The sequence below is a fragment of the Luteolibacter sp. Y139 genome (genome assembly GCF_038066715.1).
In the GTDB taxonomy this organism is placed as follows: Bacteria; Verrucomicrobiota; Verrucomicrobiia; order Verrucomicrobiales; family Akkermansiaceae; genus Haloferula; species Haloferula soli.
In genome coordinates this window covers 57,672-115,342 of record NZ_JBBUKT010000003.1, presented here as the reverse complement: position 1 = coordinate 115,342, position 57,671 = coordinate 57,672, and the positions used below count along the sequence as shown (strand labels likewise).

Genomic DNA, 57,671 nt, shown 5'->3' with positions numbered 1-57,671 from the left:
GATCTCGCTGCGTTCCGTGGGTTTCGATGCGGCGCTCAAGGTGGAAGCGCTGGGGAACGGCGGCGGCATCGTCCCAGTCGAGACCAACGCGGGAATCGGGCTCGATGGGACCGACGAGTGGTATGAGTTCACTCCGGAGGAAGGACGCAGCTACCGGATCTGGGCGACCACCACGGCCAGTGGCGAGGCGGGTGCTTTCCAGCTGAATGTCTTCGATCCGGTGGCCTTGGAAGCCTTGCCGCTGCTGGCGGTGCCGCGGGCGAAGGCCTTGAGCGGATCCCTTTCATCCAGCGATGTCGTGGACCCGGTGTTCCTGCCCGGAGCCACCTACTACAAGGACGACTACCTGCTCGATACCTCGTCATTGACGACGGGCAAGCTGGTGGAATTCCACATGACGTCCAAGGGGAGCGCGGCCAAGGGAATCGATGATTTCCTGTCGCTGATCGATGGCGAGAGCGGTCGGCTGGTCGCCGGCAACGACAACTTCGCGGGCAAGAGCAACGATGCCGGGCTGCGATTCGTCCCGATCCCTGGAAAGAGCTACTTGCTGCGCGCCTCGTCCAGCGAGGAGCGGGATATCGGCCTCTATCAGCTCGCCGCCACGGCTCCGGTCGCCGGGGCGAAGAAGAGCAGCGTCGGCGCGATCAGCATCGGCGGCTCGGCGAGCGGCAAGCTGTCGGCCGCCAGCGAGCTCGACGAGCAGTACCTGACTTTCAAATACGACTATCTCTTCAACGCAGGGGCCGCTGATCAAGAGGTGGTGGCCACCTTGGAATCGGCGAAATTCGATGCCTACCTGATCGTGATCGATGCGACCGACCTGACGGTGGTGACGGAGGGCGACATCGGCGGTCCTGCGGGCGGCATCGACAACGCCCGGGCGACGTTCACGGCACGGGCTGGCCGGCACTATATGATCCGGGCGACGACCTACGACAAACTCGAGAAAGGGGCCTACGTCCTCAAAGCTACCGCAGCCCCATGATCGACGAACCGTGGTTCCTGCCGACCGCCTTCGGCACGGTGGTTTTCCTGCAACTGGTGCTGCTGATTGCCGTGCTGCGGCTGTCGGGGCGGGTTTCCCAGCTGTTCCGGATGGTCGCGCCGCCAACGCAGGCATCGGCGGCAGTCCAGGAACTGGCGGACCGCAAGGAGGCGACGGGAGAGCAGAAGAAGTGGTTCGCCGAATTCCTGGCCGAAGATCCCTCGCGACGTGAGCTTCCGAAGAAGGAGCAGTTCGCCCAATTCCGCCAGTGGCGGGATCAGAAGGGGCTGAATTGGAAGGGGCCGGCGGAGGCGTGACGGGCTAAACGCGGCCTCGTGGTATACCAAAGTCGGACCCTCGAGCGCCGGTTTGCCATTGACTGGGATTTTCGCGGCGGGGAATTCTCACGATATGAGATGGCGAGTTCTCCTGTGTGTCTGGCTGGTTGGTCCGCTGATGGCGCAGACGCCCTTGGCCAAGCAATTCGAGGAACTCCGCACCGCGCGCGAGGCGGCGATGCAGGAGCAAGACAAGCAATACCTGGCCAAGCTAAAGGTGCTCCATGCCCGCGCCGAAAAGGCGAGCGACATGGAGGCGAAGGCGCTGCTGAATACCGAAATCGCCAAGCTGGAGGCTTCCACGGTGGCTCCTGCAACGGCGGGAGGGGTAGTTCCTGACAAGATCGCGACCGCGGACGATCTGGGGGCCGTGTTGGTGGCGGCCAAAAACTGTGAATGGCTGAAGCATGACGGCAGCGTTTTCGACCGCTTCCAATTCCTTCCCGGAGGAAAGCTGAAGGTGCCCGGCTCAATGAATTGGCTAACGAAATGGGAGCCGGTCTCGAAGGACGAGTTCCGCATCTACCATCAGGATGGTTTCTATTGGCTTTTCGAGTTTTCGCGGGATGCGGGGTTCGCCAAGTCGGTGAAAAAGCGCGGTGCCGCGCAGGACGAAACGAAGGCGATCCGGCTGCTGTACAAGATGTCTCCCTGAAGCGGCTGGCGCCGGATTGAAAGGGTGTGTGACAATGATGTGTCATGTGGTTGATAACCACTCATAGGAAAGTCGATTGACTTGCCAACACCATGCCGGTGTAGCGTTCGTTCCGATGATGGTTGCAGGCTGCGGGAAGTCCGGATGGGGTTGGCTGGCGTTTGTTGCGGGAGTGATTCCGGCGGTGGCAGCGGAGCCATTGCCAGCGCCGCAGCCGAGGATCGAGAAGGTCTATGAATTCTCCGCAAGGTGGCTATCGAGGTGGGAGGTCTCGGACGCAGGTCCGGTAGTCGATGCAAGTTTTGAGCGGGAAGGGAAGTTGGTCGAAGGGATCACCTATTGGGTGCAGTCGGGTGAGCCGGTTTTTTCCAAAGGATGGGAATTGGATTGGAGCGACGACATCGTGATGCGGGGCGACACGATGATTGTGGGACGGAGCAACGATTTTGTAGTCCAGCAGCCCCTGACCTTGGGAGGCACGCCGAAATCTTTCGTGTATCCCCCCAATTGGGAGTTCATGGGAGCTTCGGACCACGACGTCGTCTTGAGGGGAGGCAACTATCCAAACGAAGGCGGCCATCTCGGCTTCATCACCCGCGACAGGTCCCACATCCTGCGCGGGGTGGATCCTGGCATGTATGTGGTCGCTCTAGTGGCGCGCGAGAATGACTTCGTGCTCCATGGCAGCACGAGGCAAGGTCATGTCTTTGCCCGGATGGAGCAGCCGCCTTACCGGCCTGGGGAGGTGGTGAAGGCGAAGGTATCACGGGTGAAGGCAAAGCCGGAGACGGTCCGCCATTTCGGCCGGCACTTCGCGCTTTTCGAGCAAGGCGGCGCTTTTCATCTGCTTGCCTGGGGTGCCGAGGAAGCGGAATCGATCCAGCGCGTTCCCGGGCTGGCGAGGGATATTGGAATAAGCGGCATAACGGAGACGGAGGAGGCTGTTTATATCAAAAGCGGGCTGCGGGATCTCCTGAGGATCGCTCCTGGCGAAAAAGAGGCCAAGTTCACGAAGGTGACCCTTCCAGCCGGATTGAGTATGGGCTCGATCCGCGGGGGCAAGGAAAACGAGTTGTTCATTCTGTCGCCGCTTGAGACGTCGATCGTGCGCTTGAACACCACGCCGGTCAGCCAGCTTGAGATCTATCCGGCGGTGGGGCGGGAGATTGACGGGGTGATGCGCTTCAAGGTGAGGCTGGAGCCCGCTTCGCAAGTGCCGGTGAGCTTTTCCTACGAAACCCGTCCGCGCGGTGCGGAGGCGGGTGTCGATTACGCGCCGGTGGGGGGCACTGCCACGCTCGCACCGGGAGCGACCGAGGCGGTGGTGGAAGTGCCGCTGATCGAGGACTTCACGATCGAATCATCCGAGTCCTTTGAACTGCATCTGACCGGTATCTCCGGTGCGCGTTGTGAGCGACCGGTGACCACGGGCCGGATCCTCGGGTCGAGTAGTCCGAGGAAACTGGGAATCACCTTCGACATCGGCGCCCAGTCGGAATTCGAGAGATCCAATGCTTCCAGTGTGGTCTTTCCGGAGGGAGTCGCCGAAGCGAGCCGTCTGGGGTGTGTCGGGTTGTCTCCCATGACCCCGAACAGCGGGCCTTATTTTTATGCGAGCGCGACCACGTTCGAGTGGGCCGAGCAGGGAGGAATGGGAGGAAAGATCTACCAATTCGATGCTGTCACCGGTGAGCTGCTGGAGGAGATGCCAGATCGCTTCCGGAGGGTGGAAGGGAACGAGGTTCTGACAGTGACCGGGATCGGAAGTTCGGTTGATAGCCTGATGCGGTGGGGGTTCTTCGACGGATTCCCGGTGCTGGATTTTTCCGCGCAGGCCTTGGTGGAAGGCGGTGGTTTCCAAGAGTTGGTGGCGCGGGCCGAGCGCTCGCACAAGGCCATCGATTGCAAGGTTTTGACGGCTGATCCCGCTCTCGGGGTGACGGGGATATCGGTGGATGGCGACGGACGCTTCCAGTTGCAGGCGTCGCCGCCCGATGATGGGGCGGTGCGGTTTACCCGGACCTTCGACGTGGAGGTGCGCCTGACCGACCGCGAATCGGGGGCGACGAGCATTCAACTGGTTCCGGTGAGGCTGGCCGATGATGACTTTCTCCTCACGAAGCAGGTCAAACTCGGTGGCAAGGAGATCGCCCAAACCTTGCTGGCGGATGGGGACCGCCTGCTCGCTGGATATACCGGATTCGTCGACACTTTCCGTGTCTCCGGAGAAATTTTGACCGGGGAGTCACGGACGATGATGCCGAAGGGCGCGGTGGCGCTGAGAGCGCTCGAACCCGCCGGGCCACGGGTGGTGTTTTCGACGATTACCAACAAAGCGCAGAATGGCCTCCAACTGTCGGGCCTGGAGCGCGGGGTGAAGGGTTGGAAGTCGAAGTCGGCAGAGCGGCCGAAGGCGATGGTGCTTGCCGGCCAGTATCTGGCAGCAGGAGAGGGACAGGCGGCTGGCGGAGCTTCGGGCCGGGTGAGGATTCTGGATGCGGCGAGCGGCAAGGAATTGCGGGTGATCGAGGCACCGGACGGGTCGCCGGGATTCGGCTACGATTTGGCGTTCTCCGCGGGCACCTTGTGGGTCGCCTCGCCGCCGTCCGGAATGCCTTTCGGGAAGGTGTATGGCTATTCGGTGGCGGATTTCTCCCTGATCCACGAGATCTCCAATCCGGAGCCGGCGGCGGGAGGGATTTTCGGGATTTCGATCGCTGTGGATGGCGACCAACTGGTGGTGGGCGAGCCGCGAAATGGAGGAGGTGCGGTGTGGTTGTTCGATGCGTCCAGCGGGACTCTTTTGGGAAAACTGGCGTCGCTGGCAAACAAGCCGGTGCCGGGGCTTGGGGTTCAGGTGGCCACGCGAGGCGGTCGTATTCTGGCAGCGGGGGGGAATTTCCTGGCAGGTCTGGCTCCTTCGTCGGCACCGGCTTCCGTCGCGTCGAAGGTTTCGACCAGCAGCGTGATCATCATCATCAATCCCACTCCTCCGAACGCGGAATCGTGGCTACCGGTGGTGCTGTGGGAGGATCGCAGTTCCTCACCGCGCTATCTTCATCCCAATGGGGCCGGTACCCACTATTTCACAAGCGGCGGCCACATCGCGTTGCTGGACGGTGCTGCGGTTCACTCCTACGCATCGTTCACCGGGGACGGGTGGGATCAGGGTTTGGAGGTCTATTATTTCCCGGAGCCCGCTGTGGCGGGTAGCACGATGGCAGCATCGGCGCCGAGGGCGACCGCGCTGCCGCTCTGGCCGCAAGGCGGAGCGCCGGAACCGCGCTGGACGTTTCACCGCACCGAGGCTGGCGGGCTGGAGGCGGAGGTCAATATGGGGGCTAGCGTGACTGTCGGCACGGTGCCGCAGGTGGAATGGTCCGGGGACCTGAAGGTCTGGTATCTGATGACAGAGCTGCCGGAGCCGGCGGGAGGTTTGCTGCGGATCCCTTTGCCCGCCGGCGACACCTCCCGTCGATTCTTGAGATTGAGGACGTCAGGGGATGAGTGACCCGCATGTGAGGCCGCGATTGTTCCGGGCTTTCCGCATGAGCAAGTGGGATGGCGCAGGTTTTTTGGAAATCTAGCGGTTTTTCCGGTTGCCAGTGCGGGAGGGGGTTTGCAGACTCCGCGCCCGCGCCGCTCTACCTTCCCGGGATGCGTCGCGAAAGAGCTTGTGAAAAATTTCACAAGCGCCCTAAATTTCCTCGCCGAGCATCACCGAAGCACCTTCGTCATGGCCAATTTCTTCCCGCGCTGGACCAATTTGCTGCCGCTGAAAATCGCCGTATGCGCCGCTTCGGTCGCTGGTGGAGCGGTGCTTGCGTTCACCTACTACGCGACACCGAAGACCTTGGTGGAAGGCTACCAGCCGTCGCAGCCGATCCCGTTCTCGCACAAGATCCACGTAGATCAGCTCGGCCTCGACTGTCGCTACTGCCACTCTTTCGTCGACGTTTCCGGCACCTCGAACGTCCCGGGCAACAACACCTGCTGGAACTGCCACCAGCACGTGGCCAAGGACAGCGCGAAGCTCCAGCCGCTGCGGGACCGCATGGATCCCACGCTGAAGAGCCCGGACTTCGGCAAGCCGATCCAGTGGGTCCGCATCCACAAGACGCCGGACTACGTGTATTTCAACCACTCCGCGCACGTGAACCGCGGCATTTCCTGCCAGAGCTGCCACGGCCGGATCGACCAGATGGAAGTGGTCTATCAGGAAAACAGCCTGTCGATGGGCTGGTGCCTCGATTGCCACCGCGCGCCGGAGAAGCACCTGCGCCCGCTGGAGGAAGTTTACAACCTGAAGTACAGCGACGCGGACGTGTCGAAGTATACCAAGGACGCCGGGGTGAAGACCACCGAGGACCTCGGCCTCAAGCTCAAGGAGCACTGGCAAATCGCGCCGAAGACGACCTGCGCCACCTGCCACCACTGATTTCCGCCCGTTTTTCCCTGATCTTTTGATTCTCCGCCGCCCATGAGCAAACGCATCTGGCAACATCCCGAAGTCCCAGCCGGTGAAACCACCGTTTCCTGGCGCAGCCTCGGACAGCTTGAGGACACTCCGGAATTCCGCTCGTGGATGGAGCGGGAGTTCCCGCAGGGAGTGGCGGAAATGGACAATGAGGAGGACGCAGAGACCTCGCGCCGTTCCTTCCTGAAGCTGATGGGAGCCTCGACCGCGCTGGCCGGCTTCGGCATGGCCGCCTGCCGCCGCCCGGAAAGCTACATCGTCCCCTACAACAAGGCGCCCGAGTGGATCATCCCCGGCAAGGCGACCTATTATGCTTCCAGCCGTCCTTCCGCCTCCGGTGCGGTGCCGCTGGTAGTCACCACTTTCGAAGGCCGCCCGACCAAGGTCGCGCCGAACTCGCTGCACCCGGACGTCACGGGCACCGACGCCTTCACGCAGGCTTCCGTGCTGGACCTGTATTCGCCCTCGCGCTCGCGCAAGGTGCTGAAGCAGGGCAAGCCGTCCTCCCGCGCCGAGTTCGAGGCCGCGCTCGCTGCACTGGCCGCTGACAAGTCCGCCAAGGTGGGCTTTGTCTTCGGTGCCGATGTTTCCCCGACGCGCTCGCGCCTGGCCAAGGAGCTCGCCGCGAAGTTCTCCGGCGCGAAGTTCTACAGCTACGAAGCACTGAGCGGTGGCAAGGTCTTCGGCGATGGCGTCCGCGCCGTGGCTGATTTCGCCAAGGCCGACCGCGTGGTCGCGCTCGATTGCGACTTCGCCTGCCTCGATTTCCAAGGCTCCACGATCCCGTTCTTCGAGCGCCGCAAGCCGGAAGGAAAGGACTACTCGAAGAAGGCCGATGCCTCCTCGATGAACCGCCTTTACGCGGTGGAGAGCGCCTTCTCGCTGACCGGCGGCATGGCGGATCACCGCCTGCGCGTGGCTCCGAGCCAGCTGGCCGGTATCGCCGCTTATATCGGCAGGGAGCTCGGTGTCTCCGGAGGCACCCCAACGACGGACGACAAGACGATTTCCTGGCTGGCACCGCTGGTCGCTGACCTGAAGGAAGCCAAGGGGAAGGCAATCGTGCTCGCCGGTTCCCGTTTGCCGGACGCGATCCAGACGCTGGTCGCTTCCATCAACGAGAAGCTCGGCAACGTCGGCGAAGGCAAGGCCCTGCGCTACGTCCGCACCGAGAACGAAGGCTTCGGCGACATCGCCAAGCTGAAGGCCGACCTTGATGGCGCCGCAGTTGAGACGGTGATCCTGCTCACCCCGGCCAACCCGATTCTCGACGCCCCGGCCGATCTCAAGATCGCCGACGCTTTCGCCAAGGCGAAGACCGTCATCCATTTCGGCGAACGCACCGACGCCACCGCGCTGGCCGCGACCTGGCACGTGCCTACCAGCCACTACCTCGAAAGCTGGTCGGATGCCCGCACGGTCAATGGTGTCTACACGGTGGTGCAGCCGATGATCCTGCCGCTCTACAGCGACTGCGCGAGCGAGCTGGAAGTCCTTTCCGCACTGCTGGCCGATGACGGCAAGCTCGTCACCGGCGAAGCTGCCGATGGCAAGCCTTCCCCGGCCTACGATGCGGTCCGCAAGACCTTCGAAACGGTCGGCGGCAAGGGTAGCGAGCCTTGGAAGAAGCTTCTCCGCGACGGTTTCCATGCCGGCACCAAGTTCGAGACCGTGGCTGCCACCTTGGCCGCTGGTGCCGCTGCTGCTCCGGCCGCTGGTGCCGAGGGGACCTACGAGATCGTTTTCGCGACCGACTCCTCGATTTACGACGGCCGCTGGATCGACAACGGCTGGCTGCAGGAAGCTCCCGATCCGATTTCCAAGCTTTGCTGGGACAATGCCGCGCTCATTGCGCCGCAGACCGCGAAGGACATGGATCTCTACCATGAGATCGTGGAGCTCGAGAAGGTCAGCGCGCTCGGCAAGCGGACCAACGTCGGCGAAGACGGCGAAGGCGAGCACCGCACCGGCCCGATGATCAAGATCACCGTCAATGGTGCCACGATCGAGATCCCGGTGATGATTTCCTTCGGCCAGGCCGAAAAGACCATCGTGCTGCCTCTCGGCTACGGCCAAGGCTTCAACGACGAGGACAAGTTCAATCGCGGTCCGAAGAACACCGGCACGGTGGGCTTGGTCGGCGTGAACTCCGGCTTCAATGTCTACCCGCTGCGGACCTCCGCCGCGCCTTACTTCGTCACCGGTGCCACGGTTGAAAAGGCCAACAAGCGTTACCCGCTGGCCGTCATCCAGGAGCACCACGCGATGTATGGCCGCGCGCTCGCCCGTGAGGTCTCGACCATGACGGACGAGGAGAAGGGCAGCTTCGCCACCCAGCTCGAAGGCGTGAAGAAGCAGGGCAACGACGCCCACGCCCCGGAAAACACCTCCCTCTACAAGCAGCAGAACAACAAGGGCGTGCCGCACTTGAGCGACACCCTCCACCAGTGGGCGATGTCGATCGACTTGTCCTCCTGCATGGGCTGCAACGCGTGTCTCATCGCCTGCCAGGCGGAGAACAATATCCCGATCGTCGGCAAGGATCAGGTCGCCCGCGGCCGTGAAATGCACTGGATCCGGATGGATCGCTACTACGCGATCGACGAGCACAACAAGTTCGACCCCGGCAGCCCGTCCTTCGTGCCGCAGCCGGTGGCTTGCGTGCAGTGCGAAAGCGCGCCGTGCGAAACCGTCTGCCCGGTCAATGCCACGGTTCACACCGAGGACGGCCTCAACGCGATGGCCTACAACCGCTGCATCGGCACCCGCTACTGCGCGAACAACTGCCCGTACAAGGCCCGTCGCTTCAACTTCTTCGACTACAACAAGCGCAACCCGCTGATCGCCCACAACCTCTACAAGGGTCCCTTCGGCGAGAAGCAGGTCGGCACCGCGCCGCACCTCCAGCGCAACCCGAACGTCTCCGTCCGCATGCGCGGTGTCATGGAGAAGTGCACCTACTGCGTGCAGCGTCTCAAGGACGCCAAGATCCGCCAGAAGCGCGGCCAGAAGCAGGAAGCCCTGCTCGCCGGCAAGGCCTCGCCGGATTCGAACGTCACCACGCACACGCTGCGCATCCCGGTGGACTCCGTGAAGGTCGCCTGCCAAGAGGCCTGCCCGGCCGGTGGCATCGAGTTCGGCAACATGCTGGACGGTGCCGAAGCGGTGGTGAACCGCGCCAAGGGTGTGGATCGCAACTACGACCTTCTCAACTACATCGGCACCAAGCCGCGCACCAGCTACCTGGCACGCGTCAAGAACCCGAATGAGCACATGCCGGATGCCCCGTTCATCGGCAAAGCCACCATTCACATGCACTGATCCCGGTCAGTCCACGAGCTCAGTCATCCTTCTTCCATCCGATCATGGCCTCCGCCACCGAACACGCGCCGAGCACAACCCGCCAGGGACCGAAACTTCCGGTTCTGAAGCGCGAAAAGCTCATTCTGAGCGGCCGCTCCTATCATTGGATCTCCGACCGCATCGTCAGTGTGGTGGAGAATCGCCAGCCCCTGCTGTGGTGGCTGCTGTTCCTCCCGTCCGCGCTGATTGCGATGGTCGGCGTGGGCCTTAGCCTGACCTACCTCGTTTCGACGGGTGTCGGCGTGTGGGGCATGTCCAACCGCACCTTCTGGGGCTGGGACATCACGAACTTCGTGTTCTGGATCGGTATCGGTCACGCGGGAACCCTGATCTCCGCGGTGCTTTTCCTAACGCGGCAAAACTGGCGAACGTCGATCAACCGCGCCGCTGAGGCGATGACGATCTTCGCGGTGATGTGCGCCGGCATTTTCCCGGCATTCCACGTCGGCCGCGTGTGGATGGCGTGGTTCCTCGCGCCGATCCCGAACGCCAACTCGATCTGGCAGAACTTCAAGTCGCCGCTGCTGTGGGACGTGTTCGCGGTCTCGACCTATTTCACGATCTCGCTGATCTTCTGGTATCTCGGCATGGTGCCGGACCTCGCGACCATCCGCGACCGCTGCAAGCCGGGCCTGCGCAAGATGCTCTACGGCATCTTCTCCCTCGGCTGGCGCGGTGGTAACCGCCAGTGGAGCCACTACGAAATGGCCTACCTGCTCCTGGCGGCCCTTTCGACCCCGCTGGTGCTCTCCGTGCACTCGGTCGTGTCCTTCGACTTCGCCACCTCGGTCGTCCCCGGCTGGCACACCACCATCTTCCCGCCGTACTTCGTCGCAGGCGCCATCTTCGGTGGCTTCGCGATGGTGCTCACCATCATGGTCCCGGCCCGCCAGCTCTACGGGCTGCAGGACCTGATCACGATGAAGCACATCGACAACATGGCGAAGATCATCCTGCTGACCGGCACGATCGTCGGCTACGCCTACCTGATGGAGCTGTTCGTGGCCTACTACTCGGGCGCGCTCTATGAAATGGAGGCGTTCCGCATCCGCATCACCGGCCCGTATTGGTGGGCCTATCTGGCGATGATGAGCTGCAACGTGCTTTCCCCGCAGTTCTTCTGGTTCAAGTGGTGCCGCGAGAATCTCTGGGTCGTGATGGCCGTGTCGATGTGCGTGAACGTCGGCATGTGGTTCGAGCGCTTCGTCATCATCGTCGGCACCCTGGGCCGCATGTTCCTGCCGGGTGACTGGAAGACCTACTCGCCGAGCTTCGTCGAAATCTCGCTCTTCATCGGCACCATCGGCATGTTCCTGTCGCTGTTCCTCCTCTTCCTACGCTTCCTGCCGTGCATCAACATCGCGGAAGTGAAGTGGACCCTGCTCGAGTCCGATCCGCATTTCGACGATTACAACGATCACCCCGACCATGGCACCGAGGTCGTGGCCGCCTACCAGCACGAGCTCCACTCGAAAGGCGCCGTCGAAGCCAAGGCCTAATCATTTCAACCGGCATCCCTGATCCGTGAGTACTACCCGCAAACGCGTTTACGGTTACCTGGCCGAATTCGGCAGCGCCTCCGCCCTTTACAAGGCCGCGGAAAAGGTGCGCGACGCCGGCTACCGCAAATGGGACTGCCACACGCCGTATCCCGTGCACGGCCTTGATGGCGCCATGGGCATGAAGCGTTCGATCCTACCGTGGTTCGTCTTCTTCGGCGGCATGCTCGGCACCTTCACCGGCTTCTTCCTCGCTTCCGCCACCCAGACCGAGATCTGGGGCTGGCTGCCAGGTCTGAACCACGCGATCGAGAGCTATCCGACCGTGGTGCAGGGCAAGCCCGCGAACATCTTCACGGTGCCGGCGTTCTTCCCGATCATGTTCGAGCTGACGATCCTGTTCTCGGGCTTCACCACCTTGTTCGGCCTGCTGGCGCTGATGAAGCTGCCGCGCCTGAACCACCCGCTGTTCGCCAGCCACCAATTCCACCGCGCGACCGACGACGCGTTCTTCATCGCCCTTGAAGCTCGCGACCCGAAATTCAGCCCCGAAGGCACCCGCCAGTTCCTTGAGGAAATCGGCGGCAAGAGCATCGAACTCGTCGAAGAAGAGGACTGATCCCCTCCGCGCCCAACTCCCAGATTTCCCGTCGTGAAATACTTCTTCCTCGCCTACGCGATCATCGCAGCCCTGTTCATCGGCCTCATGCCGGTGCGTGGCAGCAAGTCCCCGGACGCGCCGATCCGGCTGTTCCCGGACATGGACGAGCAGGACAAGCTCAAGCCGCAGAAGCCGGACGAATTCTTCGCTGACGGCCAAGGCGCGCGCCAGCCGGTCCACGGCACCCAGGCGCTGGGCCTGAACCCGGAAGGCCTGAAGGAAATCGGCGGCATCCCCGAGCAAGAGTTCGGCGGCGGCACCGGTCACCTCGCCACCGGTGGCATCGACGGCTACTACGCCAATGGCATGCCGGAAGAACTCGGCCTGACTGCCGAGAACGTCGGCGCTTTCATCAAGCGCGGCGAAGAAGTCTTCAACGTCAACTGCGCGATCTGCCACGGCAAGTCGGGCGACGGCCAGGGCATGACCAGCCACTTCGGCGTCCCCGGCATCGCCAACCTGACGCAGGACACCTACGGACAGGCCACCTACCCGGACGGTCGCATCTTCTCAGTGATCTCCGACGGCAAGGGCAACATGAGCGGCTACAAGCACAACATCGCCCTGCGCGACCGCTGGGCTGTCGTCTCCTACGTCCGCGCCCTGCAACTCGCCCGCAAGGCTCCCTACGACGTCGTGAAGGACGCGTTCGACAAGGGCATCGCCACGCAAGCCAAGTAATCACCTTTCCCCGATGGCACACCACCACGTCACTTCTGCCGACATCCCGGTCGACGGCGAGCGCCTCGTCAATTCGAGCGTCGAGAACGTCAAGCGCATCGCGGGCGGTGCGGCTGTTTTGCTCGGCATCATCAGCGCTTATCTGCTCTTCGGGGCTCCTGAGAAGATCCAAGCGCAGTTCGCCTACTCGTGGCTGTTCGCGATGTTCCTGTTCTTCACGCTGGCGGCCGGCGGTTGCTTCTGGACGTTGCTCCACAATGTCTCCAACTCGGGGTGGGGGACTTCGGTCCGCCGCATCATGGAGAACCTGGGTTCGGTGTTCCCTTTCATGTTCATCTTTGCGTTGCCGCTCCTGTTCCCACAGGTCCAGCGGTGGCTCTACGAGTGGATGAATATCCACGGTGACGCTCTCAAGCACCACGGCGGCGGCTACTTCGATGGCTTCCTCGGCGGCTTCTACGGCAGCGAGTCGATGAAGGCCGCGCTTGCGAAGGATCACGAGGGTCTGCTGGTGAACAAGCTGTGGTACATGAACAAGGTGGCGTGGTATACCCGCTTCTTCTTCTACTTCATCGGCCTCGGCCTGGTGATCCGCACGTTGCGCAAGTTCTCCGTGAATCAGGACACCGATCCGAATCCGGGCACCAAGAACCTGTTCAAGGCCCGCTTCCACTCGACCTACACGCTGATCATCTTCGCGATCACCATCACCTTCGCCGCCATCGACTGGCTGCAGGGCATGAACTACCCTTGGTTCTCCACGATGTGGGGCGTCTACATCTTCGCCGGTGCCGCGCTGAACTCGATGGCCGTGATCATCATCACCGCCGCCCTGATGCAGAAGGCGGGCTACCTGAAGCGCGTGACGGGTCCGGAGCACTACCACATCATGGGCAAGCTGCTGCTGGCCTTCACGATCTTCTGGGCCTACGTCGCCTTCTCGCAGTTCTTCCTGATCTGGTATGCGAACATCACCGAGGAAACCTCATGGTTCCTTGATCGCAACACCGGCGGCTGGAACACCGGCAGCATCGCGCTGGTCTTCTGCCACTTCGTCATTCCCTTCGTCATCCTTCTGCAGGCATGGCTGAAGAAGAACCCGAAGCTGCTCGCGATCATGGGCGGCTACACGCTGGCGATGCACGTGCTCGACCACTACATCATCACCATCCCGGAGCGCTCGGTCTCCATTTACACGATGGCGAACTTCGGCACGCCGTGGCAGATGGAGAAGCTGGAGTCCCTCAAGGGCGTCACGACCTCGGTTCCCGGCGCCTTCTGGTTCGACATTCTCGCCTTCTTCGCCGTTGGCTCCGGCTTCCTCTTCTTCTACCTGCGCGCCCTGACGCAGACCGCGACCTATCCGCACCGCGACCCGCGCATCCTCGAGTCCGCCAACGTCTCGAACTGAACGGACTTACCTGCCCTTTCCCATGTCCTCGACCAGCGACAATCCTCTGACCCGCTTCTCCGCCTTTATCTGGGCGTTGGGTGTCTTCTCGCTCTTCGGCGTGATCGTGCTCGCCCTGAAGCTGTTCTCTCACGACACCACCGGAAAGAACCCGCTGGAAGAAGCGGCTGCCGCCAAGCGCTACGAAGTCCGCGCGGGCGTCGATGCCGCGCAGAAGGCGGGCTTCGCTTACAAGGAAGTGGAGAAGGGCAAGACGGTGCAGGTGCCGCCGCACGATGTCTTCGCCAGTCTCGGCGAGAAGCTGCTTTCCGAGAAGCCGGCGCCGGTGGCAGTGGATGCCCAAATCGTTCCGGGTTCTGACCGTGCGACCGCCAAGTCCACAGAGGCAGGTCCCGACATGTCCGCCGTGGACAAGCGCACGCCCGCTGCTGACACGCCGATCGATCCTGCGGTGATGGCCAAGGGCCAAGCCACCTTCGCCTTGTGCGCCGCTTGTCACGGTCCGGCCGGTGCCGGTGTTCCTCCGGTCGGTCCGCCGCTCGCTGGTTCCGAATGGGTGACTGGTCCGGTTTCCAACCTGATCCGTATCCAGTTCCGCGGTCTGCAAGGCCCGCTTCATGTGAAGGGTGCCGTGTTCACGCCGCTCGCGCCGATGACCCCGGTCATCGCGACCCAAGACGACGAAACGATCGCCGCCGTCCTCACTTTCGTCCGCAACAGCTTTGGCAACAAGGCCGCCCCGGTGCTGCCGGAGCAGGTCAAGATGCTCCGCTCGGAACTCGGCAAGCCGATGCTCACCGAGGCCGACCTGATCAAGCCCTGATCTGACCCGATCCTTTCCCCTTTTTCTCCATGTCCGCCGCCTCATCCCAGACTTCCGACGCGATCCGCCGCGCGGAGATCGACCGCTCGCTGCGCCACCCGGTGATGTTCTTCTTCACCAGCGGTGCCGCATGGTTGGCCGTGGCCATCCTGCTCGGCATCATCTCGTCCGCCAAGACCCACAGCCCTGATTTCCTCAGCGGTTGCGCGTTCCTGACCTACGGTCGCGTGCAGCCGGCGCACATGAATGCGCTGATCTACGGCTGGGGCTGCCAAGCCGCCTTCGGTTCGCTGGTGTGGCTGATGGCCCGCCTGTCCCGCCAGGAGTGCCGCGCCGCCGGCCTGATCCTCACCGCCGGTCACGTCTGGAACTTCTCGCTCGCCCTCGGCATCATCGGGATCCTTTCCGGCAACAGCACGGGCATCCCGTGGATGGAAATGCCGAAGTTCGCCTGGGTGCCGATGCTGCTCGCCTACGCCGCGATCGCGATCTGGTCGATGGTGCAGTTCAAGGTCCGCCCCTCCGGTCACGTCTTCATTTCCCAGTGGTACATCCTGGCCGCGCTGATCTGGTTCCCGTGGGTGTTCGCCACCGCACACATCTTCGTGCACGGCTTCTCCGGTTCCCCGCTGATGGCTGCGGCGATCAATGCCTGGTATCGCTCGGCGCTGCTGTTCTTGTTCTTCCTGCCGGCCGGCATTGCCGCGGCTTACTACCTGATTCCGAAGGTTACCGGCCGTCCGGTGTATAGCTACACGCTGTCGCTGCTCGGTTTCTGGTCGCTCGCGATCATCGCCCCGTGGGCTGGCATGCAGAAGCTGGCCGGTGCGCCGATCCCGAACTTCCTGCCCTACCTCGGCGCCGCTGCCACCATCCTCGTGGCGATCCCTTGCATCGCCGTCGCGGTGAACCTGCTCAAGACCGCCGCGGGTGCTCCCGAGACGGTGGTGAACAGCCCGTCGCTGCGCTTCACGGTGGCCGGTCTATTCGGCCTGCTGGTGACCGGCTTCGCCGCCACCTTCCTGAATGTCCCGTCCTTCCTGCCGCTGAGCCAATTCTCGCTCTCGCAGTATGGCTTCGACGTGCTGGCACTCTACGGCTTCTTCAGCTTCGTCGCCTTCGGGATGATCTACTTCGTGGTCCCGCGCGTGACCCGCCGCGAGTGGCTTTCCAGCCGCCTGATCAAGATGCACTTCTTCCTCTCGATCTACGGGGTAATGACCATCGCGCTGGTCGCCATCTTCGGCGGTCTGATGCAGGGCCAGGCCCAGGAGGACTTCAAGCAGCCGTGGGAGAATGCGATGACCTATGCCAACCCGTATGCGGTCGCGACCACGCTGTCGTGGTGCTTGCTGTTGTTCTCGAACGTCTGGTTCTTCGTGCACCTCGCGCTGATGTGGCTGCGCCTCGGCCGCCGCTCCTCGCACCCGACCCTGCTCGGCCACGCGCATCATGATGATCTGCACGATGCGACCCACGGCCCCGAAGGCGACATCGACAATGGCGGCCCGGGTTCCGCTTCCGCCGCTCACGCCCATTCCCACTAAGGAATTTCAAATTTCGCTTCCATGACCTTCCGCTCCTTCGCAATCGGTCTCACCCTCGCCTTCGGCATTGCCTGGATGGCCGTGGTGGTCGTGCCGTTTTTCTCGATGCGCGACGTCAAGCCGGTGGCCTTCGATGAGGCAGCCGACGGCAAGACCGGCATCTATTTCCCAAAGCGCACCGGCCGAGTGGCCAATGGCGCGGAAGTCTATGCCTCGAACGGCTGCTACCTCTGCCACACGCAAGTGGTCCGCACCACCGACGCTGGCAATGACCTCGGCCGTGCCGACTGGGGTGGCAACAAGACCGACGAAACCCGCGGCGACACCCGCCGTGAGTCGAACGTCTTCGACTATCAGGGTGAGAAGTTTGCCCAGATCGGCGTGTCCCGCCTCGGTCCCGACCTCTCCAACATCGGTCTGCGCGTGCAGAACTACGTGAAGGAGTCGAACGGCGATCCGAAGACATGGCTCTACCTGCACCTCTACAATCCGCGCCTGGATCCCAAGCTCTCGACTTCCAAGTGCCCGTCGCTGCCGTTCCTGTTCGAGGACAAGGCGATTACCGGCCAGACTCCGGTGGCTGCACTCGCTGTGCCGACCAAGGAAGGCCGCGCCATCGTTCCTACTCCCGAGGCGGAATCGCTGGTGAGCTATCTGCTCTCGCTGAAGCGTGATGACGCGCTGCCGAAGGCCATCAACCCTGCTCCTGCCGCCAAGCCGGCTGCCGCTCCTGCCGCCGCCCCGAAAGGCTGAACCGTTTTTTCCCTGTCCGAGATGATCGATCCTTCCAAGCCTGACCTCGAGGAATCGGTGAACGTCACCGAAGCCCACGAGCGCGTGGTCCGTGGTGCCGCCGCTGCTTCCCGCGAGTCCAAACTCAAGGAGAACGGAGCCGAGCCGATCTCGCTCTGGGTGCTTATCCTGTGCGCCGTTCCGCTGCTGGCCGCCGGCTGGACGCTGGGCAAGGCCGGCACGCTGTTCTCCTACAAGGACATCACGCGTGAAGACTACGTCCGCGTGATCCCGAGCGATGGCGAAAGCGCCAAGCTGCCGCCGACCGACTACCTCACCGCCTCGATCAAGAAGGGCCAGAAGATCTTCGCGAAGTGCGCCGGTTGCCACGGTGCCGATGGCAAGGGCGATGGTGCCAACTATCCGCCGCTGGCTGGTTCCGAGTTCGTCAATGGTCCGCACGAGCGCTTCGCCATGGTCATTCTCAACGGTCTTACCGGCCCGACTTCCAGCGGCAAGACCTTCGGCGTGATGCCGTCCCAGGCCGCCGGTCTGAATGGCGAGGACCTTTCCCACGTGATGAATTACGTCCGCCACTCCTTCGGCAACAGCGCCGCCGACGTGGTAACCAAGCAGATGGGCACCGCTGCGCTGGAAATCTCCGGCAAGCGCGCCAAGGCCGGTGCCTCCGTCACCGCCGACGAACTGAATGCCGATCACAAGAAGAACCTTCCGGGCGATCCCATCGATCCCAAGATGATGGTCGATCCGATCACCCTCGAACCGGCGGAAGCCAAGTAACTTCAGCCCCACCTTTTCCCACGCATGAGCGCCCACGCCCACGCCGCCGACCAGCACGGCCACGATGACCATCACGGTCACGACGATCACCACCACAACCCGGGCTTCTGGTCGAAGTACGTGTTCTCGACCGATCACAAGATGATCGGCATCCAGTATGGCCTGACGGCGATGGCCTTCCTGGCCTTCGGCTTCTACCTGATGATGGTGATGCGCTGGAGCATCGCCTATCCGCACCAGCCGCTGCCGGAGTGGATGAGCTGGTTGTTCTCGGACAACTGGAAGGCCCGCTGGCTGACGGACGGCAAGGTGACGGGCGAGACTTACAACATGTTCGGCGCCATGCACGGCACCATCATGGTGTTCCTCGGTATCGTGCCGCTCGGTTTCGGTGCCTTCGGCAACTACGTCACGCCGCTCCAGATCGGTGCGGTCGACATGGCCTTCCCGAAGCTGAACATGACCAGCTACTGGCTCTACCTGCTGGGTGGCCTGGTGATGTGCGCCTCTTTCTTCATGGAGTCCGGCGCAGCCAAGTCCGGCTGGACGAACTACTCGCCGCTCGCTGGTTTCGCTGACGGCCAGATCGTCAACCAGTGGCTTGCCGGCCAGACCCAGTGGCTGATCGGCCTGGTGCTGCTCATTTCCTCGTCGCTGCTCGGTTCGGTGAACTTCGTCACCACGATCATCAACCTGCGCGCCCGTGGCATGACCTGGATGCGCATGCCCTTCTTCGTGTGGGCGATGCTCGTGACGGGCTTCCTGCTCCTGCTCGCCTTCCCTCCGCTGGAAGCCGCCGGCATCATGCAGCTGATGGACCGGGTGAGCCACTCGTCCTTCTTCATGCCCTCCGGCCTGTATTCGGCCAAGGAAGGCATGGCTGACCTCTCCGGTGGTGGTTCGCCGCTGCTGTTCCAGCACTTGTTCTGGTTCCTCGGTCACCCTGAGGTGTACGTGCTCCTGCTGCCGTCGATCGCCTGCGTCGCGGAAATCATTCCGGTCAATACCCGCCGCCCGCTGTGGGGCTACAAGGCGATGGTTTACGGCGTGCTCACGCTGGGCTTCCTGTCCTTCGTCGTGTGGGCGCACCACATGTATCTCACGGGCATGGGTCCGGTCGTTTCGACCTTCTTCCAGACCACCACGGTGCTGATTTCGATCCCGTCGGTGATCCTGCTGACCTCGATGATCATCTCGCTGTGGGGCGGCTCCATCCGCTTCACGCCGGCCATGATCTGGGCCTGCGCCTTCCTGCCGATGTTCGGTATCGGCGGTCTCACCGGCCTGCCGCTGGCATTCAACCTGGTGGACCTTCACCTGCACGATACCTACTACGTGATCGGCCACTTCCACTACGTGGTGGCCCCGGGCATTCTCTTCGGCCTCTTCGCCGGCGTGTATCACTGGTATCCGAAGATCACCGGCCGCCACATGAGCACCTTCCTGGCTCACGTTCACTTCTGGCCCAGCCTGGTGTGCATGAACCTGATCTTCTTCCCGATGCTCACGCAGGGCATGGCCGGTTTCCACCGCCGCTGGTACAACGGTGGCGATGCCTACCTCGCCAACGCCAAGAACGCGGCGGACGTCTTCGCCCAGGTCGTGGACAAGCACATCGACCTCAACATCGTGATGTCGATGGCCGCATGGACGATGGCGCTCGCGCAGATTCCGTTCGTGATCAATCTCTTCAGCGCTTGGAAGATCGGCCGCAAGGTCGAGAGCGACAATCCTTACCATGCCACCACCCTCGAGTGGGCGACGCCGACGCCTCCGGGCCACGGCAACTTCCTCACCGAGCCTGCCGTTTACCGCGGCCCGTACGAATACAGCCGTCCGGATTGCGAGGAAGACTACCTGCCGCAGTGGGAAGAGCCGAAGCGCGATAGCGACGCTCCCGCCGAGAAACCCGTCACCCCGTCCGCCCACCACTGACGATTCATTCGGTCCCGGGCCTGAAAACCCGGCACTGGAAACCAGCTCTTTTTCCCAATGGAAATCCCCTACATCGTCACCCCGCGCAAGGACACGGGCCTCTTCAACTCGAAGATCGCCATCTGGTTGTTCCTCGCGTCGGAAGTCATGCTCTTCGGCGGCTTCTTCTCGGCCTACATTTTCCTGCGCCTCGGCGCGGACTTCCCATGGCCGGAGCGCACGCTGCCGGTGCTGCCGGGCCTCATCAACACCTTCGTGCTGATCGCCTCGTCGGTCACCGTGGTTTTTGCCTGGGCGTCACTGAAGATGCGCCAGTGGGGCAAGTTCCAGATCTACATGCTGATCACGGTCGTTTGCTCCTTCATCTTCATGGGCCTGAAGGGCATCGAGTACTACGTGAAGTTCCACCACCAGGCTCTCCGCACGATGGACTGGGCGGTCGTGGAAGGTCACCTCGGCAACGTGGTGAAGGAAGGCGTTCACGTCGACCACGAGCATGGTCCGAAGGACGAGGACCTAGCCCTCGATCACAACGGCAAGAAGATCGAGGAAAACGTCATCAACTACGAGACCACGCAGATCACCTTCAATACCCTCCGCTATGAACGGCCGTGGGTGGAGGAGATGATCGCCCACGCGGCGGAAGAGAAGGCAACCATCGAGCTCGCGGCCAGGCTTGAGCTCCAGACCGAGCGCGGCAAGCCGGTGGTCTTCGAGAAGGGCACCAAGCTCGACCTCAAGCTGCTGGACGAAATCAAGAAGGCTCACCTCGCCGGCCACCGCAACAACCAGGCGCTGCGCACCGATAGCTTGCGTGAAAGCTGGCGAGAAGTCCACAAGGCCAATCCGGGCAAACGCGATTCGGACCTCGCAGGGCTTGCGAAGGTGGACGATGCCGCGATCGCCAAGGATCTGATGCCGGAACAGCCGTCCGTGGCCTTCGAAGTGAAGCCTGCCGTGGTCTTCCGCTTCGCCCCGCGTGACATCCAGGAAGCAAACGGCACCTTGCGCGACGGCACCGCCCTCGCCGGCAAGTTGCTGGAGAGCCCGATGGGCTTCCACTTCGTCGACGCCATCGATTTCCGTCATCTCGCGATGAAGGTCACCGAACGGGTCGGCCACCACGACGAGGCTGCGATCGAAAAGGCGATCGAGGAATCCTGGTTGCTCAAGGAGAACCACGAGCTGGCCGAGATCTGGGAAAAGCAACAGAAGGCACTCGCCAAGCTTGAGGAATTCCTGGCCTCCAAGGGCAAGGAGCCGACGGAAAAGGACAAGTACCGGATCAACTGGCAGGAAATGGCGTTCTACGCCGATCCGAAGTCCTCGGTGGAAAGCTACGATCCTTCGAAGACCTACGCGATGCCGCGGGTGGATGAGAACCCGAAGGAGAAGTTCTTCGGCCCTGATTACCACGAGCGCTTGTTCCCGCACCTTGAGGTTCCTCGCAATCAAGTGCAGTTCGCCTCGAAGTTCGCGCCTGCTTGGAACACCTACTACGCGATTTACTTCACGATGACCGGTCTTCACGGCCTGCACGTCATCGGCGGTGCCATCGTGCTCGCCTACTACCTGTTCTTCGGCAAGAAGATGTATCTTTCCAATCCCGAGTGGCTTGCCAACCGCGTCGAAGTCGGCGGTCTGTTCTGGCACTTTGTGGACTTGGTCTGGATCTTCCTCTTCCCGATCCTGTATTTGATGTAAATTCCCCGGGTTCCCGTTTTTTTCGATTCCAGCCTTTTTCCGTCCATGGCCGATTCTCCTGAAGCAATCCAGAAGTCGCTCCGCCTCTACAAGTTGATCGGCCTCGTGCTGTTCTGTGGCACCGCAGCCACGGTCGCGGTCGCGACGATCCCTCAGCTCGATGTCGGCAAGCACGGCTTCGACACCGCCGACATGTGCCTCGGCCTGTTGATCGCCACCGTGAAGGCCTCGCTGGTGGCAGCGATCTTCATGCACCTTAATCACGAGAAGCGCCTGATTTACTGGCTCTTCAGCTTCGGCATCATCGCCGCGATCTGTCTCCTGGGCCTGACCGCCCTCGCCGAGCACGACCCGATCCACTACAATGGATTCAAGGACGGGGTGCCCGGTTCCGACGTCAAGAGGCAGCACTGATCTGATCCACTTCAACCCTTCACCGCCATGTCGCTCCGCGCCTTCCACATTGTCTTCGTCACGGTGAGCACCTTGCTCTTCGTGTTCCTTGCCGTGTGGGCCTTCGCGTTCGCGACGGACCGGACCGGCACCACCACGGGACTCGGGGTGGTCAGCGCGATCTGTGCGGTGATCATGCCGATCTACGGCGTCTGCTTCTACAAGAAGGTCCGCAAGATCGTCCTCTAACACGACACGATACGGCCATGATCAATACATTGCTCGCCTGCGCCACCTGCGCCGTGAATTTCAAGGACGACGGCACCAATCCCGCCGGCTGGTCCATCCTTTTCATGCTCGGCGTGATCCTGCCGATGCTGGGTGGCGTGATCTTCTTCATGACCCGCCTGATCCGCCGCAGCGATGCCGAGCTCGATCCCGAATTGCGCGACGACCTGCCCGCCGCTTCTGCTTCCACCCGCTGACACTTTCCTTTTCCCATGACCCTGAGCCCTTCAAAAGCCCTCAGCATCCCCGAAGTCTTCTCCGCCCATGGTGGCCGGGTGGACCACCTCATTGACGTGGTTCACTGGTTCATGTTCGCGCTCGGTCTCGGCTGGTTCTTCTTCTTCGCTTTCTGCCTGGTCCGCTTCCGCGCGTCGGTGCACCCGAAGGCGTCGTATCACGGCGTCCGCAACCACATCTCCAGCCACTTGGAAATCGCGGTGGTCATCATCGAAGCCGTGCTGCTGCTGGGCTTCGCGTTCCCGCTGTGGCGCGAGCGCACTGACACCTGGCAGACGGTGCAGAAGCAGGATCCGATCCGCGTCCGCGTCGTCGGCTGGCAGTTTGGCTGGACCTATCACTACCCCGGCAAGGACGGCAAGTTCGGCCGCATCAATCCGCTGGTCCGCACCAGCAACAACGACGTGGCGCTCGACCTGAATGATCCGAATGCCCAGGACGACTTCATTGCGTCCAACCTCAAGATTGCGAAGGGCCGCCCGGCGATCCTCAACATCACGTCCAACGACGTGATCCACAACTACGCGATCGTCCCGATGCGCATCCAGCAGGACGCCGTCCCGGGCCGCGAGATCCCGATGTGGTTCACGCCGACGAAGACCCTGGAAACCTCGATCGTCTGCGCCCAGCTCTGCGGCGAGAAGCACGGCGACATGGTGGGCCAGATGGAAGTGGTCGAGGACAAGGCTTTCCGCACTTGGTTCGATACCGAGTCCGAGAACGCGCTGAAGGCTCACGCGCCGAAGGCTGCAGCCACTGCGAGCCGTTGAGATTCGGCTAATCCAGTTTTTCCCAAAGCGGGAAGCTCTCCGGGGCTTCCCGCTTTTTGATTTAACCGCGGATGGCGCGGATATCACGGATGGTTTGGATTTCTCTTTCCGACCTCTCCGAGATTCTATCGGCCATGCTACATGAGGAGATCACGAAGGATGCAATTGGGGCGGCGATGGTTGTGTTAAACGAGCTCAGGCCGGGACTGGACGAGAAGCTCTACGAGAATGCATTGGTTCTCGAACTTCGCGCGCGGGGGCATGAGGTCGAGCAGCAGCGCGAGTATCCGGTCTATTACCGCGGACAATTCATCGGGAAGCTTATCCCTGATCTGGTGGTGGACGGGAAGGTGATCGTGGACCCAAAGGTGGTGAGTGTATTCAACGACACTCATGTGGCGCAAATGCTCGGTTACCTCAACATCACCGGCTTGGAGGTGGCGCTGCTGCTCAATTTCAAGAGTGCCAAGTTGGAATGGCGACGGGTGGTCAACGAGCGGCGGTTCTTGGGAATCGAGGATGATTCCCCGCCCATGTTGTCGTAAAATTGACCGCGGATTGCGCGGATATCGCGGATGGTTTTTGGATTTCTCATCCGCGTGATCCGCGGTTGATCCCTCTCGCGCGAGGTCGGGGGCCGTTGTAAGAGGAAGCGTGACCGATATCGAACGCGAGGACTTCCGCAATCTGCTCGGTGAGATCGGGAAGATGCGGATGCCTTTTGGCAAGTATGGCCCGGCGGGGGTACCACCGCGCGGGATGCCGATTTATGATCTGCCGCCGGAGTATCTCTCGTGGTTCAAGGAGCGCGGCTTTCCGAAGGGACGGCTCGGCGAGCTGCTGGCCATCGTTTGTGAGATCAAGGATGTCGGGATGGACATGGTCTTCGACCCACTGCGCGAAGCGAACGGCGGCCGAGTGACCTATTGGGTCAAACGGCCGCGCGAGAGGAACTTTCCTGACTCAGGGGAGTGATCGATCAGAGGATCGAGCCCGGCGAGTAGGCCGCGGCTGCCGGGTTGGCGGCTTCAAGGGCGGCCACGGCTTTCGCGAAGGTGGCGACCTGGGCTTGGGCCGCACCGGCATTGCTTTCGCCGGCAGCGACGATGGCGGCGAGTTGGGAGCGATCCATCGGGATGCGCTCGTCGTTGGCGAGGCGGTCGACGAGGTCGTTCACCGTGGTCTTGCCGGCGCGGAGGTCGTTTACGGTGCCGACGGCGTGTTCCTTGATTGCCTTGTGCGCGGTCTCGCGGCCGACGCCGGACTTCACGGCTTCCATCATGATCGTGGTGGTCATCAGGAAGGGGAGGTAGTGGGCGTTTTCCTTCGCGATCACGGCGGGATAGGCGTCCATCTGATCGAGGACGGTGAGGTAGGTCTCGAACAGGCCGTCGATGGCGAAGAAGGCATCCGGCAGCATCACGCGGCGGACGACCGAGCAGGATACATCGCCCTCATTCCACTGGTCACCGGCGAGACCGGAGGCCATGGCGAGGTAGCCCTTCAGGATCACGTGGAAGCCGTTCACGCGCTCGCAGGAGCGGGAGTTCATCTTGTGCGGCATGGCGCTGGAGCCGGTTTGGCCGGGCGCGAAGCCTTCGCTGGCGGTTTCATGGCCGGCCATCAGACGCAGGGTGCGGCAGAAGGAGGAGGGGCCGCTGGCGAGATCGGTCAGGGCAGCGACCACGCGGAAATCGAGCGAGCGCGGATAGACCTGGCCGACATTCGTCCAGACCGCCGGCATGCCGAGGTGGGTGACGACTTTTTGCTCAAGCTCGGCGACCTGCGCGGCATCGCCATTGAAGAGGGAAAGCTGGTCCATCTGCGTTCCGACGGCGCCCTTGAGGCCGCGGACCGGGTAGCGGGCGATCACGTCTTCCAGCGCGTGGTGGGCAGAGAGCATTTCCTCGCCGAACATCGCGATGCGCTTGCCGAGCGTGGTCGGCTGGGCGGCGACGTTGTGGGTGCGGGCGGTGATGACGAGGTCATTCCACTGCTCGGCGCGCTTCTTCAGGCGGGCGAGTACGGCGACGGACTTGTCGCGGATCGCCAGCAGCGAGCGCCAGACCTGGAGCTGCTCGACGTTTTCCGTGAGGTCGCGCGAGGTCATGCCCTTGTGGATGTGCTCGTGGCCGGCGAGGTCGTTGAACTCCTCGATGCGGGCCTTCACGTCGTGGCGGGTGACGCGCTCGCGGGCCATGATCGAGCCGGGATCGACCGAGTCCTTGGCGATTTCATACGCGGTGATCGCCTCGGCGGGGATGTCGAGGCCGAGGTCGCGCTGGGCCTTCATTACGGCGATCCAGAACTCGCGCTCCAGCACGATGCGGCCTTCGGCCGACCAGATGGCTTGCAGGGCAGGGGAGGCGTAGCGTTCGGCGAGGACGTTCGGAATCACGGCGGGGAGTAGCGGCCAGCGGCGGGTGCGGGGCAAGGGAAAATCGGGTCGTGAAGTGCGGTTCATTCCTTGCCGGAGAGGCTGATATGGCGATTCTCTGATCCATTCTCCCGAACGAGTTCGGCTCCATGAATTCAAATATCGAACGTGTTTGAATTCGGTGGGAGAACGGCCAAGCTCGCGTCGTAACCCAAGCCCCATCCATGAAGAACGTCATTTTCCTCGCTGCGGTCGCGCCTCTGGCCGTGGTCGGTGTTGTCGCTTTTGCCGACCCTGCGACCCCAACGGCACCGAATCGCGCGCCGCTTGATCCCGGGCATTTCACGGCGCTGCCGCTGGGCAGCGTGAAGCCGCAGGGTTGGCTGAAACACCAGCTGGAATTGCAGCGGGATGGATTGACGGGGCATGCTCCGGAGCTTTTGGAGGCGGTGAGTCCCAACAGCGCTTGGCGCGGGGGCACGGGTGAGAACTGGGAAAAGGGGCCCTATTATCTGAAGGGGCTGATCTCGCTGGCGTGGGGACTGGATGACGAGAAGCTGAAGGCCGAGGCGACGAAGTGGTGCGATGCCATTCTGAAGAGCCAGCGCGGGGATGGCTTCTACGGCCCGGCGAACAATGACGACTGGTGGCCGCGGATGGTGGTGAACCATTTGCTGCGCGATTTCCATGAAGCCACCGGTGATGAGCGGGTGATCCCGTTCCTCACGAATTACTACAAGTTCATGAATTCGGGCCTCGATGCCCGGCCACTGCGCGACTGGGGCAAGTCGCGCGCCGGGGATGACATCGAGACGGTCTTCTGGCTCTACAATCGCACCGGCGATGAGTTCCTGCTCGGGCTCTCCGACAAGCTCGCAAAGCAGGCGTATCCGTGGACTGACATCCTCACGAACAACAAGTTCGTCGAGGTCGATCGCAGCTTCCAACCGCGCCACAACGTGAACGTGCCGCAGGCGATCAAGATGCCGGCGGTGTATTCGCTGCGGTCCGGCAAGGCGGAGGATCGCAATGCCTATGACATCGGCGTGGCGAATCTGGATCGCGACCATGGTACTGCCGTGGGGATCAATGCGGGGACCGAGTTCCTCGCGGGCAATTCGACCACGCAGGGGATCGAGCTGTGCTCGATCGTCGAGCGCATGTTGAGCGACGCGAGCGTTACCCGCGTGACCGGTGAAGTGGCCGCGGCCGACAACCTCGAGGAGCTGGCCTTCAACGCGCTGCCGGGTTCGGTGACGGAGAACATCCACCAGCACGTCTACTACTGCATTCCGAATCAGGTCATCTCGAAGCGCGGAGGCAAGGGCTTCGACCAGGACTATGCGAATGGTGCGACGCCGTCGCCGATCTCCGGCTTCCAGTGCTGCTGCTACAACTTCCACATGGGCTGGCCGAAGTTCGTCCAGAACTCGTGGGCGGCGACGCCGGACAAGGGACTCGCGGTGCTCGCCCACGCGCCTACCGAGGTGAGCGCGACCGTGGGCGATGGCACCAAGGTGAAGCTGCGTTCGGAAACCGCGTATCCTTTCGGCGATACCGTGCGGCTTCGCATCGCCACGCCGAAGGACGTGGCCTTCCCGCTCTCGTTGCGCATTCCCGGTTGGTGCGACGACGCGACGATCGAAGTGAACGGCAAAGCTGAGCCTGCTCCGAAGGCGGGCACTTTCGCTAAGATCCAGCGCATCTGGAAGCAAGGCGACGAGGTGGTGCTGAAGATGCCGATGAAGGTGAAGCTGCAGCGCGGTCTGAATGACAGCGTCGTGGTGCATCGCGGGCCGCTGGTTTATTCGCTCGCGATCAAGCAGCGCGTCGAGGCCTTCGAGAAGGGCAAGGTGGCTGGGTTTGATTCTCTGGAGTATTATCCCGAGTCGCCGTGGAATTATGGTCTCGTGGTCGATGAGAAGAATCCGGATGCGTCCTTCGAGGTGAAGACGGGGGCGTTGCCGGATCAGCCGTTCTCGCGGGCGAAGTCACCGATCACCCTGGTCGCGCACGCGAAGAAGGTGCCGTCGTGGAAAATGGCGAACAGTGGCTTGGTGGCGCTGGATCCACCGGTCAGTCCGGTGGCTTCGGAAGAGCCGGAGGAGAAGATCGAGCTCGTACCTTTCGGTGCAGGCATGCTGCGTGTCACGAGCTTCCCGGTGATTGGAAAGCCGGCTGCTCCGCTTCAGTCATACGCGGCCGATTTCAGCAAGGGCACGTTTGATCGCTGGGTGACCTATGGGGGTAGCTGGTACATTCGCGATGGCGCGCTGCATACCGCGGCGGAAGCTCATTCGGGCAGCGGTGGCGTCGTTGGTGCGAAGGCGGTGATGCCTTACACCAATTTCGCGGACTTCGTTTATGATGCGAAGGTCACGGTGAGTGAAGCGGGCGACGCTGGTTTGCTTTTCCGCGCCAGCGACGTTTTCCCAGGCATGGACAGCTATCGTGGCTACTATGCCGGGATCAGTGCGGAGAAGAACGAACTGGTGCTCGGCAAGGCCGACAACCGCTGGATGCCGCTCAAGTCGGTGCCGCTCGCGGTGAAGGCGGGTGAGGCGATGGCGCTGCGGATCGAGGCTGAAGGTTCGGTGATCCGCGTGTATGCGGGAGACCTCGATGAGCCGAAGATCGAGGTGACGGACGATAGCTTCCGCTCCGGCATGATCGGGGTGCGGCGCTATTGCACGAAGGGTGACAAGCACGCGGCTTCGTTCTCGGAGATCAAGGCGAGCGGACTCTAACAAAGCCGCGGATGTCCGCACGATGACCGCAGCAGTCCGAGGGCGGCTGCGCCGCGGCCATGATGCGGGCCGCGGCCTAACAAGGCTTACTGCCCCGGCATGGGCGGCAGTGGGCGGAGTGGCGGGATGCCTCCGTTGCTTCCGCTGCCGCCGCTATTGTTACTTCCGTTGTCACCCTTCGGGACAATCTGCCAGACCTCGCTGATCTGGTTGCGCTCGGGGAACTTGGATCCGAAGCGGTCGGTCTGGCCGAGATAGACGGCTTGCACGCGCTGGCCGGGCTTCTTCACCTCATTGAGGATACGGGCGACGGCGGTGGCGCGTTCGGAGGAGAGGGTGCGGTTGCCGTCCACATTGCCGGTTTCGGAGGCATAGCCTACGACGAGAAGCAGTGCATTGTCCGGGGCTTGGATCGGGAAGCGGGCGATCTTGTCGTGGAGTTCGGGGGCGACGTCTGACACGCCGGTGGGGAAGTCGATCTTGTCGAGAACGTTGGCGCCGAGTTGAGCTCCGTATTGGCTATAGGCGGTGGCGATTTCGGAGTCCGGCTTGTTTTCCAAGGCTCGCAAGCTGCGGAAGAGCTCGACCGCATCCTTGAGCAAGTCGCCTTCCGAATTGGCGAAGAGTGTGGCTTGGGAAAGGCGCGACTCGAGTTCGGTGACGCGGGCGCGGAGTTCGTCGCGCTCGGCGGTGATCTGGGCGAGCGCTCCGGAGCCTTGGCTGAGGCGGCGGATTTCATCGCCGAGGGAAATGATGCGCCTGTTGGCGGCTTCGAGTTGGGTGCGCAGACTGTTGGCGTCAGAGCTATCGATCAGGGCCTTGTTGAGTTCGGCCTGGAGCCGGTTTATTTGCTCGCGGAGCACGCCCTGGAGCTTCACGGCTTCGGTCCATTCCTTGGTGCGCTGGTCCAGTTCGAGATCCTTGCGGGCGATGAGATCCTTCACTCCCTTCGCCATGTTGACGAGGGTGGCGGCGTCTTCGGTGATGCGGGAGGCGACGGCTTCCGCGGATTCGGTGGTCTGGCCGTAGAGCGGCGAGAGGCCGAGCTTGGAGCGCTCCTGATTCAGGGTCGTCTGGAGCATCTGCACCTTGGCCTTGGCTTCACGCATGGCGGGGTCCTCCGTCTCGCTGGCTGCGGCGGGAGGAGCACCTGCCGGGCGCGACGACTTGATAGTCATCGCGATGATCACGCCGACGAGGGCGATGGCGACGAAGCCGAGCGCCAGCACGGAGGTGGGGAGGGCGACTGCGGACTTTTCGGCAGGTAAAGTTGACGTTTCGTCGTGGTGAGGCGCGTGCTCTTGCTCGTGCTCGGGAGGGGTGGGGCGCTCGTTCATGACCGGCAGATTGGCAACCGGGGCCGGATTGTCGAATCCGGAAATCGGCCCTACGGGCTTCCCGAGCGGCTGTTAGTCAGGCTTGAATTCTTGCTTCAGCGAGGGAGGCAGGTCGTGTGTGGCCAGCCATTCGCGGGCCGCGGCCCCGTCTTTTTCCAGCCAAGTGGTGAGCACGCGACGATAGACCATTTCTAGGTCGTCCGGTCTTTCGATACGATGGATTTGCCCGAGACCGAGGGCGGGGTCGTCGTCAGCGACACCGGTGACCCAGGAACAGAGCAGGAGGTCTTGTCCGTGTCCGGGATGGCGATCGATGATGTCCAAGGCGCGGACAGGGTCCTTGGGCGAGAGGCATTGAATGATGCCGAGCAGGGCAATTTCCCGCTCTTCTCCCGGTTCAAGATTTTCAAATGAGGCCATAGCGGCAGCTTCATCCACATCCGCCCATGCATGGTAGAGGTTCTGGGTGACCCGCTTGCGCATTTCTGGCTGGTCGTGGACGAGCTCGAGTTTTTCCTCGATGCGGCTTTGGGGCAGGTTTGTCAGCAACGCATGGAGAGCTTCGTCCTTCAGTTTCGGATCGGAAATGGAGTCGAGCCACTGACGCGATGCGCCCTTTTCCATTCCTGCAATGCGGCGGGCAACGTCCCCGAGAATCGAACCCCTATCGTAGCCGAGAATCGAGCCCCTATCTTTCATTGCGGCGAGTTCACGGGTGACGCGAGGGAGGTCGGTTTTGACCCATGCCAGAAGTGCGAAGCCGACCAGTTCCGGTTGCTCGGCCTGATCCTGGGACATGATCCACTCCCACGCAGCCTTTGGGTCGCGCGTGATCCACAAGGGTATCACGGCGTGGCGCAGCGTTTTCAAATACCCGACTGCGGCGAGTGGATCGACCTCCGTCCACGCGGTCATGAGGAGAATCCCCTCCTCGCCATGCCGGTTGATGCCCATGGTGGGGAGGCTGTTCATTGCCAGCGGCCATTCATCGGGCTTCAGATGTTCTGCCAGGAGGAGCAGGTTGCGACTGCGTTCCATCCAGTTGGCGTTCAGGAGTTGCGTCTGGACCCGCCGGTTCATGGCTTTTTGTGCGGCTTCGGGATCGCTGTCCTGTAAATCCATCCGTTGAGGCGCGGAGGAACGAGCCCGCAATGGATCATCTCCGGGAACAGCAGCCTCTTCACCGGCGATCCGTGGCACGATCACCGGGCATAGCATCGCGGCGGCGAGCAGGACTGCGACGGTAAGGACGGTGGCTGTGGACGGCTTCACGGCTCGTCGGACTGCTGGATTTCGACTTCGTTCTTCAGCAGGCGGTCGCGGACCTCCACGGGGATCTTGTTTTCTTCAAGCCATCGACGGGTTTGGGGATCCGTCGTCCAATCCTTGTGATAGCGGAGGAGCCGGAACAGCAAATCGTTGCGGACCGCTTGGTCCGCAATACGGCGGACCAATTCCAGTGCTTTTCCTTCATCCCACTCGATGAACCGCCAAGATAGCTGAGAGATCGCACGATCGGTTGCGGCATCAGGGAACTTTTCAAGCAAAGCATAGCGAGCGGCGGGGTCTCCGACGTAGGATGCGATGCCAAGGACCGCTTCATTTCGCATCTTGCCGGGTGGCAGCTCATCGAGCATGGCGACGGCCTCTGCGGGTTTCTTGTGGTAATAATCCGAGTAGACGTCCGTGGCGTCGGTGAGTTCCTGAGCGCCGGGGTCGGAGGCCAGCAATCGTGAGCCACGGACAGGATCGTCTGAGGCGAGGGTGGGCGCGGCACCGGCGATTATGCGTGTCCGCAGGGCCGGGTCCTTGATTTCCGCGAGCAAGCGCTCAATGCCCGAGGGCTGGGGGTCCATGGCCCAGAAGAGTTCCAGCGCCGAGTCGGAGCGTTGCTTTTCATCGGGCATGGCTTCAAGTCGCTTCACCGCGGTTGGCACGTCTTCCGTCGCGATACCTGACAGTACCCAGATCAGGTGCTTGTTTACCTTGCCGGAGGAAGGATTGGAATCCGCCCAAGCCAAGGCGGCCTGTGGATCGTTCTGGGCCCAGGCTTGCAGGACAGTCTGTGTTCCGGCGCCTTTGAGAACCTCCATGACGTAGGCTCGCGCATTCTCGATATCCTCCCTAGCCCATGCCGCTAGCATCACGTCGTACTCGGCTCCGTCGGTTTCCCGGGTGGACTTGTGGAAATAGTCGGCGACCTCACGGAACTCGGCGGGGGAAAGGCGATTGAGGAAGGAAATCAGTTCGCGCCGGCGAGGAGCGAGACCTTCGATGGAGAGGATCTGTTCCAGGTGCTCGAGCCGGTTTTCCGGATAGGTTCTTGGCTGAGGGCGCTTGCGATCCGCTGAGGTGGCGTCGCTTGTGGCGCTCTGATCTTGGGAGATCGCGACCGTGGCATTGCGGGCGGTGGCTGCTGCCGAGAGCGAGTGACCCAAGGAGGCGAGGAAGATCACGACGGCCAGTGCGATGGATCCGAGTTGCACTTTGGTCATGGCGAGGACGGCGGTGAGAAATCCACCCGGCATCATGGGTGCCACTCCCTGCGCCGCGCCGACCACCGTAGTCATGAGCGTGGCGGGCGCAGGGGTGGCAGCATGGGCAGGAAGGAGGATGGCCAGGGCAGTGGAGGTGGTCGCGATGCCCTGCTTCCCGAGCAGGTCGCGGAGTTTGCCGATGGCCCGGAGCGAGCGCTTGCGCGCTGCTTCTTCGGTGAGACCGAGCTTTGTCGCGATGGCGGCGTGGGATTGGTTTTGGAAAAACCGCAGGAGCACGACCTCGCGATCGGCGGCGGGGAGGCGATCAACCAACCCGTCAATGACCGGGGCCAAGTCGGACCAAACGGGCTCGGTTTCCATGACGGGATTCGGGGAGGAGGCTTCCCGCTTTTTCCGGCGGGTTTCGGAGCGGACGAGATCGATGGCGAGCGAGCGGCTGGTGCGGTGAAGCCACGCGGCCAGCTCGATCCCGCGCGGGATCATGGCGGCGCGCCGGGCCAAGCGGATGAAGGTGTTCTGCGCGACGTCGCGGGCGAGGTCGTCGTTCGCGGTGACGCGTTGGGCCACGCCATGGACCAGATCGAGATGGCGGCCGACCAAGGAACGGAAGGCGGCCTCGTCCCGCTGCGAGACGAAGCGATCAAGGAGTGTGCGGTCCGACGGGGCCATCATTCACGAGGTATTCGTCGCCGATTTCAGTTCGGGACAGAAAAAATCTCGTACGGGGAAATCAGGCGGCTGGAAGGCGAATCATCAGCCCGCGGGCGATGATCCCGATGGCGCCACCCGAGCTGCCGAGTCATCCAAGATGGCCGGGTAACAGAAGACGCAGCAGACTAACAGGACATTACCAAATCCCATCCAGGCGCGGCGGTGGCGCGGCTCTGGTGGAGGTGGTGTCTCTGGAAGGGGTCACGATGCCGGGATCAGCTTCAGCAGTTCCCCCGGGGAATGGATCACGTGTGCCGGGGATTGCGCGGCGAGGGATTCGGCGGAATTGAAGCCCCAGGTGACGGCGGCCATGGCGATGCCGGCTTTCTTGGAGGCCTTGATGTCGCGGATTTCGTCGCCGACGTAGAGCATCTCTTCCTCGTGGAGCGAGAAGGTCTTGCGGATGGCGCGGAGGTGGCCGGACTTGCCGGTGAGTCGCGAGGTGGAGGAGATGAAATCGAAGTGCTCGCGCAGGCCGTGGGCCTTCAGGAAGAGGTCGACGTTTTCCTCGGCATTCGAGGTGAGCACGCCGAAGGACCGCGCGCGGGAGCGCATCTCGGGAATAATCTCGCCCATGCCGGGAATGAGCGGCAGGCGGGTGATATCAGAGCGCATCATCGCGGTGCCGCGGGAGAGCAGGGTGGGAACACGGCGCTTCGGGATGCCGAGGTGATCCAGCAGCTCCATCAGTGAGAAATTGCGCAGGCCCGGCAACTCTTCCACTGAGACCTGACGCAGCGAGTATTCGGTGGCGAGCAGGTTGTAGATCCGGCGGGTCTCTTCCAGGGTGTCAGCGAGGGTTCCGTCGAAGTCGAAGATGATGGTGCGGTAAGGCATGCGAAGGTTTTAGCCAAGATGAGCGCAAACCCGGCGAGCCTCAAGCATCTTGGATCATCCGGCGTTTCCGGCGGCCACCAGCGGGAGATTCGGGTCAATGTCGGCGTCGAGCGGAGAGGCGTGGCCCTCGAAGGCGCGGAGCAGGGCGGCGAAGGCAATCATCGCCGCGTTGTCGGTGCAGAGGCCCGGCGTGGCGGTGGCGAGGGTGAGGGCGTGCTTCTTGCAGGCGGCTTCGAAGGCGGCGCGCAGGGTTTTGTTCAGGCTGACGCCACCGGAGAGGGCGATGATGTCGCGACCGGCATGCTTGGCGGCGCGGATCGTTTTCGTGACGAGTACGTCGATGACCGCTTCTTGGAAGGACGCGCAGAGGTCGGGAAGCTCCTCGGGAGATGCGGTGCCGGTCTCTGGATTGCGCTCGGAGAGGGTGTAGAGCACGGCGGTCTTGAGACCGGAGAAGGAGAAGTCGAAGCCCGGCTCTTTCATCATCGAGCGCGGGAAGGCGAAGGCCTGCTTGTTTCCTCCGGCTGCCGTTTTCTCGATCTCCGGGCCGCCGGGGTAGGGGAGGCAGAGCATCTTGGCGACCTTGTCGAAGGCCTCGCCGGCGGCATCGTCGCGGGTGCCGCCGAGCTTCACGTAGCGGCCGGGGGCAGCCACGTCTAACAGCAGTGTGTGGCCGCCGGAAACGATCAGCGCGAGATGGGGTGGCACGATGCCGGTTTCCACGAAGGGGGAGAGGAGGTGTCCTTCGAGGTGATTGATAGCGAGGAAGGGCTTGCCCGCGGCGGCGGCCATGGCTTTGGCCGCGGTGGCACCGATGAGGAGTGAGGATGCGAGGCCGGGGCCTGAGGTCGCGGCGAAGGCATCGATGTCGTGGATGGACACGCCAGCGTGCTGCAGGGCTTGCTCAACGAGAGGACGAAGATGGAGGGAGTGATTGCGCGAGGCGACTTCGGGGACCACGCCACCATATTGGCGATGCAGCTCGATCTGCGAGGCGATCTCGGACGCGAGGATTTGCGCGGGCTGCCTTGGCTCGCCACGCAGAATCGCGACCGCGGTTTCATCGCAGGAAGATTCGAGAGCGAGCAGGAGCACGTCGCGAGGGTCCGAGGAAGACGTGCCGGGTGCCAAGGAAAGAATCACCGGCAAATCCGGTGCCTCGCCCCGAAATCTGCCACTTGTGCCGTTAGCTGGGCCGGTTAGCATGGTGGATGCGTCTGCTTGGAAAGCTTGTCCTGCCTCTCGCGCTGCTGCTTGGCGCGCCGGTTTTGTCTTCCGCCAAGGAGCCGCCGGCGATCCCGGCGGACTTGGCCAACTACATCGCCAAGGACGAGCCGGGCTCCGGTTGGAAAATTGAGGACTCCAAGGATTTCGGCAGTGCCAAGGTCTGGCGGCTGAAGCTGACCTCTCAGGTCTGGCAGGGCATCACGTGGACCCATGATCTGCTGGTGGTGCGGCCCTCGGATGCGCCGATTGGAAAGATGCTGCTGCTCAATGAAGGCGGAAGCGCTTCCGAGCAAAAGGCGATGTATGCAGCTCTCCTTGCGGGCAAGATCAAGGCTCCCGTCGCGATCTTGCTCGGCATTCCGAATCAGCCCCTGTTTGAGAACAAGAGGGAAGACCATCTGATCGCGGAGACGTTTGTCCGCTATCTCGATTCCGGTGATTCCTCGTGGCCGTTGCTGTTCCCGATGGTGAAGAGCGTGGTGAAGGCGATGGATTCGCTCCAGGAGTTCAGCAAGCAGGAGTGGGGAGGACCGGTGGAGAAGTTCATCGTCGGCGGTGGCTCGAAGCGTGGCTGGACCACGTGGCTCACCGCTGCCAGCGATCCCCGCGTGATGGCGATCACACCGATGGTGATCGACGTGCTGAACATGCGTGAGCAGCTCACCCACCAGCAGAAGTCACTCGGCGGGACCAGCGAGGAAATCTCACCCTACACGGAACGTGGCCTGGTGCCGATTCCCGACACGCCGCGGGCGAATAGCCTGTGGACCATGGTGGATCCGTGGACCTACCGAGAGCGCTTCACCATGCCGAAGTTGATCGTACTGGGGAACAATGATCCCTATTGGAGCACCGATGCCCTGAACCTCTACTGGGACGCCCTGCCCGGGGAGAAATACATCTCCTACACTCCGAACGCTGGCCACGACCTGACCGAGCGGGATGCCGCAGGCAAGAAGCTGACTCCTGACCGCTCGATCAACAATGTCTGCTCCTTCATCCGCTATCAGCTCAGCGGCAAGCCGATGCCGAAGCTGAGTTGGAAGCACGGCACTCGTCCTGATGGCAGTCTTGAACTCACGATCACGGCCGACCCCGCGCCCCAGCAGGCCCGCTTGTGGTATGCCCATTCCGAGACCCGCGACTTCCGCAAGGCGCGGTGGGAATCACAGCCGATCGAGCTGAAGGAAGGCCAACCGATTACCGCCAGTGGCCCCAAGCCGGACAATGGTTTCGCCGCCTACTATGCCGATCTCGGTTATCAGATCGATGATCTGCCGCAGTGGCTCTGTACGCAGTTGCGGGTGGTGGGAGCGGATGAGAAGTGAGTCAAATCACTTCGCGTCTCCCGCCGCCTTCAGTCCGGGGTCGGTCCATCCTTCGAGCTTCTTCGCTTCGTCGGCCGTCAGCGAGGCGCGGCGGAAGGAGAGTGCCAGATTCTCGCGATCGGCGTCGGTGAAGTTCACCTTCACATCCGGGGTGATGCCGACGCGGTGCGGGGTCCTGCCGGAGGGTGTGTGATAGGTCGCGATGGTGAGGCGGAGCGCGGTGCCGCCACCCATCGGGATGATGTTTTGAACGGAACCCTTGCCGTAGCTTTGCTCGCCGACGATGACGGCGCGCTTGAGATCCTGGAGGCAACCGGCGGTCAGCTCGGAGGCGGAGGCCGACATGTGATCGATCAGGACATTGATGGGATACTCGCGTTTGCGGCGCTGGCGCTCGGGGGTCTTCATCGGCTCGCCTTGGACCACGCCGCCGCGGCCTTGGGTGGTGACGACGGCGGTATTCGGTGGAAGGAAGAGGCCGAGGATCTGCACGGTCTGCTGGAGATCGCCGCCGGGATTGCCACGCAGGTCAAGGATGAGGCGCTTCATGCCCTTGTCCTCGAGTTCGTCGAGGGCGGCTTCCATTTCGCGGGCGCAGCTTCCCATGAAGGAGGCGAGGCGGATGTAGCCGGTGCCGGCTTCGTCGAGCAGGCGGGCATCGGTCACGGTCTTGTCCTCGACGGCGATGTGGACGAGCTCGACTTCGATGGGTTTCGGCGAGGTGAGGGATTTCACCTTCAGCTTGGTCTTTTCGCCGGGGGCCTTGTGCAGCGAGTGCAGCAGAACTTCAATCGGAGGAGGGGGATTGCCATCGACTTCAAGGATCGCGGAGCCGGGTATGAGGCCCGCGCGCGAGGCGGGGGTGGCGGGGGCGATGTTGGAGACGAAGATGCCGTCATCGCGCACGCCGAGGGTGAGGCCTAGCGATGGCAGGAAGGGATCGAGTTTCGGGTCGGCTTCGAGAGCCCGGGCCATCTCGGGATGAATGAAGCTGGAGAAGGGATCGAGGCTGGAGAGCATGCCTTCCAGCGCGTGATTCACGAGCCGGTCGTAAGCGACCTTGTCGGCGTCGGGGTGGCGCTGGCGGACTTGCTCGAGCACCTTCACGAAGCGCTCGATGGCGGGGTAGGCGGCCTCGTCCGGGTCGGGCGGGGTGGTAGTCGCCGGATCCGCGAAAACGACAGCGGGCAGCAGGGCCAGTAGGAGAGCGCGCACAGGGGAGACGTTAGGAGGGCTGCTGGCGTTTTGGAATCGGGAACTTTGCGTTGGCAGACTGGCAATTTGCGAAGAAATGCTGGCTCTTGAAAAACATCCCCGGTGCGCTGCGCTATTTGGCTGTCCGCTTTTTTCCGAACCCATGCATTCCCGACGAGAGTTTCTCAAGCGCGCGGGCCTCCTTTCGGGAGGCCTGGGGGCGCTGACCGCCCTGCCAGCCTCCGTCGCCAAGGCGCTGGGGATTGAGCCTGAGCCGGGTAGCACGTTTTTCGATGCCGAGCATGTGGTGATCCTGATGCAGGAGAACCGTTCGTTTGACCATGCCTTCGGCAGCCTGCGGGGGGTGCGGGGCTTCGACGATCCGCGGGCGATCACTACTCCCGGTGGCAAGCCGGTGTGGCTGCAGACGGACGATCAGGAGCGGACTTACGTGCCCTTCGGTCTGAAGATCCACGAGACGAAGGCGACGTGGATGAGCGACCTTCCCCACGACCGTGGATCGCAGGTGGCAGCGGGCAACAAGGGCAAGCACGACCACTGGCTGAAGGTGAAGCAGTCCGGTCATGGATACGGGGAGATGCCGTTGACGCTCGGTTACTATGACCGGCGGGACATCCCGTTCTATCATGCGTTTGCGGATGCATTCACGATCTGTGACCAGCACTTTTGTGCGTTGCAGACCTGCACGACGCCCAACCGCCTTTATCTCTGGACCGGCACCAGCCGTGATCCGCGGGATTCGTCATCGAGGGCGCGGCTGAACAACAGCGAGATCGATCACGATTCGTATGCCGACTGGACGACCTTTCCGGAGCGGCTGGAGGAGCATGGGATCTCGTGGGCGATCTATCAGAACGAGCTGGATCAGGCGTCCGGGCTTTCCCCGGAAGCTGCGGCTTGGCTGGCGAACTACGGAGACAACCCGATGGAATACTTCACGCAGTATCACGTGGAGTTTTCCTCGCCGCGGCTGGCGTTTCTGAAGGAGAGGCTGGCGGCGCTGGAGCTTCAGCTTGAGCAGCCGCCGGCGGAGGGAATCGCGCCGGAAGAAGACGTGACGCGAAGGGAGGGGATCCAGCGGAAGATCGATGCGTTGGCAGCGGAGCTGGAGCGATGCTCACCGGAGAACTTCGCGAACTTGCCGCAGCGTGAGCAGAACCTGCACCGGAAGGCTTTCACGACGAACACGGGGAGCATCGGCTACCGGAACCTCGCGACGCTTGCTTATCGCGAGGGAGAGGAGGACCGCGAGATTCATGTGCCGGAGGGCGATGTGCTGTTCCAGTTCCGGCAGGACGTGAACACGGGCAAGCTGCCGGCGGTGTCATGGCTGGTAGCTCCGGAGAACTTCTCGGATCACCCCAGCGCACCGTGGTATGGGGCGTGGTACGTTTCGGAGGTCTTGGACATTCTCACGAAGAATCCGGAGGTGTGGAAGAAGACGATTTTCATTCTCACCTACGACGAGAATGACGGCTACTTCGACCACGTGCCTCCGTTCGTGGCGCCGCATCCGGATTTGCCGGGCAGTGGGGCGGCATCGCCGGAGGTGGATACGCGGCTTGAGTTCGATGGGCGGGGAAATCCGCTTGGCCTGGGCTATCGCGTTCCGATGGTGATCGCGTCGCCGTGGAGCCGTGGCGGGCAGGTGTGTTCGCAGGTGTTTGATCACACGTCGGTGCTGCAGTTCCTGGAGGTCTTTCTCGCGAAGAAGACGGGGAAGGCGGTGCGTGAGACGAACATCGGGCCGTGGCGGCGAGTGGTCTGTGGTGATCTAACGTCCGCGTTCCGTCCGCATGATGGTGAGCCTGATGTTCATCCGATGCCGGTGCAGCGTGATCCCTTCGTGGAGCAGATCCATCGGGCTCGCTTCATGGAGTCGCCGAGCGGGTTCAAGGAGCTGAGCGATGCGGAGATTCAGGATGTGATTGCGAATCCGCTCTCGAATGCGCACTTGCCGAGGCAGGAGCCGGGGATGCGTCCGTCATGTGCGCTGCCATATGAATTGCATGCGGAGGGACGGTTGAATCGCGAGGCATCGCGTTTCGATATCATCTTTGAAGCGGCGAATGCCGGTGCTCCGTATCACGTGTATGCGCCGGGAGGTTATTATGTGGACGATGCTGCGAGCTACACCGATGCGCCTGCGCCGTTGGAAGAAGTGAGGCGTTGGTCGTTCACGGTGGTGAGCAAGGGGCGGCTCTCCTATTCGTGGCCGCTCGCGTCGTTTGAGGGCGGGCGCTACCATCTCCGGACGTATGGGCCGAATGGCTTTTACCGGGAATATATCGGTGGAGTGGATGATCCTGCGGTGGAGGTGGCGTGCCGCTACTCAGGTGGGAGCTTGGTTTTCCAATTGGCTAACACGGGCTCGGAGGCGGTGGAGCTAGTCATCGCGGACCAAGCCTATGGGGTCAAAGCCGTGACGAGGCGACTGGCTCCGGGAGAGCGGCAGATGTTGTCGATCGATCTCGCGGGTAGCTTCCGATGGTATGATCTGGTGGTGACCGCGAATGGTGCGGAGGGTTTCTCGCGGCGCTATGCAGGCCGGGTTGAGAATGGAGAGCCGGGGATGAGTGATCCGCTGATCGGGCGGAATGGGGCGGCGACGGCGCAGGTTGTGAAGCCGGCTCAGGGGACCATTCGAGCGGAATGAATTCCGCGCTCCCAGTGCTCTTGGCCGGGCCGTGATTGAGGGGATGCAGAGCGCGGTGTCGTTCCTGCTCCATAACCCCCTTTCAGGGTGCCTTCAGGTGATGCAAGAAACCCGGGGCTGCGCTGGCGCTTACCCCGGGCTTTCACATTGCCGCACCTTTGGTGCTGAAGAGGGCTGGTTGCTCAGGCGGCGTCCTTGTCGGCGCGTTTGCGGCGCATGAGGGGGGGGCGTTCGCCGAGGACGACGGGGCGGTTGATGGTGATGGCTTCGATGTCGCCCTTGGAGGGGACTTCGTACATCACATCGAGCATGAGGCGTTCGAAGATGGAGCGCAGGGCGCGGGCGCCGGTGCCGCGGCGGACGGCTTCCTCGGCGAGGGCGCGGAGGGCGTCGCGGGTGACGCGGAGCTTCACGCTGTTGAGGGCGAGCTGCTTGCCGTACTGCTTCACCAGTGCGTTCTTCGGCTCGGTAAGGATGGAGATGAGCTCGTCCTCGGTGAGCTTGCGGAGTGCGGAGATGACGGGCAGGCGGCCGATGAATTCGGGGATGAGGCCGAAGTGCAGGAGGTCTTCCGGCTCGGTCAGGTCGAGCACGTTGCCGGTGGAGGACTTCACGTCTGGCACGGTGCCATGGAAGCCGAGGGTGCTGCGGCCGAGGCGGCGCTGGATCATGTCCTCCAAGCCGACGAAGGCACCGCCGCAGATGAAGAGGATCTTCTCGGTATTGACCTGGATGTACTCCTGCTGCGGGTGCTTGCGGCCACCTTGCGGCGGGACGTTGCAGACCGTGCCTTCGAGGATCTTGAGGAGAGCCTGTTGGACGCCTTCACCGGAGACGTCGCGGGTGATCGAAACGTTCTCGGTCTTGCGGCCGATCTTGTCGATTTCGTCGACGTAGATGATGCCGCGCTCGGCGCGCTCGACATCGAAGTCGGACGCCTGGAGCAGGCGCAGGATGATGTTTTCCACGTCCTCGCCAACGTAGCCGGCTTCGGTGAGGGTGGTGGCGTCGACGATGCAGAAAGGGACATCCAGCAGGCGCGCGAGGGTGCGGGCGAGCAGGGTCTTGCCGGAGCCGGTGGGGCCGAGCAGCAGGACATTCGACTTCTCGATTTCCACGCCGGCGAATTCCTCGCCGAGGTTCGGCTGGTCCTGGCGCAGGCGCTGGTAGTGATTGTAGACCGCGACGGAGAGCACCTTCTTCGCGTGCTCCTGACCGATGACGAACTCATCGAGGCGGGCACGCAGCTCGGCGGGCGAGGGGAGACGCTTGTTGTTCTGCTGGTTGCGGCGGTTCTTGGAGGACTTGGCAGAACCCTCGGCGAGTTCCTTGTCGAGGATGTTCGAGCAGACCTCGACGCATTCGTTGCAAATGTACACGCCCGGGCCGGCGATCAGCTTTTTGACCTCCGAGTGGCTTTTGCCACAGAAGGAACACATCGTGAGATTGGAAGCTCTTGCCATAGGGGTGCCGGGTTAAAAAAGCAGCAGGCGCCGGGCCGAAAAGCCCGACGCCTGAACTTAGCTGAAAAGACGTCAGGCGTCGTCCTTTTTTCCGTCATTCGTGTCAGCCAGTGCCGCCACGACGTCCGGAAGCTGCTTGCGGTTTTCCAGGACCTTGTCGACCAGGCCGTAGGCCACGGCCTCTTCGCCGGTCATGTAGTTGTCCCGCTCGGAATCCTTCTTGAGCTGCTCGAGCGTCTTGCCGCTATGCTTGGCGAGGATCCCGTGCAGGCGGTTGTTCAAGTTGATCATGAAGCCGAAGGTCCGCTCGACGTCGAGGGCGGTACCCTGGGCGCCACCGGAGACCTGGTGGATCATGACGTGGGAATTCGGCAGGCAGAAGCGCTTGCCCTTGGTGCCCGCGGTGAGAAGCACCGACCCCATCGAGGCAGCGATGCCGATGCAGTAGGTGTTCACGTCGCAGGTCATGAACTGCATCGTGTCATACATCGCGAGGCCGGCGGTCACGGAGCCGCCGGGGCTGTTGATGTAGATGTGGATGTCCTTCTTCGGATCCTGCATTTGCAGGAAGAGAAGCTGGGCGATCACCGAGTTCGCGACGAAGTCGTCGATGGCGGTGCCGATGAAAATGATGCGGTCCTTGAGAAGCCGCGAGTAGATGTCGAAGGAGCGTTCGCCGCGGCCGTCCTGTTCGACGACCACGGGGACGTAGTAACTGTTCTGCGGTGCTCCGCCGGAGCGGATCACGTTCGGGAAATCACTCATTGGAAGTTGGTTCATCTTGAACTTCCTCGACGGTGGCGTGCTCCAGCACGAAGTCAATGGCCTTGCCCACCAGCATCGAGTTGCGGATGCCGGGGATGCGGCCGCCGCGTTGCAGTTCCTTGATGAACTTCTTCGGGTTCTCCTTCCGCTGTTGGGCGATCATGGCGAGGTGATTCACCAGCTCCTGGTCGCTGACCGCGATTCCTTCGGTGCGGGCGATTTCCTGCAGGATGAAGTTGGTCTTGAGATTCGTGCGGGCCTGGTCGCCGGCGGTGGCGATAATCTCGCCCTGCTGGGCCTCGATCTCTTCCTGGGTCATGCCGGACTTCATGCCGCGCTCGACGAGGGCGTCGGCCTGGCCTTGGGTCTCGTGGCGGAGCAGGTCGTTCGGAAGGTCGAAATCGACGATTGAATTGAAGTGCTCGACGATCTGGTTGACCTTGTAGTCGTCGATGCGGCGGCGCTTCTCGACTTCGATCTGCTGCTTGGCGAGGCCGCGGAGTTCCTCGAGGCTCCGACCGCCGGTGATCTTGGCGGCGAACTCGTCATCCAGCTCTGGGAGCACGGCCTGCTTGAGGCCCTTCAGCGCGACGTGGAAGACGACTTCCTTGGTGCGGAGGTCGGAAAGCGGGAAATCCTCAGGGATGGTGAGGGCGATGTCCTTGGTGTCGCCAACGCTGAGGCCGGTGACCTGGGCGGCGAAACCGGGGAGGAAGCTGTTTTCGTCCAGCTTGAGCCAGAAGCCTTCGCGACCGCCGAGGTAGCCGGCGGACTTGCCGAGCGCTTCCTCGAGGGGCTTGCCTTCGAGGGTGGAGGTGAAATCGATCACGGCGAGGTCGCCATTGTCGGCGGCGCGGCCTTCGATGTCCGAATAGTCGGCGAAGCGCTCGCGGAGGCCATCGAGCTGGGCGTCGATTTCCGCGTCGGTGACTTCGGTGGACGGGGCTTTCACCGGAATGCCCTTGTAGTTCGGCAGGGCGACTTCCGGGGCGAGGGTGAGGGTGGCGTTGAAAGTGATGGTGCCGTCCTCGTTGTGGGAGAGGTTCTGCGGGATGCCGAAGTTCAGGACCTTGAGGGCTTCCTTGCGGAGCGCTTCGTCATAGGCTTGGCGGACCAGGCGGTCATCGAGCTCCTCGACGATGGCGGTGGAGAATTTCTTCTCGATGACGTTCTTCGGAGCCTTGCCGGGGCGGAAGCCGGGGATGCGTGCCTGGGCGGTGTAGCCCGAGACGATCTTGGCACGTTCGGACTGCACGGTTTCCGAGGGGACTTGGACGCGCAGCGTGGCGAGGCAGTTCGGCTGCTTTTCAACGGTGATGTTCATGACAGGAAAAGGTGGGTCCGGACTCGCCGGGGGCGGGAAGCTAAGGGGGCCGTCCGTTCCTTGTCAAAGCGAAGGTGCGGTCGTTAGGGGGCCACTTTGAGACATGGTCCTTGACGCCCCCTGCCCTTAAAAGGTTCCATGCATTCCGTTAGCCGACACACATGGATATTCAACCCCTCCTAACTAACCGGGGCCTCGCCTCGCTTGCCCGCCGGGTTTTCGTGGCGGCGCTTCTCTTCCTCGGCTTTGCCGCCACTCCGGCGAAGGCGCAGGATATCGAAGGCAAGAACGTCTCGGAGGTGGCGATTCACTATGCCAGCCAGGCAAACATCGATGAATCGCGCCTGCGCAGCCACATCTCCACCCATTCGGGCGAGGGCTACCGCAGCGAGAAGATCGATAAGGACATCAAGTCGCTCTACGAGTCCGGCCTGGTGAATGACGTGCGCGTGCTGGCGGAGCCGTCCGGCGAGTCGGTGAAGGTGATTTTCGAAGTGACCACCCGTGGCACGATCGTGGCGGTCGGTTTCGCGGGCAACACCGTGTTCACCGACGCCAAGCTGGCCAAGGAGACCAAGCTCAAGGTGGGCGGGGCGCTCAGCGACGATGCGATCCTGACGGCACGTCGGAACCTGGAAACCTACTACCGCGGCTACGGCTACCCGGACGTCAATATCACCCACCGCACCCAGCCGAGCGAGTCCGGCACCGGTGAAGACCTGATTTTCATCATCGAGGAGGGCGGCAAGAACGAGGTCCGCGACATCCGCTTCGAAGGAAACACCGTTTACGACAGCCGCACCCTGCGCAAGCAGATGAAGGTGAAGGAAAAGGGCTGGTTCTCGTGGATCAGCAAGTCCGGCCGCTTCGAAGTGGACCAGCTGGATAGCGACCTTGAGTCGGTGCTCGATTACTATCGCACCCGCGGTTACCTGCGCGTGACTGGAACCGTCCGCCGGGATTCGGTGGGTGACGGCCGCGTCGACCTGGTGATCCAGATCAATGAAGGTGCCAAGTACACCGTGGCCGGTGTCGGCTTCGGCCACATGACGGTCTTCAAGCCCGAGGAACTCTACCCGGCGCTCTCGCTCAATGGCGGCGACGGCTACTCCTCGAAGAAGATGCGGGACGACATGAAGATGATCCGCAGCTACTACGGCTCCCGTGGCTACGCTGACGCGTCCGTGGTCCCGGACATCCGCGATGCCGGTCCGAATCAAGTCAACATCGTCTACCGCATCACCGAAGGTTCCCGCTACCGTGTCGGCCGCATCAACATCGGCGGCAACACCAAGACCCAGGACAAGGTGATCCGCCGTGAAATGCCGCTCAAGCCGGGCGACTGGTTCAACTCGGTGGAACTCGACACCGCCAAGGCCCGCCTTGAGAACCTGCAGTATTTCAGCAAGGTCGACGTGGACTCCAACGACGGCCGTGGCGGCTACCGCGACATCGACGTGCTGGTGGAAGAGCGCCGCACCGGTTCGGTCAGCGCGGGTATCGGCTTCAGCTCGATCGACAGCATCGTCGGCTTCGTCAACCTGGAGCAGACCAACTTCGACATCAAGAATCCCTGGTCCTTCACCGGTGGTGGCCAGCGCTTCGGCATGAACCTGCGCCTCGGTTCCGAGCGCACCGACTTCAGCGTCTCGCTGGTCGAGCCGTGGTTCATGGACCGCCAGCTCTCGCTGGGCACGGAACTGTTCTACAAGGACTCGCAGTACTACTCCGACTTCTACAACCAGACCAACGCCGGTGCTTCCGTCTTCGTCCGCAAGCCGCTCGGTGAGAAGTCCTCGCTCAAGCTGGAATACCGCCTTGAGAACGTCTCTGTGGATGTCGAAGGCTCGGTGCGCACGCTCACGAATGCTTGGCTCACCAACAACCCGACCTTCCCGGTCAGCGCGGCCAATCCTTACCCGCGTCCGTCGCTGCTCGACGAAGACGGCAGCTACATTCGCAGCGCGCTCGGTTTGAACTACGTCTACGACAGCCGCGACGCGGTGATCGAAACCCGCTCCGGCGAGAAGTTCGACATCGGCCTGCAGATCGCTGGCACCGCGCTTGGCGGCGACGTGGACATCTACTCGCTGTCCCTCCAAGGCCAGAAATACTGGAACCTCGCCTGGGATTCGATCCTCTCGCTCAACGGTGAACTTGCCTTCGTGGATGCCACGAGCGGCGAGGTGCCGATCTTCGACCGCTTGTTCCTCGGTGGTGGCCGCACGCTGCGCGGCTTCGAGTTCCGCGACGTGGGTCCCCGTGATATTGTCACTGGCGACGTGCTCGGTGGTAAGTCGCTCGGCTTCCTGTCGACGGAATACACCGTGCCGATCATTGACAACGTCCGCGCCGCGGTCTTCTACGACATGGGCTTCGTCAACGATGGTGCCTGGGATCCGAGCCCGAGCGACCTGTATACCGACTTCGGTTTCGGCGTGCGCCTGAAGCTGCCGATCAGCCCGGTGCCGATCGCGCTCGACTACGCGCTGCCGCTCAACAGCCCGGATGAAAAGGCGGACAACGGTGGCCAGTTCAATTTCTACCTGAACTACCAGTATTGAGCCGGGCTTAGCCGGAAGAATTTCACAGAGGGGCCGCGGGAGACCGCGGCCCTTTTTCTTTGATCGTTCCTGGGATTGCCTGCGAGGTTGCTTCGACTGGCTGATTGCGATTCAAGCGTAGCGATGCGGCCCGTTTACAAGTCCCTGCGGTTTTGGTTCGGGCTTCTGACTTTGGGATTTCTGCTCGTTGCATGGGCGGATTCCATGCGGCACGAGACGGGGATCTCCATTTGCATCGCAGGGCGGCCTATGGGCACGTGGTCCGGCGAGGCGTCGGTGACTTTCTCGAAGGTGGATCAGGTGGCGACGTGGGGGAGATGGAGGGTTATGGATCACTACCGGGATCCGATTGTGGGCGCGTCCTGGTTTCCTTCACCCGTGTTCGAGGTCCGGGCACCCGACCCCTTCCCCATTTACCGGGTGCATGTTCCTTACTGGCTGCTAGTTCTTCTCTTCTTCATTCCTTGGTCCGTCTTTCTCGTTTGGTGCTGGAGACGGCAAAGGAGGCTAAAAAATCCATGACGCCGCGCCCGCTCCATAAGTGGAAATCCTTTTGGCTTGGGATCCTGGTCCTGGTGTTCATGGGATGGGCTTGGGGGCGGTCCAATTCCCGTGTTGAAGGTTTCGGCTTCTCGACCCGGACCACCGGTCCTGGAATGATCTCCCAAGGGTTGGGCGGCGTTTCGCTCGTTATGAACGACAGAACCATGGGCACGGGCTTCTTCTCGATCCAGACCTCAGGCGAGGATCCTTCTCCACCTTTCAAAGTCACTCGTTGGGACTGGGGACAGGGATGGGGGATGACAACGTGCTATCGGGTTGCCCATTGGTTTATCATGCTTCTTTTTGCCGTCCCATGGTCGGCCTTTCTCGTGTGGTGGGGGAGGCGACAGCGTATTCTAACCGAAGCTCATGACGCCGCGCCCGCTCCATAAGTGGAAATCCTTTTGGCTTGGGATCCTGGTCCTGGTGTTCATGGGGTGGGCTTGGGTGCGGTCGATGGGACATCTGGACTGTGTCCTTTGGGCATCAGGAGACGGCACGCGCGAGATCGACCTTCTGCAGGTCGAGGGAGAGGTGAGCTTGTTCTGGGGGAGCAACTACGTGATTCATCCGCGAGGCTTCGAATTTTCCTCAGATGATTTCGGCCTTGGTGGGCCTTGGTTCCCGCGATTTGTGAAATTGGAGACGCCCTTTAATGGGCCTACGATTTCCGTAGCCCACTGGTTCCTCATTCTCCTCTTTCTTTTGCTGTGGCTCGCGTTCCTTTTCTGGCGTGTTAGGATGTAGAAGAAATTAAACCCATGGATTGGTCAGACCCACGTTGCCCGCTTGCCATCACAACCGACGCAGTGGCCTCGGGATCCAAGAGTGTTCTTTTGGTCATTCATGAGGAGGGGCACGGAGGCTGGCAGTTCATGGATGGCGGGGACGTGAGTGGAATGAAGCCGCATGTGATTTCCAAAGACGACTTACTAAAGCTCGATTCGACATTGGCGGAGGTCACTGATCTTCCTGTCGATTGGGAGGCTCGCCGAAGCAGCGCATCATCCCCTTGGATGAGGGGGCGGCGGGAACAAGACAGGCTGTGAGGCGGCGTCCCTTGAAGAGGCATTGGGGAGCATAGCGTTGACGTGTCGACGGGACGTCGACACCCCTTAGGCGCTTCGCGTTAGACGAAGCCGAGGACGCGAGCGGTGCCGTGGTCGGGGAGGGTGAGCTCGCCGGCTTCGAAGGCGGATTTTTCGAGGTAGCCGAGGGCGGTGTGGAGGCCGCTTTCGTTGGGCCAGGGGGCGATGCTGGTGAGCTTGCCGGCGGGCTTGCCATCGAGTTCCAAGGGGGAGCCGGGCGTGGTGTCGGGCTCGACTAACAGGGCGGCGAGGCGGCGGTTCACCTTGCCGACGGTCTTGAGGCGGGAGAGGACCTCTTGGCCGATGTAGCAGCCCTTGTGGTAGCAGATGGAGGTCTTATCGAGGCCGGCTTCGGGGGGGAGCATGCCGGGGGTGAGCTCGGCACCCCATTTCGGGAGGCGGGACTGGATGCGGCGGGTTTCGGCTTCGCCTTCGGTGATGATTTCCAGTTCCGGGAGCGAGCCGGTGGGGAGCCAGAGGTCGAAACCATCGGGGCCGATGCGGCGGGCGTGGCGGACGATGCCGCCGTCGAAGGATGGGGCGTCGATGGTGTCGACCACGTGGACGAGCTGCCACTCGTCCGAGATGTCGTGGATTTCGGCGTCGTCGGCGATGAGGTAGCGGCCGAGGCGGGCTTCGAGTTCCTCGCGCTGTTCGGCGGGGCCTTCGACCCATGGCGAGCCGTCGGCTCCGCGGAAGACGTGGACGAAGGCCTGGAGCTTGCCCTTGGCATCGGTGACGCAGGCGGGCAGGGCGGTTTCGCCGAGGTTGCGGACGTCCTGGGAGACTTGGCCGTTGAGGTAGCGCTCGGCATCGGGCCCGCGGAAGGCGAGCAGGCAGCGCGTTTCCGGGGCGAGGCTGCGGAACTTCACGGCTGGGACTGGACGTAAGGAGCGGCTAAGGCCGAGTAATCGCGGTCGGCGAGGCCCTGGTCGCAGAGTTCCTGCATGCGCTGGGAAACGGCGCGGATGGCCGGGGTTTCCAGCCCGGCTTCGCCAGCGAGCTCGAGGACGTAGCGGCTGTCCTTGAGCATGTTGGAGAGCGAGAAGTGGGTGTCGAACTCGCCCTTGGCCATGGTGGGGAGTTTCATGTTCGCGAGCACCGAGCCGCAGGCATTGAGCGAGACGGCGTGGGTCAGGGCCTCGGGGGTGATGCCGTGACTGGTGGCGGTGGCCAGTGATTCCGCCAAGGCTTGGACCGTGCAGGCGGAGATCAGATTGGTGACCAGCTTCATGATGGTGGCCGTGCCCGCGGCACCGCAGCGGAGGACCGTTTTGCCGGAGCGAAGGAGCACCGGTTCGACGCGGTCGATCAGTTCGTCCGGGCCGCCGGCATAGTAGACCAGTGCGCCTGCGGCGGCGGCTTCACGGCTGCCGGTGAAGGGGGCATCAAGGAAGCCGATGCCACGGGCGGCGCACTCGTCGGCCAGCCAGCGGGTGGTGGCGAGGTCGATGGTGGCGTGATTCACCAACACGCGCTCGCGCGGTGGCGCGGCGAAAATCCGGGCGGCGACTTCCCGCGTGGCGACGGCGTCTTTCAGGAAGAGGACCACCAGACCAGCGTCGGCGATTGCTTCTTCCACGCTGGCGGCCTCGTTCGGGAGGCCTTTCGGGGTGCGGTTCCAGGTTTTCACCGGGCCCGCTTTTGCGAGATGCCCGGCGACGCGGGAGCCGATGATGCCGAGGCCGAGAACGGCAATGGTTTCGAAACTCATTGTCCTTCGTCGCGCTTGAGGGCGAGCTCGGCGAGCTTGGCCGCCTGCTTGGTGATTTCGGCGATCTTCGGCTGGGTGACCTTTTCACCCTCGGGGAGCGTCATTTCCGTGCGCAGGCCGGCGAAAAGATCACGCATTTCCAAGAAGCTCGGGCGTTCCGAGATCCGCGGATTCAGGCCGCCAACGACCGCCGAGTAGTAGTCGGCGATGTCCTCGCGCATGACGAACTTGGCGCGCTCCTCGCTGAACTGGTTTTCCACCGCGGAGGAGGAAACCTGAAGGGCGCGGATCCAGCCACCCATCGAGATGAGGTGGGCGAGATCGGCATCGCGAAGGGTCACGAGCTCCAGCTCGACGTCCTTCTGGGTGGCGGAGAGTTCCTTCTTCAGCTGGGCGACCTCCTGCTTGCGGGCGCTTTCCAGCAGGCTGGCAGCGTGGCGGTTCACGCGCTCGCCGGCACCGAGGGCCTTGCCGTAGCGGGTCAGGTCGGCGGCGAGCTTCTCGACCTTGCCGAGTTCGCCGGCCTGGACGACGAGGAAACCGTCGGCGATCAGGAACCCGAGTTCGACGGCGAGATCGGCGCGATCGAGAGGGGTATTGGTCGGGGTTTCGCGCTGGAATTTCAGGATCGGCAGCGGCGCGAGAGCCTCCAGGGATTCGAAAATCTTGGCGATGGATGGCGCGGTGAACTCGTTGATGGCGAGTTCCTCGCGGACATGGGCGTCTTCCAGGAGGTCAGCCGGGATGTCCGGCTTTCCCCCTTCTTGGGCGGTCGCCGGCAGGCAGGCCATGATGGCTCCGAGAGCGGCAGCAAACGACGGGCGGGAAAGGATCACGGAAGAAATGCTGCCATCGGACCGTATTTCCCGCAACCGGCAATGCGGCGCCGGAAATCAAACGAGGTTGGCGACTTCCCGGCTTGACTTGTCCGGGCGGCCATGTTGGCCTCCGGCCTGCCCGGAATGCCTCTATTTCAAGCGCTTGGCACCGCCGCGCTTTACCCAATACCCGAGCCACATGGACCTCTCTTCTCCTCTTTGGTACGCTTCCTACATCCTCGTGCTGGTCGGCCTTGCCGGCTACGGCTTTCACCGCCTGTGCATCGTTTACTTGTATGCCCGGCATGCTTGGAAAAAGCCTGAGCCCAAGGAGCTGTTTCAGGAACTGCCGCTGGTGACCATCCAGCTGCCGGTTTTCAATGAGATGCACGTGGTGGACCGCCTGCTCGATTCCGTCTCGAAGCTGGATTACCCGCAGGACAAGCTGCAGATCCAGGTGCTGGACGACTCGACCGACGAGACCACGGAAATCTGCCGTCTCGGCGTGGAGCGCCTCCGGGCCCAGGGCTTCGACGCGGAAATGATCCACCGCACCGACCGCACGGGCTACAAGGCCGGTGCGCTCGAGCACGGCACCCAATTCGCCAAGGGCGAGCTGCTTTTCATCCTGGATGCCGACTTCGTCCCGAACGCGGACGTGCTCCAGAAGACGGTGCACTATTTCACCGACGAGAAGATCGGCATGATCCAGACCCGCTGGGGTCACCTCAACCGGACCTTCAACGTGCTGACCCGCGTGCAGGCAATGTTCCTGGACGGTCACCTGGAACTGGAGCAGACCGCCCGCAACCGCAGCGGCCGCTTCTTCACCTTCAACGGCACCGCCGGTATCTGGCGGAAGGGCTGCATCGCCGACGCCGGTGGCTGGGAGCACGACACGCTCACCGAGGACATGGACCTCAGCTACCGCGCCCAGCTGAAGGGCTGGCGCTTCATTTTCCTCAATGACGTGGAAACCCCGGCCGAGCTGCCGGTGGACATGGACGGCTTCAAGAGCCAGCAGCACCGCTGGACCAAGGGCTCGATTCAGGTGTGCAAGAAGGTCCTGCCAGCGATCTGGAAGGCCAAGGTTCCGCTCTACATCAAGATGGAGGCCACGGCGCACCTGACCTCGAACTTCGCCTACCTGATGCTGATCTGCCTGTGCTTCCTGATTTACCCGAATCAGCAGGCGGCTCCGGATTTCGGCGCGTGGACGACCTACATCGTCAATGTCCCGATCTTCTTCTTCGCCTCCGTCTCGGTGGTGGTCTTCTACATCACCGCCCAGCGCGCCCTGCGCCCGGGTGCCTGGTGGAAGGAGCTGCCTTACCTGCCGCTGCTGCTCGCGCTCGGCATCGGGATGTCGATCAACAATGCCAAGGCGGTGCTTGAGGCTATTTTCAATCACCAGACCGGATTCGTCCGCACGCCCAAGTACGGCATCGGCCAGAAGGCCAAGAGCGACTGGAAGAAGAGCAGCTACAAGGCGATGAAGACCCTCACGCCGGTGATCGAGCTGCTGTTCGGCTTCTTCTTCCTGTTCGTGGTGGTCGAGGCGGCGATGAAGGGCCGCCTGGCATCCGCAATTCTTCTACTTCCCTTCCCCGTCGGTTTCTTCTACACTTCGCTATCGTCATTGGCACGCTTGCTGCCCTCCGGTCGCGTCGCCTTGGACTCCACTGCCGATAACTCCAAGGAAAACTAGAAGCACCCATGATCTGGCGAAATCTCCGTTCCGCCCTACCTCTTGTATTGTCCCTTCCCGCTGCTCTGCTGCTGAATAGCTGCGGGAGTGCCAATAAGGACAGTCGTAACCAAATGATCGTCAGTGTGACGGATCAGCGATTGCTGCTCGTCCACGACGGCAAACCGGTTAAATCCTACAAGGTCTCCACGTCCAAGTTCGGCATCGGCTCGGAACGTAACAGCAACCGCACGCCGCTCGGGAGGATGGAAATCGCCCGCAAGATCGGCGAGGGCGCCCCGACGGGCATGGTTTTCAAGAGCCGCCGGGCGACCGGTGAGATCGTGAAGCCGAATGCCCCCGGTCGCGACGCGATCGTCAGCCGCATCATGTGGCTGAACGGGACCGAGGATTACAATCGCAACACTTACGGGCGTTGCGTCTACATCCACGGCACCCCTGAAGAATGGCGGCTGGGCACCCCGGCGTCCTACGGCTGCATCCGGATGGGAATGAAGGATGTGGTGGATCTTTACGAACGGGTAGGCGAGGGAGCGGAGGTTCGCGTGATGCGCGGACCGCTGGTCGATACCTCGGCTGGCCAAGAATACGTGAGCAAGCACTCGAGCGAGCAATCGCTCGGTGTGGCACAAAGGTGAGTCCCACCCGAGATACAAGCTTGACGGGGGCGCTTTGATTCCTACATTGCCGCCCCCGCGCGACCCGGATCGCGCCTGAACCGTCCGTCTGAACTTTTTTCCGAAAATGGCCAATCACAAGTCCGCCCTCAAGCGCGTCCGCCAGACCAAGGTCCGCACCGAGCGCAATCGCGCCCGCAAGCTGACCATCAAGACGCTCCGCAAGAAGACCCTCGCCGCCGTTGCCGCTGCTGACAAGCCGGCCGCCGGTCAATCGCTTGCCGAGTTCTCCTCCGCTGTGGACAAGGCCGCCAAGAAGGGCCTCATTCACAAGAACAAGGCGGCCAACCTGAAGAGCAAGGCCGCCAAGGCCCTTGCCACCATCGCCTGAACTTCCGCTACCGGACGGTTTTGAAATCCTGAAGCGGCTCCGGGCACCGGTGCCGCTTCTGTTTTTTGTAACCCCATGTCCACCCCAACCCCGGATCCCGATTCCCGCGAGGCGAAAGCCGCCCGGATTGCCGCCAACCCCGCTGCCTACAAGGTTTGCGAGGGATGCGACTCGATCGTCGGCAGCGGCGTCGTCCTCTGCCCGAACTGCCACAGCTACCGGTTTGATGCCACGCCGGAGAGCGTCCGGCGGCAGGCCCTGGCCCTCGGCTCGCGCGAACAAACCTCGGTGACGGCCGGGGATTTGAGCTGATTCCGGGGATTTTGAAAGATTTCCAGCAAAACGACAATTTCCCGGGAACAAAACCGGCCTTGTCGGGTTCTCAAACAAGGCCGAACGGCCACCGATTCCACATCAACCCACCACAGCATCCATGAAACTGCTACTCAGCTCGTTTGTCGCGCTCTTCTGTTGCGCCCCGCTTGCCTTCGCCGGTGACTGCGAAAAGTGCAAGGACAAGGACAAGAAGGAAGAGACCACCCTCGCCGACTGCGAGAAGTGCAAGGGTAAGGACAAGGAAGAAGACCCTGCCATCGCTGGTGACTGCGAGAAGTGCAAGGACAAGGAAAAGGAAGAAGGCACCCTCGCCGATTGCGAGAAGTGCAAGGATAAGGACAAGAAGGAAGATCCTGCCATCGCCGGTGACTGCGAGAAGTGCAAGGACAAGGAAAAGGAAGAAGGCACCCTCGCCGATTGCGAGAAGTGCAAGGACAAGGACAAGAAGGAAGATCCTGCCATCGCCGGCGACTGCGAGAAGTGCAAGGACAAGGAGAAGGAAGAGGGCACCCTCGCCTGATCGTCCGCTTCAGAATCGAATTTCCCGAGCCGCCGGATTTCCGGCGGCTTTTTTGTGCCCGCGTCGCTCGACAGGTGAGGGCACCTTTCCATGGTTCGCCATGATCACGGTCGGCCTTGTCTATCCCAACCAACTCTTTGGACGCCATCCGGCTTGGCGTGAGGGGCAACTGACGTTGCTGATCGAGGATCCGCTGTTCTTTGGAAACGACCCGCACTGGCCGCTCGGGGTCCACAAGCAGCGGCTGGTGCTGCACCGTGCGTCGATGAAGGCCTGGGCGACGGGGAAGAAGGACGTTCGCTACGTCGAAGTTCCGTCCGGAGCAGACCTTGATTCGACGGGGGTATTGGAAAAGGCGGTGCCGAAGAATGTGGAGTGCTTGGAAGTCGTCGATCCGATGGATGATGTGTTGCTACGGCGGATCCGTCGCTTCGCCGCGAGCCGCAGGATCGAATTGGTGGTGCATCCCACGCCGAACTTGGTGACGCCGCCGGATTTTCTCGAGAAGCACACGGGGGGTGGCCGGAAGAAGCCTTTCATGGCGAGCTTCTACCAAGAGCAGCGCCAACGCATGGGCATTCTCGTCGAAGCCGAGGGCTCGCCCGTTGGTGGTCACTGGTCTTTCGATGTGGAGAACCGGCAGCGATTTCCTGAAGACCATCTCGCCCCGATTGAGCCGAAGACGAGGCAGAACGAGCATGTGAAGGCGGCGATCGAGTGGGTGGAGGGCCGTTTTCCGGACAATCCCGGACGCTCCGATTCGTTCGGCTATCCGGTGACCCGTCGCGATGCCTTGGCGTGGCTGGATCGTTTCCTTGCCGAGCGTTTTGAGGACTTCGGAGCCTATGAAGATGCCTTGTCGCGGAATCATCGCGTGCTTTTTCACTCGGTGCTGACGCCAGCGCTGAATATCGGCCTGCTCGATCCCAGGGAAATTGTGGAACGAGTCTTGGAATACGCCACGCGACATCAGGTGCCGATGAACTCACTGGAGGGTTTCATTCGCCAGATCATCGGCTGGCGTGAATTCATGGCCGGCATCTACCGTTACCGAGGGGTGGAGATCCGGAACGGCAACTTCTGGAAACACGACCGGCCGATGCCGCGCGCCTTCTATGAGGGCAAGACCGGCATCCCGCCGGTGGACGACACGATCCGCCGGGTGCTCGACCACGGATGGTGCCATCACATCGAGCGGCTGATGGTCATGGGGAACTTCATGCTCCTCTGCCGTATCCGGCCAGACGATGTCTACCGGTGGTTCATGGAGCTATTCGTGGATGCCTACGACTGGGTGATGGTGCCGAATGTCTATGGCATGTCGCAATTCGCGGACGGCGGGACCTTTACCACCAAGCCCTACTTGAGCGGCTCGAACTACATCCGGAAGATGTCGTTCTATCCCAAGGGGGAATGGTGCGACACATGGGACGCCCTGTTCTGGTGCTTCATCGGCGATCACCTGAAGTTCTTCGACTCGAACCCGCGGCTGTCGATGATGGCGCGGACGTGGGAGAAGCTCCCGGCGGCGAAGAAAGAAGCGCATCACTCCCGGGCCACGGCCTTCTTGGAAGGGCTCGCTTAGCCGCGAGGGTGGAACTTCTTGTGCACGGCTTTCAACCGCGTGCCGTCTACGTGGGTGTAGATCTGGGTGGTGGCGATGTCGGCGTGGCCGAGCAGTTCCTGGATCACCCGGAGGTCGGCTCCGCCTTCCAAGAGGTGGGTGGCGAAGGAGTGGCGCAGCAGGTGGGGGTAGACGTTTTGATCGATGCCGGCCATGGCGGCGCGCTCCTTCACGACCTGCCTCACGCGGTCCGGGGAAAGCCTGGAGCCGCGGACGCTGAGGAAGATTTCCGAGCCGGTGCGTTTTTTCACGAGGGTGGGGCGCTCGTTGCGGAGGTAATCTTCGAGGGCTTCTTCCGCGCGCTGGCCGACGGGGACGAGGCGGGTTTTCGAGCCCTTGCCGGTGACGCGGATGAAGTGCTCTACCGAATCGAGGAACTCGAGACGGGCGGAGCAGATTTCCGACAGCCGCAGGCCGGAGGAGTAGAAGAGCTCGAGGATCGCGAGATCGCGGCGGCCGAGGGTCTGCGTGGGGTCGATGGATTCGAGGAGCTTGCGGATGTCCGCGGAGTGGAGCGTTTCCGGGAGTGATTTTTCCGGCCGCGGGGAGAGCAGGGGCTCGGCGGGATCCATGGGCAGCTTGCCGCGACTGACGAGCCAGCGGAAGAAGACCTTGAGATGCACAGTGGCGATTCTCAGCGACGAGGCGGCAAGGCCGGCGGCCTTCCTCTCGGCGAGGAAGGCGGCGAGTTCGTCGGTGCCCACGTCGGCGAGTGGCAGGCTGCGCTTGCGGAGATGGGCCGCGAGCGCATCGAGCGTCTGTTGCACGGAGAGCTGATAGGCGGACGAGAGCCCGCGCTCGGTCGCCAGATACAGGATGAATCCTTCAGCCTCTGCCTCCACGGGGGGAAGCTGCCAGATCCTGCGACTTCTGGCGAGGGTTCAGCGGGTGACTTGGAAAATCGCATCCGGCTTTCCAATTGCTCCAATGCGTGGGTCACCGTTGGATTGATGGTTCATGCCTGAGATACCTGTCAGCTGGTGGATAGCCTTCAATGCGTTCGTGATTTTCATGCTGGCGCTCGACCTCGGCGTCTTCAATCGGAAGGCGCATGTGGTGAAGGTGAAGGAGGCGCTTGGCTGGACCGCGGTGTGGATCGTCTTCGCGATGATCTTCAACGGCTGGGTGTGGTGGAAGCTGGGAGCGAAGGCGGGTGAGGAGTTCTTCGCGGGCTACCTGTTGGAAAAGTCGCTGTCGGTGGACAATGTCTTCGTCTTCGCGGTGATCTTCTCCTTCTTCAAGGTGCCGCGTGAGTACCAGCACAAGGTGTTGTTCTGGGGCATCTTCGGAGCGTTGGCCTTGCGCGCGATCATGATCGCGGGCGGAGCGGCGCTGATCACGAGTGCGGCTTGGATCATCTATTTCTTCGCCGCCTGGCTGGTCTATACCGGGATCAAGATGTTCTCCCACGATGACGATTCCGTGGACCCGGGGAAGAGCATCGCGGTGCGATTGCTGAAACGCATGATGCCGATGACCCAGAGCTACGTCGGCTCGAAGTTTCTCGTGAAGCAGGACGGCAAGTGGTTCGCGACACCTTTGCTCGCGGTGCTCCTTTGCGTGGAAGTGACGGACGTGATTTTCGCGGTCGATTCGATTCCAGCGATCTTCGCGATCACGACGGACACGTTCATCGTCTATACCTCGAACGTCTTCGCGATCCTCGGACTGCGGGCGTTGTATTTCGCGATCGCGGGCATTCTGCCGTACTTCCATTATCTGAAGCACGGGCTGGGAGTGATCCTGATCTTCGTGGGTGTGAAAATGTCGCTGGCCCATACCCCATGGAAGATCGACATGCACGTCTCGCTGGGGGTGATCGTCGGCGTGCTGGTGATTTCGGTCATCGCCTCGATCATCCACCGGAAACGCCATCCCTTGCCGCCGGCCGAAACGCCTGAGGAGGCGGTGGAAGCTGAGATTGCGGAGAAGGAAAAGGAATGATGCTTGCTTGCAGGAA

Annotated in this window: 47 protein-coding genes (1 of these 47 only partly in view); 33 read left to right on the top strand and 14 right to left on the bottom strand. The window is 62.3% G+C overall.

Translation table 11 applies throughout. The features are described from left to right. The 22 genes from WKV53_RS08840 to WKV53_RS08735 all read left to right on the top strand — a co-directional run. Positions 1-988 carry the 3' end of a serine protease gene (locus WKV53_RS08840; RefSeq protein ID WP_341404211.1) on the top strand. Its footprint begins 1,379 nt before the window's first position, so only the last 988 of its 2,367 coding nucleotides appear in the window; its start codon lies off the left edge, out of view; its stop codon occupies positions 986-988. Then, positions 985-1,305 carry a hypothetical protein gene (locus tag WKV53_RS08835; RefSeq protein ID WP_341404210.1) on the top strand — a complete coding sequence of 107 codons (321 nt, stop codon included), beginning with the start codon at positions 985-987 and terminating at the stop codon, positions 1,303-1,305. Before WKV53_RS08840 ends, WKV53_RS08835 begins: the two co-directional genes overlap by 4 nt. A 94-nt stretch (positions 1,306-1,399) precedes the next feature. Further along, positions 1,400-1,981, top strand: coding sequence for a hypothetical protein (locus WKV53_RS08830; RefSeq protein ID WP_341404209.1), 582 nt, complete (start codon positions 1,400-1,402; stop codon positions 1,979-1,981). Between the two features lie 115 nt (positions 1,982-2,096). Beyond that, complete coding sequence (locus tag WKV53_RS08825; protein WP_341404208.1) at positions 2,097-5,492, top strand: Calx-beta domain-containing protein; 3,396 nt, start codon at positions 2,097-2,099, stop codon at positions 5,490-5,492. A 225-nt stretch (positions 5,493-5,717) separates the two neighbouring features. Further along, complete coding sequence (locus WKV53_RS08820; RefSeq protein ID WP_341404207.1) at positions 5,718-6,419, top strand: cytochrome c3 family protein; 702 nt, start codon at positions 5,718-5,720, stop codon at positions 6,417-6,419. A 42-nt stretch (positions 6,420-6,461) separates the two neighbouring features. Further along, on the top strand, positions 6,462-9,779 hold the full coding sequence (locus WKV53_RS08815; RefSeq protein WP_341404206.1) for a TAT-variant-translocated molybdopterin oxidoreductase: 3,318 nt from the start codon (positions 6,462-6,464) through the stop codon (positions 9,777-9,779). A 44-nt stretch (positions 9,780-9,823) separates the two neighbouring features. After that, on the top strand, positions 9,824-11,320 hold the full coding sequence (gene nrfD, locus WKV53_RS08810; RefSeq protein WP_341404205.1) for an NrfD/PsrC family molybdoenzyme membrane anchor subunit: 1,497 nt from the start codon (positions 9,824-9,826) through the stop codon (positions 11,318-11,320). Between the two features lie 25 nt (positions 11,321-11,345). Beyond that, on the top strand, positions 11,346-11,939 hold the full coding sequence (locus tag WKV53_RS08805; RefSeq protein ID WP_341404204.1) for a DUF3341 domain-containing protein: 594 nt from the start codon (positions 11,346-11,348) through the stop codon (positions 11,937-11,939). A 33-nt stretch (positions 11,940-11,972) separates the two neighbouring features. Next, positions 11,973-12,662, top strand: a complete 690-nt coding sequence (locus WKV53_RS08800; RefSeq protein ID WP_341404203.1) for a c-type cytochrome — start codon at positions 11,973-11,975, stop codon at positions 12,660-12,662. Positions 12,663-12,675: 13 nt separating this feature from the next. Then, a complete protein-coding gene (locus tag WKV53_RS08795) occupies positions 12,676-14,073 on the top strand; it encodes a hypothetical protein (RefSeq protein ID WP_341404202.1) in 1,398 nt (465 codons plus the stop codon). 22 nt (positions 14,074-14,095) lie between these two features. Further along, positions 14,096-14,896: a c-type cytochrome gene (locus WKV53_RS08790; RefSeq protein ID WP_341404201.1), complete on the top strand. Its 801-nt coding sequence runs from the start codon at positions 14,096-14,098 to the stop codon at positions 14,894-14,896. 29 nt (positions 14,897-14,925) lie between these two features. Continuing rightward, positions 14,926-16,443, top strand: a complete 1,518-nt coding sequence (locus WKV53_RS08785; protein ID WP_341404200.1) for a cbb3-type cytochrome c oxidase subunit I — start codon at positions 14,926-14,928, stop codon at positions 16,441-16,443. A 21-nt stretch (positions 16,444-16,464) separates the two neighbouring features. After that, complete coding sequence (locus WKV53_RS08780) at positions 16,465-17,196, top strand: hypothetical protein (RefSeq protein ID WP_341404199.1); 732 nt, start codon at positions 16,465-16,467, stop codon at positions 17,194-17,196. A 21-nt stretch (positions 17,197-17,217) separates the two neighbouring features. Beyond that, positions 17,218-17,976: a c-type cytochrome gene (locus WKV53_RS08775; protein ID WP_341404198.1), complete on the top strand. Its 759-nt coding sequence runs from the start codon at positions 17,218-17,220 to the stop codon at positions 17,974-17,976. A gap of 24 nt (positions 17,977-18,000) precedes the next feature. Beyond that, positions 18,001-19,911 (top strand): cytochrome c oxidase subunit I, encoded by a 1,911-nt coding sequence (locus tag WKV53_RS08770; protein ID WP_341404197.1) that lies wholly within the window; start codon positions 18,001-18,003, stop codon positions 19,909-19,911. 57 nt (positions 19,912-19,968) lie between these two features. Continuing rightward, positions 19,969-21,615 (top strand): cytochrome c oxidase subunit 3, encoded by a 1,647-nt coding sequence (locus WKV53_RS08765; protein ID WP_341404196.1) that lies wholly within the window; start codon positions 19,969-19,971, stop codon positions 21,613-21,615. Positions 21,616-21,660: 45 nt separating this feature from the next. Next, complete coding sequence (locus tag WKV53_RS08760; protein WP_341404195.1) at positions 21,661-22,029, top strand: cytochrome C oxidase subunit IV family protein; 369 nt, start codon at positions 21,661-21,663, stop codon at positions 22,027-22,029. A gap of 27 nt (positions 22,030-22,056) precedes the next feature. Continuing rightward, entirely contained in the window at positions 22,057-22,257 is a 201-nt protein-coding gene (locus tag WKV53_RS08755; protein WP_341404194.1) for a hypothetical protein, read from the top strand. A 17-nt stretch (positions 22,258-22,274) separates the two neighbouring features. Then, the gene (locus WKV53_RS08750) at positions 22,275-22,493 is read left to right on the top strand and encodes a hypothetical protein (RefSeq protein WP_341404193.1); all 219 of its coding nucleotides are present in this window, start codon (positions 22,275-22,277) and stop codon (positions 22,491-22,493) included. Between the two features lie 15 nt (positions 22,494-22,508). Then, positions 22,509-23,303 (top strand): cytochrome c oxidase subunit II, encoded by a 795-nt coding sequence (locus WKV53_RS08745; RefSeq protein ID WP_341404192.1) that lies wholly within the window; start codon positions 22,509-22,511, stop codon positions 23,301-23,303. Between the two features lie 89 nt (positions 23,304-23,392). After that, positions 23,393-23,848 carry a GxxExxY protein gene (locus tag WKV53_RS08740; RefSeq protein WP_341404191.1) on the top strand — a complete coding sequence of 152 codons (456 nt, stop codon included), beginning with the start codon at positions 23,393-23,395 and terminating at the stop codon, positions 23,846-23,848. A gap of 109 nt (positions 23,849-23,957) precedes the next feature. Continuing rightward, positions 23,958-24,278 (top strand): putative quorum-sensing-regulated virulence factor, encoded by a 321-nt coding sequence (locus WKV53_RS08735; RefSeq protein ID WP_341404190.1) that lies wholly within the window; start codon positions 23,958-23,960, stop codon positions 24,276-24,278. 4 nt (positions 24,279-24,282) lie between these two features. Here WKV53_RS08735 and purB read toward each other — a convergent pair whose 3' ends face one another. Further along, the gene (purB, locus tag WKV53_RS08730) at positions 24,283-25,737 is read right to left on the bottom strand and encodes an adenylosuccinate lyase (protein WP_341404189.1); all 1,455 of its coding nucleotides are present in this window, start codon (positions 25,735-25,737) and stop codon (positions 24,283-24,285) included. A gap of 167 nt (positions 25,738-25,904) precedes the next feature. Here purB and WKV53_RS08725 point away from each other — a divergent pair, with 167 nt between their 5' ends. After that, positions 25,905-28,427, top strand: coding sequence for a beta-L-arabinofuranosidase domain-containing protein (locus tag WKV53_RS08725; RefSeq protein ID WP_341404188.1), 2,523 nt, complete (start codon positions 25,905-25,907; stop codon positions 28,425-28,427). Positions 28,428-28,513: 86 nt separating this feature from the next. Here the strand turns inward: WKV53_RS08725 and WKV53_RS08720 are convergent, their stop codons facing one another. The 5 genes from WKV53_RS08720 to tsaD all read right to left on the bottom strand — a co-directional run bounded on the left by WKV53_RS08720 (position 28,514) and on the right by tsaD (position 34,905). Further along, positions 28,514-29,764 carry an OmpA family protein gene (locus WKV53_RS08720; RefSeq protein ID WP_341404187.1) on the bottom strand — a complete coding sequence of 417 codons (1,251 nt, stop codon included), beginning with the start codon at positions 29,762-29,764 and terminating at the stop codon, positions 28,514-28,516. Positions 29,765-29,836: 72 nt separating this feature from the next. Next, positions 29,837-31,036 (bottom strand): hypothetical protein, encoded by a 1,200-nt coding sequence (locus WKV53_RS08715; protein ID WP_341404186.1) that lies wholly within the window; start codon positions 31,034-31,036, stop codon positions 29,837-29,839. Continuing rightward, entirely contained in the window at positions 31,033-32,934 is a 1,902-nt protein-coding gene (locus tag WKV53_RS08710; RefSeq protein ID WP_341404185.1) for an RNA polymerase sigma factor, read from the bottom strand. The genes WKV53_RS08715 and WKV53_RS08710 overlap by 4 nt, the downstream gene beginning before the upstream one ends. Before the next feature lie 240 nt (positions 32,935-33,174). Next, positions 33,175-33,810 (bottom strand): HAD hydrolase-like protein, encoded by a 636-nt coding sequence (locus WKV53_RS08705; RefSeq protein WP_341404184.1) that lies wholly within the window; start codon positions 33,808-33,810, stop codon positions 33,175-33,177. A 54-nt stretch (positions 33,811-33,864) separates the two neighbouring features. Continuing rightward, positions 33,865-34,905, bottom strand: a complete 1,041-nt coding sequence (gene tsaD, locus WKV53_RS08700) for a tRNA (adenosine(37)-N6)-threonylcarbamoyltransferase complex transferase subunit TsaD (protein ID WP_341404183.1) — start codon at positions 34,903-34,905, stop codon at positions 33,865-33,867. A 116-nt stretch (positions 34,906-35,021) separates the two neighbouring features. Between tsaD and WKV53_RS08695 the strand changes: the two genes are divergently transcribed. Continuing rightward, entirely contained in the window at positions 35,022-36,365 is a 1,344-nt protein-coding gene (locus WKV53_RS08695) for a PhoPQ-activated pathogenicity-related family protein (RefSeq protein ID WP_341404182.1), read from the top strand. 6 nt (positions 36,366-36,371) lie between these two features. Here the strand turns inward: WKV53_RS08695 and WKV53_RS08690 are convergent, their stop codons facing one another. Beyond that, positions 36,372-37,580 (bottom strand): S41 family peptidase, encoded by a 1,209-nt coding sequence (locus WKV53_RS08690; protein WP_341404181.1) that lies wholly within the window; start codon positions 37,578-37,580, stop codon positions 36,372-36,374. A 142-nt stretch (positions 37,581-37,722) separates the two neighbouring features. On the opposite strand from WKV53_RS08690, the gene WKV53_RS08685 reads away from it, so the two are divergent. Beyond that, on the top strand, positions 37,723-40,236 hold the full coding sequence (locus WKV53_RS08685) for a phosphocholine-specific phospholipase C (protein WP_341404180.1): 2,514 nt from the start codon (positions 37,723-37,725) through the stop codon (positions 40,234-40,236). A 182-nt stretch (positions 40,237-40,418) separates the two neighbouring features. Here WKV53_RS08685 and clpX read toward each other — a convergent pair whose 3' ends face one another. The 3 genes from clpX to tig all read right to left on the bottom strand — a co-directional run bounded on the left by clpX (position 40,419) and on the right by tig (position 43,788). Next, on the bottom strand, positions 40,419-41,699 hold the full coding sequence (gene clpX / locus WKV53_RS08680) for an ATP-dependent Clp protease ATP-binding subunit ClpX (protein ID WP_345789648.1): 1,281 nt from the start codon (positions 41,697-41,699) through the stop codon (positions 40,419-40,421). Between the two features lie 72 nt (positions 41,700-41,771). Beyond that, positions 41,772-42,464, bottom strand: coding sequence for an ATP-dependent Clp protease proteolytic subunit (locus WKV53_RS08675; RefSeq protein ID WP_341404178.1), 693 nt, complete (start codon positions 42,462-42,464; stop codon positions 41,772-41,774). Continuing rightward, a complete protein-coding gene (tig, locus tag WKV53_RS08670; RefSeq protein WP_341404177.1) occupies positions 42,457-43,788 on the bottom strand; it encodes a trigger factor in 1,332 nt (443 codons plus the stop codon). Before tig ends, WKV53_RS08675 begins: the two co-directional genes overlap by 8 nt. Before the next feature lie 161 nt (positions 43,789-43,949). On the opposite strand from tig, the gene bamA reads away from it, so the two are divergent. After that, positions 43,950-46,352, top strand: coding sequence for an outer membrane protein assembly factor BamA (bamA, locus tag WKV53_RS08665; protein WP_341404176.1), 2,403 nt, complete (start codon positions 43,950-43,952; stop codon positions 46,350-46,352). 1,672 nt (positions 46,353-48,024) lie between these two features. Here bamA and ygfZ read toward each other — a convergent pair. Genes ygfZ through WKV53_RS08650 form a run of 3 tightly spaced genes read right to left on the bottom strand, consistent with a single transcriptional unit; the run spans position 48,025 to position 50,533 of the window. Next, on the bottom strand, positions 48,025-48,855 hold the full coding sequence (gene ygfZ, locus WKV53_RS08660) for a CAF17-like 4Fe-4S cluster assembly/insertion protein YgfZ (RefSeq protein WP_341404175.1): 831 nt from the start codon (positions 48,853-48,855) through the stop codon (positions 48,025-48,027). Beyond that, positions 48,852-49,697: an NAD(P)-dependent oxidoreductase gene (locus tag WKV53_RS08655; RefSeq protein ID WP_341404174.1), complete on the bottom strand. Its 846-nt coding sequence runs from the start codon at positions 49,695-49,697 to the stop codon at positions 48,852-48,854. Before WKV53_RS08655 ends, ygfZ begins: the two co-directional genes overlap by 4 nt. Continuing rightward, complete coding sequence (locus tag WKV53_RS08650) at positions 49,694-50,533, bottom strand: hypothetical protein (protein ID WP_341404173.1); 840 nt, start codon at positions 50,531-50,533, stop codon at positions 49,694-49,696. The genes WKV53_RS08655 and WKV53_RS08650 overlap by 4 nt, the downstream gene beginning before the upstream one ends. 181 nt (positions 50,534-50,714) lie before the next feature. Between WKV53_RS08650 and WKV53_RS08645 the strand changes: the two genes are divergently transcribed. The 6 genes from WKV53_RS08645 to WKV53_RS08620 all read left to right on the top strand — a co-directional run bounded on the left by WKV53_RS08645 (position 50,715) and on the right by WKV53_RS08620 (position 55,672). Continuing rightward, complete coding sequence (locus tag WKV53_RS08645; protein WP_341404172.1) at positions 50,715-52,223, top strand: cellulose synthase family protein; 1,509 nt, start codon at positions 50,715-50,717, stop codon at positions 52,221-52,223. Positions 52,224-52,270: 47 nt separating this feature from the next. Continuing rightward, entirely contained in the window at positions 52,271-52,861 is a 591-nt protein-coding gene (locus WKV53_RS08640) for a L,D-transpeptidase family protein (RefSeq protein WP_341404171.1), read from the top strand. Positions 52,862-52,967: 106 nt separating this feature from the next. Beyond that, positions 52,968-53,231, top strand: a complete 264-nt coding sequence (rpsT, locus tag WKV53_RS08635; RefSeq protein ID WP_341404170.1) for a 30S ribosomal protein S20 — start codon at positions 52,968-52,970, stop codon at positions 53,229-53,231. A gap of 75 nt (positions 53,232-53,306) precedes the next feature. After that, positions 53,307-53,543, top strand: a complete 237-nt coding sequence (locus WKV53_RS08630; RefSeq protein WP_341404169.1) for a hypothetical protein — start codon at positions 53,307-53,309, stop codon at positions 53,541-53,543. Positions 53,544-53,664: 121 nt separating this feature from the next. Next, positions 53,665-54,087, top strand: coding sequence for a hypothetical protein (locus tag WKV53_RS08625; protein ID WP_341404168.1), 423 nt, complete (start codon positions 53,665-53,667; stop codon positions 54,085-54,087). 100 nt (positions 54,088-54,187) lie between these two features. Next, positions 54,188-55,672, top strand: a complete 1,485-nt coding sequence (locus tag WKV53_RS08620) for a cryptochrome/photolyase family protein (protein ID WP_341404167.1) — start codon at positions 54,188-54,190, stop codon at positions 55,670-55,672. Here WKV53_RS08620 and WKV53_RS08615 read toward each other — a convergent pair. Further along, a complete protein-coding gene (locus tag WKV53_RS08615; RefSeq protein WP_341404166.1) occupies positions 55,669-56,553 on the bottom strand; it encodes a tyrosine recombinase in 885 nt (294 codons plus the stop codon). The two genes, WKV53_RS08620 and WKV53_RS08615, sit on opposite strands and share 4 nt — an antisense overlap. Positions 56,554-56,668: 115 nt before the next feature. Here WKV53_RS08615 and WKV53_RS08610 point away from each other — a divergent pair, with 115 nt between their 5' ends. Continuing rightward, positions 56,669-57,655 carry a TerC family protein gene (locus WKV53_RS08610; RefSeq protein WP_341404165.1) on the top strand — a complete coding sequence of 329 codons (987 nt, stop codon included), beginning with the start codon at positions 56,669-56,671 and terminating at the stop codon, positions 57,653-57,655. The last annotated feature ends 16 nt before the right edge of the window (positions 57,656-57,671 follow it).

Excerpts from the sequence above, each read along its gene's own strand:
- WKV53_RS08815 (WP_341404206.1), top strand. The coding sequence starts at position 6,462 with ATGAGCAAACGCATCTGGCAACATCCCGAAGTCCCAGCCGGTGAAACC.
- WKV53_RS08630 (WP_341404169.1), top strand. The coding sequence starts at position 53,307 with ATGTCCACCCCAACCCCGGATCCCGATTCCCGCGAGGCGAAAGCCGCC.
- WKV53_RS08790 (WP_341404201.1), top strand. The coding sequence starts at position 14,096 with ATGTCCTCGACCAGCGACAATCCTCTGACCCGCTTCTCCGCCTTTATC.
- WKV53_RS08705 (WP_341404184.1), bottom strand. The coding sequence starts at position 33,810 with ATGCCTTACCGCACCATCATCTTCGACTTCGACGGAACCCTCGCTGAC.
- WKV53_RS08745 (WP_341404192.1), top strand. The coding sequence starts at position 22,509 with ATGACCCTGAGCCCTTCAAAAGCCCTCAGCATCCCCGAAGTCTTCTCC.
- WKV53_RS08830 (WP_341404209.1), top strand. The coding sequence starts at position 1,400 with ATGAGATGGCGAGTTCTCCTGTGTGTCTGGCTGGTTGGTCCGCTGATG.
- WKV53_RS08740 (WP_341404191.1), top strand. The coding sequence starts at position 23,393 with ATGGTTTGGATTTCTCTTTCCGACCTCTCCGAGATTCTATCGGCCATG.
- WKV53_RS08620 (WP_341404167.1), top strand. The coding sequence starts at position 54,188 with ATGATCACGGTCGGCCTTGTCTATCCCAACCAACTCTTTGGACGCCAT.
- WKV53_RS08795 (WP_341404202.1), top strand. The coding sequence starts at position 12,676 with ATGGCACACCACCACGTCACTTCTGCCGACATCCCGGTCGACGGCGAG.
- WKV53_RS08695 (WP_341404182.1), top strand. The coding sequence starts at position 35,022 with ATGCGTCTGCTTGGAAAGCTTGTCCTGCCTCTCGCGCTGCTGCTTGGC.
- WKV53_RS08710 (WP_341404185.1), bottom strand. The coding sequence starts at position 32,934 with ATGATGGCCCCGTCGGACCGCACACTCCTTGATCGCTTCGTCTCGCAG.
- WKV53_RS08775 (WP_341404198.1), top strand. The coding sequence starts at position 17,218 with ATGATCGATCCTTCCAAGCCTGACCTCGAGGAATCGGTGAACGTCACC.
- WKV53_RS08625 (WP_341404168.1), top strand. The coding sequence starts at position 53,665 with ATGAAACTGCTACTCAGCTCGTTTGTCGCGCTCTTCTGTTGCGCCCCG.
- WKV53_RS08770 (WP_341404197.1), top strand. The coding sequence starts at position 18,001 with ATGAGCGCCCACGCCCACGCCGCCGACCAGCACGGCCACGATGACCAT.
- WKV53_RS08750 (WP_341404193.1), top strand. The coding sequence starts at position 22,275 with ATGATCAATACATTGCTCGCCTGCGCCACCTGCGCCGTGAATTTCAAG.
- WKV53_RS08675 (WP_341404178.1), bottom strand. The coding sequence starts at position 42,464 with ATGAGTGATTTCCCGAACGTGATCCGCTCCGGCGGAGCACCGCAGAAC.
- tig (WP_341404177.1), bottom strand. The coding sequence starts at position 43,788 with ATGAACATCACCGTTGAAAAGCAGCCGAACTGCCTCGCCACGCTGCGC.
- WKV53_RS08785 (WP_341404200.1), top strand. The coding sequence starts at position 14,926 with ATGTCCGCCGCCTCATCCCAGACTTCCGACGCGATCCGCCGCGCGGAG.
- WKV53_RS08685 (WP_341404180.1), top strand. The coding sequence starts at position 37,723 with ATGCATTCCCGACGAGAGTTTCTCAAGCGCGCGGGCCTCCTTTCGGGA.
- nrfD (WP_341404205.1), top strand. The coding sequence starts at position 9,824 with ATGGCCTCCGCCACCGAACACGCGCCGAGCACAACCCGCCAGGGACCG.
- WKV53_RS08720 (WP_341404187.1), bottom strand. The coding sequence starts at position 29,764 with ATGAACGAGCGCCCCACCCCTCCCGAGCACGAGCAAGAGCACGCGCCT.
- WKV53_RS08725 (WP_341404188.1), top strand. The coding sequence starts at position 25,905 with ATGAAGAACGTCATTTTCCTCGCTGCGGTCGCGCCTCTGGCCGTGGTC.
- WKV53_RS08765 (WP_341404196.1), top strand. The coding sequence starts at position 19,969 with ATGGAAATCCCCTACATCGTCACCCCGCGCAAGGACACGGGCCTCTTC.
- WKV53_RS08820 (WP_341404207.1), top strand. The coding sequence starts at position 5,718 with ATGGCCAATTTCTTCCCGCGCTGGACCAATTTGCTGCCGCTGAAAATC.
- WKV53_RS08835 (WP_341404210.1), top strand. The coding sequence starts at position 985 with ATGATCGACGAACCGTGGTTCCTGCCGACCGCCTTCGGCACGGTGGTT.
- WKV53_RS08610 (WP_341404165.1), top strand. The coding sequence starts at position 56,669 with ATGCCTGAGATACCTGTCAGCTGGTGGATAGCCTTCAATGCGTTCGTG.
- WKV53_RS08825 (WP_341404208.1), top strand. The coding sequence starts at position 2,097 with ATGATGGTTGCAGGCTGCGGGAAGTCCGGATGGGGTTGGCTGGCGTTT.
- WKV53_RS08655 (WP_341404174.1), bottom strand. The coding sequence starts at position 49,697 with ATGAGTTTCGAAACCATTGCCGTTCTCGGCCTCGGCATCATCGGCTCC.
- WKV53_RS08760 (WP_341404195.1), top strand. The coding sequence starts at position 21,661 with ATGGCCGATTCTCCTGAAGCAATCCAGAAGTCGCTCCGCCTCTACAAG.
- WKV53_RS08755 (WP_341404194.1), top strand. The coding sequence starts at position 22,057 with ATGTCGCTCCGCGCCTTCCACATTGTCTTCGTCACGGTGAGCACCTTG.
- rpsT (WP_341404170.1), top strand. The coding sequence starts at position 52,968 with ATGGCCAATCACAAGTCCGCCCTCAAGCGCGTCCGCCAGACCAAGGTC.
- clpX (WP_345789648.1), bottom strand. The coding sequence starts at position 41,699 with ATGGCAAGAGCTTCCAATCTCACGATGTGTTCCTTCTGTGGCAAAAGC.
- bamA (WP_341404176.1), top strand. The coding sequence starts at position 43,950 with ATGGATATTCAACCCCTCCTAACTAACCGGGGCCTCGCCTCGCTTGCC.
- WKV53_RS08645 (WP_341404172.1), top strand. The coding sequence starts at position 50,715 with ATGGACCTCTCTTCTCCTCTTTGGTACGCTTCCTACATCCTCGTGCTG.
- WKV53_RS08780 (WP_341404199.1), top strand. The coding sequence starts at position 16,465 with ATGACCTTCCGCTCCTTCGCAATCGGTCTCACCCTCGCCTTCGGCATT.